56 protein-coding genes and 1 pseudogene (2 of these 57 cut by a window edge) are annotated in these 55,357 nt (G+C 66.2%); 22 read left to right on the forward strand and 35 right to left on the reverse strand.

Annotation, left to right across the window (positions count from 1 at the left end):
• Both NVV95_RS06335 and NVV95_RS06340 read right to left on the reverse strand, forming a co-directional pair.
• On the reverse strand, positions 1–732 hold the 5' portion of the coding sequence (locus NVV95_RS06335) for an MFS transporter (protein WP_259485696.1). Its footprint begins 630 nt before the window's first position; 732 of the gene's 1,362 nt are visible here — the first part of the coding sequence; its start codon is at positions 730–732; its stop codon lies beyond the left edge, outside the window.
• A 79-nt stretch (positions 733–811) separates the two neighbouring features.
• Positions 812–1,663, reverse strand: a complete 852-nt coding sequence (locus tag NVV95_RS06340) for an MBL fold metallo-hydrolase (protein WP_259485697.1) — start codon at positions 1,661–1,663, stop codon at positions 812–814.
• Between the two features lie 81 nt (positions 1,664–1,744).
• Here NVV95_RS06340 and NVV95_RS06345 point away from each other — a divergent pair, with 81 nt between their 5' ends.
• Positions 1,745–2,353 (forward strand): TetR/AcrR family transcriptional regulator, encoded by a 609-nt coding sequence (locus tag NVV95_RS06345; RefSeq protein WP_259485698.1) that lies wholly within the window; start codon positions 1,745–1,747, stop codon positions 2,351–2,353.
• 126 nt (positions 2,354–2,479) lie between these two features.
• Here NVV95_RS06345 and NVV95_RS06350 read toward each other — a convergent pair whose 3' ends face one another.
• The 5 genes from NVV95_RS06350 to NVV95_RS06370 all read right to left on the reverse strand — a co-directional run bounded on the left by NVV95_RS06350 (position 2,480) and on the right by NVV95_RS06370 (position 5,915).
• Positions 2,480–3,184: an SDR family oxidoreductase gene (locus NVV95_RS06350; protein WP_259485699.1), complete on the reverse strand. Its 705-nt coding sequence runs from the start codon at positions 3,182–3,184 to the stop codon at positions 2,480–2,482.
• The gene (locus NVV95_RS06355; RefSeq protein ID WP_259485700.1) at positions 3,181–3,699 is read right to left on the reverse strand and encodes a YbhB/YbcL family Raf kinase inhibitor-like protein; all 519 of its coding nucleotides are present in this window, start codon (positions 3,697–3,699) and stop codon (positions 3,181–3,183) included. Before NVV95_RS06355 ends, NVV95_RS06350 begins: the two co-directional genes overlap by 4 nt.
• An 82-nt stretch (positions 3,700–3,781) precedes the next feature.
• Entirely contained in the window at positions 3,782–4,828 is a 1,047-nt protein-coding gene (locus tag NVV95_RS06360; RefSeq protein ID WP_259485701.1) for a zinc-binding alcohol dehydrogenase family protein, read from the reverse strand.
• A gap of 209 nt (positions 4,829–5,037) precedes the next feature.
• The gene (locus NVV95_RS06365; protein ID WP_259485702.1) at positions 5,038–5,328 is read right to left on the reverse strand and encodes a hypothetical protein; all 291 of its coding nucleotides are present in this window, start codon (positions 5,326–5,328) and stop codon (positions 5,038–5,040) included.
• Positions 5,329–5,351: 23 nt separating this feature from the next.
• Positions 5,352–5,915 carry a TetR/AcrR family transcriptional regulator gene (locus NVV95_RS06370; RefSeq protein ID WP_259485703.1) on the reverse strand — a complete coding sequence of 188 codons (564 nt, stop codon included), beginning with the start codon at positions 5,913–5,915 and terminating at the stop codon, positions 5,352–5,354.
• 118 nt (positions 5,916–6,033) lie between these two features.
• On the opposite strand from NVV95_RS06370, the gene NVV95_RS06375 reads away from it, so the two are divergent.
• Complete coding sequence (locus NVV95_RS06375; protein WP_259485704.1) at positions 6,034–6,903, forward strand: SDR family oxidoreductase; 870 nt, start codon at positions 6,034–6,036, stop codon at positions 6,901–6,903.
• 8 nt (positions 6,904–6,911) lie between these two features.
• Entirely contained in the window at positions 6,912–7,877 is a 966-nt protein-coding gene (locus tag NVV95_RS06380) for an alpha/beta hydrolase (protein ID WP_259485705.1), read from the forward strand.
• Between the two features lie 64 nt (positions 7,878–7,941).
• On the opposite strand, the gene NVV95_RS06385 is transcribed toward NVV95_RS06380, so the two are convergent.
• Positions 7,942–8,301: a winged helix-turn-helix transcriptional regulator gene (locus NVV95_RS06385; protein ID WP_259485706.1), complete on the reverse strand. Its 360-nt coding sequence runs from the start codon at positions 8,299–8,301 to the stop codon at positions 7,942–7,944.
• A 154-nt stretch (positions 8,302–8,455) separates the two neighbouring features.
• Here NVV95_RS06385 and NVV95_RS06390 point away from each other — a divergent pair, with 154 nt between their 5' ends.
• The gene (locus NVV95_RS06390) at positions 8,456–10,771 is read left to right on the forward strand and encodes a helix-turn-helix domain-containing protein (RefSeq protein ID WP_259485707.1); all 2,316 of its coding nucleotides are present in this window, start codon (positions 8,456–8,458) and stop codon (positions 10,769–10,771) included.
• A gap of 7 nt (positions 10,772–10,778) precedes the next feature.
• On the opposite strand, the gene NVV95_RS06395 is transcribed toward NVV95_RS06390, so the two are convergent.
• The 10 genes from NVV95_RS06395 to NVV95_RS06440 form a co-directional block, all read right to left on the reverse strand.
• On the reverse strand, positions 10,779–13,517 hold the full coding sequence (locus NVV95_RS06395) for an ATP-binding protein (RefSeq protein ID WP_259485708.1): 2,739 nt from the start codon (positions 13,515–13,517) through the stop codon (positions 10,779–10,781).
• The gene (locus tag NVV95_RS06400; RefSeq protein WP_259485709.1) at positions 13,514–14,275 is read right to left on the reverse strand and encodes a helix-turn-helix domain-containing protein; all 762 of its coding nucleotides are present in this window, start codon (positions 14,273–14,275) and stop codon (positions 13,514–13,516) included. The genes NVV95_RS06395 and NVV95_RS06400 overlap by 4 nt, the downstream gene beginning before the upstream one ends.
• Positions 14,276–14,301: 26 nt before the next feature.
• A complete protein-coding gene (locus NVV95_RS06405) occupies positions 14,302–14,739 on the reverse strand; it encodes a GlcG/HbpS family heme-binding protein (protein WP_259485710.1) in 438 nt (145 codons plus the stop codon).
• An 83-nt stretch (positions 14,740–14,822) separates the two neighbouring features.
• Positions 14,823–15,323 (reverse strand): MmyB family transcriptional regulator, encoded by a 501-nt coding sequence (locus NVV95_RS06410; protein WP_259485847.1) that lies wholly within the window; start codon positions 15,321–15,323, stop codon positions 14,823–14,825.
• A gap of 25 nt (positions 15,324–15,348) precedes the next feature.
• Positions 15,349–16,377: a helix-turn-helix domain-containing protein gene (locus NVV95_RS06415; RefSeq protein WP_259485711.1), complete on the reverse strand. Its 1,029-nt coding sequence runs from the start codon at positions 16,375–16,377 to the stop codon at positions 15,349–15,351.
• Entirely contained in the window at positions 16,343–17,434 is a 1,092-nt protein-coding gene (locus tag NVV95_RS06420; RefSeq protein ID WP_259485712.1) for an enolase C-terminal domain-like protein, read from the reverse strand. Before NVV95_RS06420 ends, NVV95_RS06415 begins: the two co-directional genes overlap by 35 nt.
• Before the next feature lie 14 nt (positions 17,435–17,448).
• Positions 17,449–19,182 carry a ubiquinone-dependent pyruvate dehydrogenase gene (gene poxB, locus NVV95_RS06425; RefSeq protein ID WP_259485848.1) on the reverse strand — a complete coding sequence of 578 codons (1,734 nt, stop codon included), beginning with the start codon at positions 19,180–19,182 and terminating at the stop codon, positions 17,449–17,451.
• 2 nt (positions 19,183–19,184) lie between these two features.
• Positions 19,185–20,438, reverse strand: a complete 1,254-nt coding sequence (locus NVV95_RS06430; protein WP_259485713.1) for an LVIVD repeat-containing protein — start codon at positions 20,436–20,438, stop codon at positions 19,185–19,187.
• On the reverse strand, positions 20,435–21,565 hold the full coding sequence (locus NVV95_RS06435) for an L-dopachrome tautomerase-related protein (protein ID WP_259485714.1): 1,131 nt from the start codon (positions 21,563–21,565) through the stop codon (positions 20,435–20,437). The genes NVV95_RS06430 and NVV95_RS06435 overlap by 4 nt, the downstream gene beginning before the upstream one ends.
• Positions 21,566–21,639: 74 nt before the next feature.
• A complete protein-coding gene (locus NVV95_RS06440) occupies positions 21,640–22,014 on the reverse strand; it encodes a DUF2255 family protein (RefSeq protein ID WP_259485715.1) in 375 nt (124 codons plus the stop codon).
• 199 nt (positions 22,015–22,213) lie between these two features.
• Here NVV95_RS06440 and NVV95_RS06445 point away from each other — a divergent pair, with 199 nt between their 5' ends.
• Together NVV95_RS06445 and NVV95_RS06450 are read left to right on the forward strand one after the other, a co-directional pair.
• Positions 22,214–23,038, forward strand: a complete 825-nt coding sequence (locus NVV95_RS06445; protein ID WP_259485716.1) for an alpha/beta fold hydrolase — start codon at positions 22,214–22,216, stop codon at positions 23,036–23,038.
• 4 nt (positions 23,039–23,042) lie between these two features.
• Complete coding sequence (locus NVV95_RS06450) at positions 23,043–24,005, forward strand: SLAC1 family transporter (protein ID WP_259485717.1); 963 nt, start codon at positions 23,043–23,045, stop codon at positions 24,003–24,005.
• On the opposite strand, the gene NVV95_RS06455 is transcribed toward NVV95_RS06450, so the two are convergent.
• Positions 23,926–25,275: an FtsX-like permease family protein gene (locus NVV95_RS06455; protein WP_259485718.1), complete on the reverse strand. Its 1,350-nt coding sequence runs from the start codon at positions 25,273–25,275 to the stop codon at positions 23,926–23,928. The two genes, NVV95_RS06450 and NVV95_RS06455, sit on opposite strands and share 80 nt — an antisense overlap.
• Entirely contained in the window at positions 25,272–25,925 is a 654-nt protein-coding gene (locus tag NVV95_RS06460; RefSeq protein WP_259485719.1) for an ABC transporter ATP-binding protein, read from the reverse strand. Before NVV95_RS06460 ends, NVV95_RS06455 begins: the two co-directional genes overlap by 4 nt.
• Before the next feature lie 202 nt (positions 25,926–26,127).
• Between NVV95_RS06460 and NVV95_RS06465 the strand changes: the two genes are divergently transcribed.
• From NVV95_RS06465 to NVV95_RS06480, 4 genes are read left to right on the forward strand one after another with little or no spacing between them, the layout of a single operon-like run.
• Positions 26,128–27,003: an aldo/keto reductase gene (locus NVV95_RS06465; RefSeq protein ID WP_259485720.1), complete on the forward strand. Its 876-nt coding sequence runs from the start codon at positions 26,128–26,130 to the stop codon at positions 27,001–27,003.
• Positions 27,000–28,235 (forward strand): MFS transporter, encoded by a 1,236-nt coding sequence (locus NVV95_RS06470; protein WP_259485721.1) that lies wholly within the window; start codon positions 27,000–27,002, stop codon positions 28,233–28,235. The genes NVV95_RS06465 and NVV95_RS06470 overlap by 4 nt, the downstream gene beginning before the upstream one ends.
• On the forward strand, positions 28,232–29,125 hold the full coding sequence (locus NVV95_RS06475; protein ID WP_259485722.1) for an alpha/beta fold hydrolase: 894 nt from the start codon (positions 28,232–28,234) through the stop codon (positions 29,123–29,125). The genes NVV95_RS06470 and NVV95_RS06475 overlap by 4 nt, the downstream gene beginning before the upstream one ends.
• Positions 29,122–29,841 (forward strand): hypothetical protein, encoded by a 720-nt coding sequence (locus tag NVV95_RS06480; protein WP_259485723.1) that lies wholly within the window; start codon positions 29,122–29,124, stop codon positions 29,839–29,841. Before NVV95_RS06475 ends, NVV95_RS06480 begins: the two co-directional genes overlap by 4 nt.
• Positions 29,842–29,885: 44 nt before the next feature.
• Here NVV95_RS06480 and NVV95_RS06485 read toward each other — a convergent pair whose 3' ends face one another.
• Positions 29,886–30,416: an MmyB family transcriptional regulator gene (locus tag NVV95_RS06485; protein ID WP_259485724.1), complete on the reverse strand. Its 531-nt coding sequence runs from the start codon at positions 30,414–30,416 to the stop codon at positions 29,886–29,888.
• A 139-nt stretch (positions 30,417–30,555) separates the two neighbouring features.
• Between NVV95_RS06485 and NVV95_RS06490 the strand changes: the two genes are divergently transcribed.
• Entirely contained in the window at positions 30,556–32,220 is a 1,665-nt protein-coding gene (locus NVV95_RS06490) for an FAD-dependent oxidoreductase (RefSeq protein WP_259485725.1), read from the forward strand.
• Here NVV95_RS06490 and NVV95_RS06495 read toward each other — a convergent pair.
• Positions 32,191–33,141 (reverse strand): LysR family transcriptional regulator, encoded by a 951-nt coding sequence (locus NVV95_RS06495; RefSeq protein ID WP_259485726.1) that lies wholly within the window; start codon positions 33,139–33,141, stop codon positions 32,191–32,193. The genes NVV95_RS06490 and NVV95_RS06495 overlap by 30 nt on opposite strands.
• 120 nt (positions 33,142–33,261) lie before the next feature.
• Here NVV95_RS06495 and NVV95_RS06500 point away from each other — a divergent pair, with 120 nt between their 5' ends.
• Both NVV95_RS06500 and NVV95_RS06505 read left to right on the forward strand, forming a co-directional pair.
• Entirely contained in the window at positions 33,262–34,053 is a 792-nt protein-coding gene (locus tag NVV95_RS06500) for a maleate cis-trans isomerase family protein (RefSeq protein WP_259485727.1), read from the forward strand.
• 50 nt (positions 34,054–34,103) lie between these two features.
• Positions 34,104–35,357 carry an SLC13 family permease gene (locus NVV95_RS06505; RefSeq protein ID WP_259485728.1) on the forward strand — a complete coding sequence of 418 codons (1,254 nt, stop codon included), beginning with the start codon at positions 34,104–34,106 and terminating at the stop codon, positions 35,355–35,357.
• 20 nt (positions 35,358–35,377) lie between these two features.
• Here the strand turns inward: NVV95_RS06505 and NVV95_RS06510 are convergent, their stop codons facing one another.
• Positions 35,378–36,121, reverse strand: a complete 744-nt coding sequence (locus NVV95_RS06510; protein ID WP_259485729.1) for an SDR family NAD(P)-dependent oxidoreductase — start codon at positions 36,119–36,121, stop codon at positions 35,378–35,380.
• Between the two features lie 26 nt (positions 36,122–36,147).
• Positions 36,148–37,008 (reverse strand): SDR family NAD(P)-dependent oxidoreductase, encoded by an 861-nt coding sequence (locus tag NVV95_RS06515; protein ID WP_259485730.1) that lies wholly within the window; start codon positions 37,006–37,008, stop codon positions 36,148–36,150.
• A gap of 58 nt (positions 37,009–37,066) precedes the next feature.
• Here NVV95_RS06515 and NVV95_RS06520 point away from each other — a divergent pair, with 58 nt between their 5' ends.
• A complete protein-coding gene (locus NVV95_RS06520; protein WP_259485731.1) occupies positions 37,067–37,813 on the forward strand; it encodes a TetR/AcrR family transcriptional regulator in 747 nt (248 codons plus the stop codon).
• Here NVV95_RS06520 and NVV95_RS06525 read toward each other — a convergent pair.
• Both NVV95_RS06525 and NVV95_RS18460 read right to left on the reverse strand, forming a co-directional pair.
• Entirely contained in the window at positions 37,738–38,349 is a 612-nt protein-coding gene (locus NVV95_RS06525; protein WP_259485732.1) for an MmyB family transcriptional regulator, read from the reverse strand. The two genes, NVV95_RS06520 and NVV95_RS06525, sit on opposite strands and share 76 nt — an antisense overlap.
• A gap of 66 nt (positions 38,350–38,415) precedes the next feature.
• Positions 38,416–38,652: pseudogene (locus tag NVV95_RS18460) on the reverse strand (helix-turn-helix domain-containing protein); the annotation flags it as partial.
• A 153-nt stretch (positions 38,653–38,805) separates the two neighbouring features.
• Between NVV95_RS18460 and NVV95_RS06530 the strand changes: the two are divergent.
• From NVV95_RS06530 to NVV95_RS06550, 5 genes are all read left to right on the forward strand, one after another.
• A complete protein-coding gene (locus NVV95_RS06530; RefSeq protein ID WP_259485733.1) occupies positions 38,806–39,645 on the forward strand; it encodes an SDR family oxidoreductase in 840 nt (279 codons plus the stop codon).
• 1 nt (position 39,646) lies between these two features.
• On the forward strand, positions 39,647–40,414 hold the full coding sequence (locus NVV95_RS06535) for an SDR family NAD(P)-dependent oxidoreductase (RefSeq protein ID WP_259485734.1): 768 nt from the start codon (positions 39,647–39,649) through the stop codon (positions 40,412–40,414).
• Positions 40,395–40,700 (forward strand): YciI family protein, encoded by a 306-nt coding sequence (locus NVV95_RS18465; RefSeq protein ID WP_333474049.1) that lies wholly within the window; start codon positions 40,395–40,397, stop codon positions 40,698–40,700. The genes NVV95_RS06535 and NVV95_RS18465 overlap by 20 nt, the downstream gene beginning before the upstream one ends.
• A 1,008-nt stretch (positions 40,701–41,708) precedes the next feature.
• Positions 41,709–42,410, forward strand: coding sequence for a hypothetical protein (locus tag NVV95_RS06545; protein WP_259485736.1), 702 nt, complete (start codon positions 41,709–41,711; stop codon positions 42,408–42,410).
• Between the two features lie 2 nt (positions 42,411–42,412).
• A complete protein-coding gene (locus NVV95_RS06550; RefSeq protein WP_259485849.1) occupies positions 42,413–43,090 on the forward strand; it encodes a PRC-barrel domain-containing protein in 678 nt (225 codons plus the stop codon).
• A gap of 173 nt (positions 43,091–43,263) precedes the next feature.
• On the opposite strand, the gene NVV95_RS06555 is transcribed toward NVV95_RS06550, so the two are convergent.
• Positions 43,264–44,181, reverse strand: coding sequence for a helix-turn-helix transcriptional regulator (locus tag NVV95_RS06555; protein WP_259485737.1), 918 nt, complete (start codon positions 44,179–44,181; stop codon positions 43,264–43,266).
• Between the two features lie 202 nt (positions 44,182–44,383).
• Here NVV95_RS06555 and NVV95_RS06560 point away from each other — a divergent pair, with 202 nt between their 5' ends.
• Positions 44,384–44,830 carry a VOC family protein gene (locus NVV95_RS06560; RefSeq protein WP_259485738.1) on the forward strand — a complete coding sequence of 149 codons (447 nt, stop codon included), beginning with the start codon at positions 44,384–44,386 and terminating at the stop codon, positions 44,828–44,830.
• Between the two features lie 159 nt (positions 44,831–44,989).
• On the opposite strand, the gene NVV95_RS06565 is transcribed toward NVV95_RS06560, so the two are convergent.
• Positions 44,990–45,508, reverse strand: a complete 519-nt coding sequence (locus NVV95_RS06565) for a MarR family winged helix-turn-helix transcriptional regulator (protein ID WP_259485739.1) — start codon at positions 45,506–45,508, stop codon at positions 44,990–44,992.
• A gap of 90 nt (positions 45,509–45,598) precedes the next feature.
• Between NVV95_RS06565 and NVV95_RS06570 the strand changes: the two genes are divergently transcribed.
• On the forward strand, positions 45,599–46,528 hold the full coding sequence (locus tag NVV95_RS06570) for an NADP-dependent oxidoreductase (RefSeq protein ID WP_259485740.1): 930 nt from the start codon (positions 45,599–45,601) through the stop codon (positions 46,526–46,528).
• A 147-nt stretch (positions 46,529–46,675) separates the two neighbouring features.
• Here NVV95_RS06570 and NVV95_RS06575 read toward each other — a convergent pair whose 3' ends face one another.
• The 5 genes from NVV95_RS06575 to NVV95_RS06595 all read right to left on the reverse strand — a co-directional run bounded on the left by NVV95_RS06575 (position 46,676) and on the right by NVV95_RS06595 (position 53,462).
• Positions 46,676–48,529 (reverse strand): glycoside hydrolase family 35 protein, encoded by a 1,854-nt coding sequence (locus tag NVV95_RS06575; protein ID WP_259485741.1) that lies wholly within the window; start codon positions 48,527–48,529, stop codon positions 46,676–46,678.
• Complete coding sequence (gene arfA, locus NVV95_RS06580; RefSeq protein WP_259485742.1) at positions 48,522–50,150, reverse strand: arabinosylfuranosidase ArfA; 1,629 nt, start codon at positions 50,148–50,150, stop codon at positions 48,522–48,524. Before arfA ends, NVV95_RS06575 begins: the two co-directional genes overlap by 8 nt.
• Positions 50,151–50,226: 76 nt before the next feature.
• The gene (locus NVV95_RS06585) at positions 50,227–51,573 is read right to left on the reverse strand and encodes an ABC transporter substrate-binding protein (protein WP_259485743.1); all 1,347 of its coding nucleotides are present in this window, start codon (positions 51,571–51,573) and stop codon (positions 50,227–50,229) included.
• Between the two features lie 61 nt (positions 51,574–51,634).
• Positions 51,635–52,444, reverse strand: coding sequence for a carbohydrate ABC transporter permease (locus NVV95_RS06590; protein WP_259485850.1), 810 nt, complete (start codon positions 52,442–52,444; stop codon positions 51,635–51,637).
• A gap of 112 nt (positions 52,445–52,556) precedes the next feature.
• A complete protein-coding gene (locus NVV95_RS06595) occupies positions 52,557–53,462 on the reverse strand; it encodes a carbohydrate ABC transporter permease (protein ID WP_259485744.1) in 906 nt (301 codons plus the stop codon).
• 196 nt (positions 53,463–53,658) lie between these two features.
• On the opposite strand from NVV95_RS06595, the gene NVV95_RS06600 reads away from it, so the two are divergent.
• Entirely contained in the window at positions 53,659–54,651 is a 993-nt protein-coding gene (locus NVV95_RS06600; RefSeq protein ID WP_375163789.1) for a LacI family DNA-binding transcriptional regulator, read from the forward strand.
• Between the two features lie 18 nt (positions 54,652–54,669).
• Here the strand turns inward: NVV95_RS06600 and NVV95_RS06605 are convergent, their stop codons facing one another.
• Together NVV95_RS06605 and NVV95_RS06610 are read right to left on the reverse strand one after the other, a co-directional pair.
• The gene (locus tag NVV95_RS06605) at positions 54,670–55,320 is read right to left on the reverse strand and encodes a DUF1345 domain-containing protein (RefSeq protein ID WP_259485746.1); all 651 of its coding nucleotides are present in this window, start codon (positions 55,318–55,320) and stop codon (positions 54,670–54,672) included.
• A gap of 17 nt (positions 55,321–55,337) precedes the next feature.
• Positions 55,338–55,357, reverse strand: the end of a protein-coding gene (locus NVV95_RS06610; protein ID WP_259485747.1) for an MOSC domain-containing protein. The gene runs 517 nt beyond the window's last position; 20 of the gene's 537 nt are visible here — the last part of the coding sequence; its start codon lies beyond the right edge, outside the window; it ends in the stop codon at positions 55,338–55,340.

Genomic DNA, 55,357 nt, shown 5'->3' on the forward strand with positions numbered 1-55,357 from the left:
CGCGATGGCAGCTATCGCAGGTAGCCAAATCAAGGCTATGGACGGCCCTTTAATGAAGATCAGCACTGATACAAGCGTTGTCGCGAACAACAGAATGCCTGCCATATCAATGCTGGTCCGTGCGCGTTCGCCTGTTTCCAGGTGACGTATTTTGGGCAGCCACAGCGCTCCTAGAACGAAACTGAGCACGCCGAGTGGCACATTGATTGCCAGTGTCGCCTGCCAGCCGCCAATTTCTATGAGTGCGCCTCCAAGGGTGGGGCCGATGACTGCCACAGTCTGACCGGCGATCGCGAGAAGCGTCAGCACGGAACTCGGCGTGGGTCGACCGCTTCGGCGACTCTCGAGACCGAGTATCGCAATGGAAGCGGGATACGCCGCGCTCGTTCCAAAGCCAAGGATGACGCGCGCTACGACAAGAACCCAGATGTTCGGGGCGACGGCCCCGGCGACACCGGCGACGGTGGTCAGAGCCGCGCCGGCGAGGAACAGATATCGGGGTCCTAGTGAGTCGGCTAGGCGCCCTGTGAGGGGCTGCCCTATGGCTGTGGCGATGAAAAGAGCTGATATCAGCCAGGCGGTTTCATCGGCGGGAGCACCAAACGCGATCCCGATGGGAACCAGTGCAACAGCGATGATCGAGGTGTTGACGGGGTTCAACACAGCCCCGACGATCATCGGGACGACCAGCGATCGCGGGAATCGCGCGCGGGGTGAGTTCTCGTTCGTCATGTGCTCGTTGGGCCTTCGTGAACGGCACAATGCCCCTCCCCCGTGGTCTGGGGCGAGGGGCATCGCTATGGAGGTTGGGTCAACGGGTAATGGCGTCCGCCCAGGTGTCCTCTTCGGTGATCCTGCGGAAGGCAGGGTTCTCCAGATGGGCGGTGGCGATGACGATGCCCTCAGACTTCGCTTGCGCGAAGAGTCGGGCCCGCTCGCTTGCTGCTAGGTCACCGTCCACATCGGTCATGAAGTGGATTCCCTTGTCTGTCAGCTGTCCAGGGTGCTCGATGAGGTCGCCGACAAACCAGAGCTTCTCCCCTTTCGACTCGAGCTGGATCGCCATGTGCCCCGGGGTGTGACCGGGCACATGCATAGCGGTGACGCCGGGAAGAACCTCCACGTCCGTCGGCTCGTATGCGCGTAGGATTCCTGCCCCGTCGGCCTGACGCATGAGGACTCGCGCCGGGTCTTCGTCCGGCACTCCGTCGATCAGGATCGGCCAGTCTTCGGGGCTGAAGTGCGCGGTGGCGTTCGGGAAGAAGGGGGCACCGTCCTTCATCAGCCAGCCGACATGGTCCAGGTGCAGGTGAGTGATGAAGACGTGGTCGATGTCGGCCGGGGTCACACCCGCTTCCGCCAGCGCAGCGGGCAGGTTGCCTGCGGTTGCCATGTGCGTCGGAGGATTCTGCAGGTTATTCGCGGCGCTGAGTTCTGCCGGGAAGGGGAGCTCGAATTCGCCCGCGCCGGCATCGATCAGGAAGGTTCCGGCGGGACCCTGCACGAGGTGCGCGCCGATACGAATCTGCTGGGTGCCAGTCTCATCGAGGAGCTCGGGATACAGCGAGAAGTCTGCTCCCGGGTAAGCGGATGGGGGCAGATGGGATGCGCCGTCGGTGAGGACGATGACAACGAAGTCGCCGATCCGGATTGTGTCGGCCATGGTGTGTCCTATCTCTTGACTGCCAATGTGTCAGTGAATGCCACTTGGGCAGTAACAGACTATGCCATATACGATGAGGATATGGAACCCATCAAGGTGTCCCCCGCAGGGGGAGTCAAAGCGCGGATGCGTGAGGCGATCCGCCAGGAGTTGACTGCAGCCGCTCTGACATCTATACGAGAGGTGGGTTTCTCGAACACCACCGCCCGCGCGATCGCAGAATCGGTGGGCGTGTCAGAGCGCACATTCTTTCGGTATTTCCCGACAAAAGAAGATGCGGTGCTGCAACCGGTTGAGGCGATGGGCAGCGCGATCGCATCCCGTCTGACGGAGCGTCCTGCTGCTGAAACGGAACTTCAGGCACTTCGGAGGGCATTTGACGTGGCCGTGGAGGCGGTGGCTGGTGACCCCCAGACCATGGCGACCATCATGGAGATGAATCGAGCGGAGCCGGCTCTTCGTCGCCGACATCTTCAACAGCAGGACGCTTGGGTGACGGCTCTCCAGGCTGCGTTGGCTGAGCGACGTGGGAGCGAGACGGATCAGGCCGTGACTCGAATGAAATGCGCGGTCATGCTGCTCGCGTGGGAGCGGGCCTTGGTGTCCTGTTTCGACGGCGGCAATTTCACGCAAGTGGGAGCCAACTTGGATTCGGCGTTGGTCGAGCTCCGCGGATTTCTCGCCGTTTAGCGTTCTGCGCGCGGGCTGATTGCTCAAGAGCAGTGTAGGGGGACTGCCGCGGGACTGTTCCCGCGGCAGTCGCCCTCTGAATTACCTGTTCACCGCCCGCGTGGGCGCGGACGCCGACGCGGTCATCTACGCCAGCCGACCCCCGCCATCCACATGGATTGTGGTCCCGGTCAGGAACGGGTTGGTCAGAGCCATCAGCACCACCGCGGCGATGTCCTCTGGTGATCCGACACGCCGTGCCGGATTCGCCGCCGCGGTCGAAGAGAAGAACTCGTTCCGTCGTTCGTCTCCCATCGCATCCCACGCACCGGAATCGATGATGCCTGGCGAGATCGCGACCACCCGGATGGGCGCGAGTTCGACTGCGAGAGCGTCGGCGAGTCCTTCTGCCGCCCGATTCCCCGTGGCCATCACAACCAGGTCGGGGCCGGGGCGACTCGACGCCACACCCGAGAAGAGCACGATCACGCCGTCGTCGGGCATGGACGGCGCGAAGTGCTTCGCCAAAAGGATGGGCCCGACCACCTTCGCGTCCAGCGCGCGTCTGACTCGATTGGCGTCGAGCGACGCGACCGGACCATTGGCGTGATCGGCTGCCAGCGCGATGATCGCATCGACGGGGCCGATGGCTGAGGATGCAGCAGCGATCGAATTTTCGTCGGCGAGGTCGAGCCCAATTGCTCGGGTTCGGGCCGGCAGATCGATCTTCTCTGGGTGGCGACCGGCGATGACGACGTCTGCTCCCTCGGCACCAGCACGGGTGGCGATTTCGCGACCGATTCCGGAGCCGCCTCCGACGATCAGGAGGCGGCGTCCGGCGAGTGAGGTCATCGGCGGCCGATGACGGTGATCACTCCGCGACCGATCACGTGGGAGAGGATGTTGAATGAGACGAACGCGGGCGTCGCTTCCGTATCGAGCCCGAGCTCGGTGATGCTCGCGATGTCGAGAGCCTGCACGGAGATGGCGTAGTGATCGGTCGCGCCGGCGGGCGGGGCCGACCCGATGAACTGCGCGGCACGTGCGTCGTTCTTCACGGTCCACGCGGCACCCGGCAGGTCGGTCACGCCCGAGGCGAGCTCAGTGACATCAGCCGGGATATCGACGACCATCCAGTGCCAGAAGCCGGAGGGAGTCGGGGCTTCGGGGTCGTACACCGATACGACGAAGCTCTTGGTGCCCTCGGGTACGCCGGACCAGCTCAGCTGAGGAGAGCGGTCCTCACCACCGGGCACACCGAACATCGCGGAGTACTGTGCGGTGGCGAACTCGCCTCCGTCTTCCACGTCGGTGCTGGTCAGGTTCAGTGCGGGAACGGCGGGCAGGTGATCGAACGGGGTGGACATGGTCATTCCTTCTTTCGTTACTTCTCGATGGCCGGCCGTCTGCGAAGGCCGGATTCTGTGGTCACGCGGGCGCGACCCGGTCTCACTCGTCGGTGACGACGACCTTGCCGATCGCGCGGCCGGATTCGACGATCCTGTGCGCGGCGATCAGTTGTTCGGGGTTGATCGGAGACAGCTGCGTGGTCGCCGTCGACCGGATTTTGCCCTCGTCGATCAGCTCCGCGACGCGGCTGAGGATTCGGTGCTGCTGGATCATGTCCGTGGTCTGGTGCAGTGACCGAGCGAACATGAACTCCCAGTGCCATGACAGGGCCTTGCCCTTCAGGCTCACGACATCGAGGTTGTGGGGGTCGTCGATGGCGACGATCTGACCGAACGGCTTGGCGATGCGCACGTACGACGCCACGGCGCCGGGTTTGGCGGACGCGGCGGTGAAGATCCAGTCGACTCCGTCGGGCTCTGCGGCGAGCACGTTCGCCGCGAGGTCGCCGGTATGGTCGACGACGGCATCTGCGCCGAGCGAGCGCACCCAGTCCTGCGTCTCGGGTCGTGACGCCGTGCCGACGACGCGAACGCCCGGCGCGAGCACTTTGGCCAGCTGGATCATGATCGACCCCACGCCGCCCGCAGCGCCCACGATGAGCAGGGTCCCAGCACTGGTGGCAGTCAGGTGCAGCTTTTCGAACAGCGCCTCGAATGCGGTGAGGGTGGTCAAGGGCAGGGCTGCCGCTTCTCCCCAGGTGAGCGACGCGGGCTTCCGGCCGACGATGCGCTCGTCGACCGCTTGGAATCGGGCGTTGGATCCTGGCCGGTTGATCGCACCGGCGTAGTAGACGTGGTCTCCCACTTCGAACAGCTTGACGCCGTCGCCGGCCGCCACGACCACTCCAGCTCCGTCGTAACCGAGCACTCGGAAGCCGTCGGCGTGGGCGTGGGCGCGTTGCTTGACGTCGACCGGGTTCACGCTCACCGCTTTCACCTCGACCAGAAGGTCGTGTTCCCCGATCCTCGGGCGCGGGATGCTGCGGGCCACCAGGGAGTCCGGTTCATCGACCGGCTTGTTCGTCGTGTAGCCGATGGCCTCCATCGACGACTCGGATGGGGCTTCGTTGCTGTGTGATTCGGTCATGTACAAAATCCTGCTTCCTGGGTAGTAGTACCCCGCAAGGGCACCAAGTTTCCTCGGGGATACTGACCACGTCCTGGCGCGTCGTGCGTAGCAAACCCGCAGTGGCGGTTTCGGTCGCCGTCCCTCATCGACGCCTTTTCACGTCGTTGATCTGACGATAGGAAACCCGCTTCTAATGAGCGTGGCCCTGGCGCGGATAGGGACTCGGGCTACTGAGGGGATCCGTCGAGCAGCCACCTGGTGATACGGACGCGCATGAGCACAAGTGGCCCAGCGACAGACACGTCGGCAATGTCGAACCCGTCGTACTTGCGCGCGAAGGCGGCCGCAACGGACGAATGACCGTTGACGTCGTCGAACACCTCGACGACAGCCAGTGCGACCAACGACTCCGGTGCCGATCCGTCGATCGCGATGGACACGCGATTGTCAGGCCTGACGGATGAGAACCAGGCGACCCGCGTATCCGAAAGACGACGACTGGTCTTCTCGACGTCCATTTCAGCAGCTCACGTCTCTCACGTCAGTCGGCGGACGGCTCGACCAGGGTTCGGACGGCGGCCTGCGCGGCATCACGGGAGGTTTCGAACACACGCGGAGCCGTGGAGAGGATCGGCGTCACTCCGGTGCTGGCGATGCTGACGTGCAGAACGAGGTTGAGGATGTCCTCTGCGGAGAACTCCTTCGAGATCGCACCCCGTTCTTGCGCGTCCCGGATGGCGTCCAGCTTCGCCTTCTCCGATTCGACGACTCGACGTGGCATCTCATCAGCCGAGCGTTCGAGTTGGTACCAGGCCGAAAGTCGGACGATGTCGGGGTACCTGCGGTAGTGGTCCATCAGGCGTCCCGCGTAGCCGGCGAGATCGTCGGCGTCGAAGGGGACGACATCGATCGATCGCACCGCCAGCTCTTCGAAGGCGGCATCGAAGAGTTGCGCCTTGTTGCCGAAGTAGCGAAATAGCAGCGAGATGTTCACACCGGCTGTCTTGGCGATGCGATCCACTCGTGCGCCGGATATGCCGCGCCCCGAGAACTCGTCGATGGCCGCGGTCAGAATCTGCTGCCGTGTGTCGTCACTTTTTGCCACCAGAGTACGTTATCAGAGAAAGTAAGTGATTGCTTGCATCTGGACTGCGTGCGGCGTATGGTCGTTCCGAAAGTAAGCAACTACTTGCTTTTTATTTCGATCAACAGTGGAGATCACAATGAACAAGACAGTCGTCATCACCGGCACATCCTCCGGCCTGGGCAAGGCCACCGTGGAGCGCTTCAGTTCCGAAGGATGGAACGTTGTCGCCACGGTCCGCAAAAAAGAGCAGCTCGGAGTCCATGCGGAGCTGCCGCAGGTCAAGACCCTCCTACTCGACGTGGACGACGAGACGGCCGCGACCCAGTTCGCGGTCGATGCTGTTGCAGCGTTCGGACAGGTCGATGTGCTGGTGAACAACGCCGGCTACTTCCAGATGGGCCCGCTTGAATCGTCGAGCATGGAACAGATCCACCGGCAGTTCCAGACGAACGTCTTCGGGCTTCTGGCGCTGACGCAGGCGTTCCTGCCGATCTTCCGCGAGCAGCGATCCGGAGTCGTGGTGAACATCGCCTCCATCGGCGCTGAGGGCGGGTACCCCTTCACCTCCGTGTACTCGTCCTCCAAATCCGCCGTGCTCACCATCAGCGAGGCGCTCAACATCGAGATGCTTCCGTTCAACGTGCAGGTCAAAGCCGTCATGCCCGGCCAGCACGCGACCCGGATCTTCAGCAAGATCGACGGCCCGGAGATCGATGTCGAGGCTTATCGCAACCAGATCACCGCCTTCTTCGACCACATCCCCGAGTCGGGCTCCGACTCTTCGGTGGTCGGTGACGTCGTGTACGCCGCCGCGACCGACGGACGGAACAACAAAGTGCACTACTACGCCGGCCCCGACGCCCTCGCCATTCCGCGCATGAAGCGGATCCTTGGCATCGAGAACTATTGGGAGGAGTTCCAGCAGTTCGCACTCGGTCAGCCCAGCCCGCTCTGGCAGGTCCTCAACGTACCCGCCGGCGACTCACCGCTCGAACGCATCCTCTAGGAACCGCCATGACAACGCATCCAAGACCACCCTTCGATCCAGAACTCGCCGCAGTCCTGCCTCTCATCGACGCGTTCGTGCCGAAGAGCATCACCCTCGATGACGTCGAACACCTCCGAACCCTCACTACCTCACCCCCCATCGAGACAACTCTCGAAGGCCGCCCAATCGTCCACGTCGAGCGCACCATCCCCGGCCCCACGGGTTCCCCCGACCTGACCGTCTCAGTGTTCTACCGTGAGGACCACACCGCACCCGGCCCCGGCATTTACCACACTCACGGGGGCGGGATGATGGGCGGGGACCGCTTCGTCGGTGCCGGGGTCTACCTCGACTGGGTGGAGCGGTTCGACGCGGTCGTCATCTCGATCGAATACCGGCGACCGCCGGAGCATCCCGACCCGTCACCGCTAGAAGATGTGTATGCAGGCCTGGTCTGGAGCGCCGATCATGCTGCCGAACTCGGCTTCGACCCCCGTCGGCTCGTGATCGCGGGAGAGAGCGCCGGCGCAGGCCTGACGGCCGGGCTCGCACTCCTCGCCCGAGATCGCCGAGGCCCGGCGATCATCGGACAGCTCCTCATGTACCCGCTGCTCGACGAACGGAACGACTCGGTTTCTAGTCGCCAGGACGACAGAGCCGGCACCTGGGACCGAGTGAGTACGGAGACCGCATGGAACGCGTACCTCGGAGATCGTCGCCATACCGACGCCGTCTCGATCTACGCATCCCCTTCACTCGCGACCGACCTGTCCGGGTTGCCGCCGGCGTTCATCGACGCCGGGTCGTCGGAACTCCTTCGGGACGAGGACGTCGCCTACGCGTCCGCGATCTGGGAGGCCGGCGGCCAGGCCGAGCTGCACATCTGGCCCGGAGGCTTCCACGGGTTCGACCAGATCGCTCCGACCGCACGGGTGTCGCAGGCGGCGATCGCCGCGCGCACCGCCTGGCTCGAGCGAACGCTGACGCCCTAGCTCTCGCCCGGTGAATCCTCGACGGTGGGCCCTTCATCCGCACGGATGGAGGGCCCACCGACGGTCAGTGACGGGTGACGTTCTCGTTCACCCAGTTCCGCAGGTGGGCCAGGGGCTCGCCGGCGCTCACGCCCAGAGGCGTCAGTTCGTACTCGACCCGCAGCGGGACCTCCGGATACACGGTGCGGGTGACGAGATCGGCGTCTTCCAGACGCTTGAGCGTCGCCGAGAGCACCTTGGGCGTGACGCCCTGGAGCTCGCGCTTGATCTCCCCGAATCGCCGAGGGCCCTCGGTCATAGACCCGATGGCCAGGGCCGACCACTTGTTCGCGAGCAGATCGAGCATCTCCCGGCACGGGCAGGCCGCGGCGTAGACGTCGTTTCGGTCGCATGCGTCGACAGCGAGTTGCTTCTCCAGCGCCATCCCTCCACGATACGTGGCGGATCAGATATCGCCAAGGAGCCAAGTATCTGATCGATATCGGCTACGCCGGGTAGCGCGGTGGGTGTCGGTCATCGGTATCCTGGCCCTACACTCTGCGGAAGACCCGATACAGGTGCACGCTCCTGGAGGAGAGATGAGTCAGGACACGATCTCCGGCCTGTTGCGCAACCTGCGACAAAGCGCGTCCCTCACGCTCGAGGAACTGTCGGAACGATCCGGTGTCAGCGTCAGAGGCATCAGCGACATCGAGCGCGGCGTGTCCGCTGCTCCGCGCAGAAGCACACTGGCAGCCTTGGCCGCCGGGCTCGACCTCGACGGCGACGATTCCGAGTCGTTGTTGGTGGCTGCTCGCCGAGCGAGGACCGTCGACTCCGATCTCCCCTCCGCTCTGCGGCCGTCGCGATTGAATGACTTCACAGGGCGCGAGCGAGAACTGACCGAACTCGACGCGATGTTGGCGGTCGCCTCTCCCGTCGTGGTGATAACCGGGCCAGGCGGCTTCGGAAAGACGACTCTCGCCATCGAGTGCACTTCGCACCACGCGCCGGCGGAGGGATTGGTCTTCGTCGACCTCGCGGGCCAGGGCCGGCCGCCGCTGTCGCCGCTGGAAGTGGTGCAGTCGGTGCTTCGGCAGACCGACGAAGATCTGGCCGACCCCCCTACCTCCCTTACTGAAGCGGTGGCGCGATGGGAGGTGGTCGCACGGCTCCGCCAGCCGACGGTTCTGCTCGACAACGTCGCGAGCGAAGACCAGGTTCGCCCGATCCTTTCGGCGCTCGTGCGGGGTCCGATCATCCTGACCTCGCGGAGAACTGTCGCGGGGATCACCGCCACCGGACGCCTGACCCTCGATTCTCTCGAGCCGCCGATGAGCGTCAAACTCCTGGGCCGCATCATCCCGGAATCGCAGCGTGGACCGACTGACCTGCAGGAACTCGCAGCGTTGTGTAACGGAGTGCCTCTCGCCCTCCGGATCGCGGGAAACCGCGTGGCGAGCCGGCCCGCCACATCTGTCCGGGACTACGTGGACCGCATGCAGTCGGAGGAGCGAAGGCTCGGCCTCCTCGTCGCAGGCGATCTGTCGGTCGAGACAGTCCTCGCGGTGTCCTACGACGAGTTGGATGCGGGCACTGCGGCACTGTTCCGGGCATCGTCGATCATCGACGGTCTCACCTTCGACAGCAGGATCGCCGCCGCCGCGTCGGGGCAATCGCATTCCGACGCCGAGATGCGACTGGAGAGTCTGGTCGACCTCGGAATCATCGAGTCGCGCGGTGACAACCGCTACCGCATGCACGATCTGCTGCGGGTCTTCGCCGCCTCTCGGCTCCGGTTGGAGAGTTCGGCCGATGAGGTGGCCTCCGCTCAGGACCGGTTGATGTACTGGCTGCTCCGCACGCTGCTCGTCGTCGTCGGGGACAAGTCGGTGGAGGTGCCCATTCCCGAGGAATGGGAAATCTTCCGTCTTGACGACGATCCCGAGGGAGCGGATGAGCGGACGGCGCGCGCCTGGGTTCTGGCGGAGGCGGACCACTGGTGGCCGGCCGTCCGCCGCGCCGCTTCCGTCGGCGACCACGACGCCGTGCTCCGGGTGGCCGCCTCGCTCCAGTGGAGGTCGGCGAAGTGGCACGAGTGGGGCCGGTGGCACGAGCTGAACGAACTCGCGCTGCGTTCGGCCACGGCTTTGGGTGACAAGCGCCTGCAATCCCTGCGATCGAGCCTCTTGGCGTGGACGGCGATGACCGAACTCGGCAATCCGATCCTCGCTCAGCAGTCGGCTCTCACCGCGCTCGAGATCGCCGAATCGATCGACGATGCTTACGCGTCATCGCGGGCACGCTACTTCTATGCCTGGGCCAGCCTCTACGCGGGTCAGACCGAGGGACTGGAAGAGCATCTGACCCTGGCGATCGACGGCTACGAAGAGACCGGGGCCTTCTCCGAGGCGCGGCAGGCTCGCACGATACGAGGGGTGCTTTATCGCCGACTGGGCCAGCACGAGCGAGCGGTCTCCGAACTCACCGCCGTCTTGAACGAGCTGCCGGCAGCGTTCACAGAGGACGGCGAAGACTTCGCGACGTCCTTCTCCCGCAACGTCGTGCTCGAAGAGCTGGCGAACAGTTACGTCGAGGTCGGCGATCCGGAGTCAGCACTCCGGATGGCGGATGCCCTGGTGAGCATGATCAGCACCCTCGACATGGACGTCTTCACCGCGCGTTCGCGGATCATCCGCGCCCGCGCTCTCCTGGCCGGCTCGCGGACGGACGAGAGCCTCGACGAACTCGAGAAGGTCGGCCGGGTGCTCGCCGAGTACCCACCCAACGGGCACGTGGCGATGATGCTGGTCGAAGCGGAGGCGCTGCATTCAGCGGCAACGGGGGGAGGCGCGGTGCCAGGAGCCATCGCCGATCTCAGGGCGGAAAACCGCACGGATGATGCGAGCGGCTGAAGGGGTCTCAGCCGCTCTCGCTCGTCTCGCGAAGCAGTCCAGAAAGTTGTGAACGCCGGCTGATCCCCAGCTTGCCGAATGCCCGGTGGAGGTGGGCGCCGACCGTTCGGTGTGACAGGTAGATCTGATCGGCGATCTCCTTGTTCGTGAGGCCATCGGCCGCCAGGCGCACCACCTGGATCTCCTGCCCCGTCAGCAGGCGATCGATGTCAGCGGAGACCGGGTTGGACCGAGCGGAATCCACCCCTCCAGCTGCGCGGAGCTCTGCGGCGGCTCGCTCCGCGAGAGGACGGATGGACTCCGCTTCGAAGAGCCGCACGGCTTCCCAGAGCTGCGATCTGGCCTCGACGATCCGGCGTTCACGGCGAAGCCATTCGCCGAAGAAGAGCCGCGCCTTCGCGAGGTCGACCGAAGCTTTCGCATTCTCCCCCGCCTCGATCGCCGCTTCGAAGTGAGACCGTGCCTCAGGGCCATCGGAGAGCAGTCCACGCGATCGTTCCACGATCACTCGGAGATGACTGGAACGGGTCTCCTCGGCGATACGCGTCGCGCGGGCCAGCCAGGCTTCCGCCTCACGACGTTCACCCGATCGTGCCGCTGCCTCGGCATAGTCACCGCCTGCCCACAGGGCGACCGGCGCGTTCACGGCCGTCCGGTCGAGGTGGCTGATCGTCTCCCCGTACTGTCCCTCGTTGAGGGCGAGTTGCGCTGCCGCCCACTCCGCCGTGGCCGCGATACGGGCGAACGGTTGAGGACCTGACAGATCCGTCACCACTTTCAGCGCGTCGAGAGCGAGTCCCCGCTCACCTCGGAGGGCTCTGGCGTGCGCGATCTGTGCCGCAGCCATGCCTCCCACCACGCCGAGGTCCAGATCGCGGCTGAGATGCAAGGCCTGCTCGACGTCAGCGAGACCATCGGTGATGTGTCCAGCCGTGATGCGGAGCCCCCCACGACCGCAGAGGCCCGTAGCCTCGTCGCTCGTCCGGGAGGCGGAATGGAACGCACGCGTCGCCGCATCCCACACCGTCTCGGCGGCATCCAGGTCGTTGATCTCCTCGGCGCTGAAGGCGAGACAGTTGAGGAGGACGGCGTCGGTGGGGCGGAGCCGTCTGTCGAACGCCCTGAGCGACGCTTCGACGTCGTTCGCACCGGTACCGGGTTCCATCAGGGTCAACCCGATGCCTTGGAAGACGTCGTCCCCTCCGGTCGGGACAGCCCGGAGTCCGTCGGCGATGAACGTCTTGACATCGCTCGGCTCGCCCAGGATGTACGCACGGACGGCCGCGAAGACGAGAACCTCGATCTTGTCGTCGTCGTGGGTGAACCCGGTTGCCAGTTCGGCGAGGTCGCGAGCGCTTCTGCCCTGGAATCCCGTGGTCTGGCTGAGCATCCATTCGGTCCGGGCCAGCTGCAGCACGTCGGCCTCCGACGCGACCACGGGCCCTGCCTGGTCGACGAGCTCGGCCGCGAGCGCGGGTCTTCCGGCTTGACGCGCGGCCTCGGCGGCGGCGACCAGCCTCCGCGCCCTGTCGCTGAACCCGGGGGTCAGATCGGCAGCTCTGCGCCAGGCTGCCGAGGCCTCCGTCCGTGCTCCACGGCCCTCGGCCACCCGCGCCGCCTTCTCGAGTTCGGCGGCGATGGCCTCATCCCAGCCTGACGTGGCCGCCGCACGGTGCCAGGCGGAGCGACCTGGGTCGGAGATGACGTCTGCGAGCGCTCGATGGGTATCGGCACGGATTCCCGAGTCGGCGGCGTCGTAGAGCGCGGAGCTCACCAGCGGATGCTTGAACTCGTACGTACCACCGCGCAGCCTCAAGAAGTCCAGCCGCTCCGCCGGTATGAAGTCACGCTCGGACAGGCCGAGGTCGCCGAGCGCGGCGACGACCTCCTCGAGATCCGCGCCCTGACCGGCGGCAGCCACGAGCATGGCTCGCCGTGCCGAGTCCGGAAGCCGATCCATCTCGGACAGGAAGGTACGCTCGAGCCGGTCTGTGATGGGCAGACGATCGTCGCGGCCTCGGCGCACGTTCCCCTCTGATCGCGCTGTCGATGCGAACTCGGTCAGCGCCAAGGGGTTTCCGAGCGAACTGTCGAGTACGAGCTCCAGCGCGCGGTCGGGCAGGGCCGGAGCCCGCCGGAGAATCAGCTCGGCCGCGCCTGCACGATCGAGGGACTCCAGGTGCACGTGGTCGGGGAACTGGCTCGCCAACTCATCGAGGTTGCGCACAGATCGCGTCGTCGCGAGGAGGAAAGCCCGGGTTCCGCGCAGTCGCTTCGCCAGGAACGCGATGACCTCGTGGGTCGAGGCGTCGACCCAGTGGAGATCCTCGGCGATCATCAGTATCGGGGATGCCTCGGCAGCCTCCTCGACGAGGCCCAACGCCGCCAGCCCCAGCAGGAGACGGTCTGCCTCGCCCTCGTCGGACATTCCGAAGGCCACCTTGAGCGCCGACGCCTGACGGAGCGGGAGAGCGTCGAGCCCTGTGAGAAGCGGCTGGAGGAGCTGGTGCAACCCCGCGAAACCGGCCGCCTCCGCGTTTCGCACCCCGGCGCACTCCAAGACTCGGAAGCCGCGTCGCTCCGCGACGAGTTGAACTGCCCACGCGAACGCCGTCTTGCCGATACCGGGTTCGCCGTCGATGAGGAGAGCTCCACCCTCACCGGCACCGGCACGCCGCAGGGCTTCGGTAGCCAAGTCGAGCTCAGCAGCACGACCCACCAGGCTGCCGTCGGCAGATGACTTCACATCACGAGATTATCCTCCTGCAGCACCGTCACGATAAGACCTGCCGTGCCGGGAATCTCGAAGCTGTGGAACGATGCATGACCGACGGGGGCACCGGCACGATCCACTCGGACCCTGCCCGCTGGATTCGGTCGGGCGTCGTGCCGCGCCCAAAGAGCCCGGAAGTCCTGATCCCGCACCGCGAGGCGCCCGACCACCTGCTGGAATCGGAGGTCATAGGGGTCGCCGTGGTAGCGCAGTTCGGCAGCGCTAGCGGCCGCCCGGGTCTCCCAGTCGGCCTCGTTCCGACTGTCCTGGGAGAAGGTCCACTCCACGAGGTTGAGACCGTGCTCGATCCGGTGATTCCTCAGCTGGCGTGCACGATCGTTCACGAGAAGCACGTCCAGATTGCTGGAGGCGACGTACGCCGGGGTCTCAAGCCAACCGTTCAGCAGTTCTCTGACGGTCTCCGGAATCACACCGTCGTGGCTGGGACCCGAATTCGCGACGGGGTGCAGGCTTCGCAGCCGAAGGAGGTACTGCTCCGCGTTCCGGTCGAGCCTGAGTGCGCGGGCGAGTCCGTGCAGCACCTGGTCAGACGGCTCTTTGTCGTGGCCCTGCTCCAGCCGGAGGTAGTACTCCGGGCTGATGGACGCCAACATCGCGACCTCTTCCCGCCGCAACCCGGGTACGCGTCTGTTCGACTCCCTCTGCAGCCCGACGCATTCGGGCTGCAGCAACGCCCGGCGCGCCCACAGGTATTCGCCGAGGACTGTCACCGAGCGGGTCCTCCGTCTCGTGGCCGTCACCGCACACCGCCGGCCATACGTGCAGCGGCCGACACCGCTGCGTGGTCTTGCCCCGGCGAGCCGCCGCCGGCGCCGATGCCTCCGATCACCACTCCCTCTGGGTCGAGGATCGGAACACCACCGGCGACGAAGGCCAGCTTCGTCGAGGACGCCGTCTCGATGGTGGCCATCGGCCCGCCCGGCGAAACCCCACCGCTCAAGTCGGACGTCGACGCCCCGAAGTAGACAGCCGTCCGCGCCTTGGCGATCGAGCTGTCGATGGCACCGACGACCGCGCCATCCATCCTGGTGACCAGAACCAGATGCCCCCCGCCATCGACCACGGCGATGCACGCAGGAATGCCGCTCTCCCGAACCGTCTTCATCGCCTCGTCCGTCAGTAGTCGCGCGAGCTTCAACGGGAGAATGATCGGTGAGATCACTGCCATGTCCATAGTCAAAGGATGTCGGTCGGCGCTGGGTGCACGCATCGGTCAAATGACCACATCGCACCCGCCCCGTCCTGTCCGCGGTGTTCCTAGGCCAGTGAGGCGAGCTTGGCCGCGGAATCGCGATCCGCTCCGGCCCAGGCGACCAGGGTGTCTTCGGAATCCGATCCCAGAGGCATCCGAAACTGGTCGAGTCGCATGATCCCGACTCCCGGGTGTCGGATCAGGACGGTCAACTCATCGGGGACGTCGCTGTTCCGCGCCCAGGACTCGGCGAACAGCGTGCTGTTCGCCGAGAGATCGCCGATCAGACCCAGGAACCTCGCGTCTTCGGGATGGCGCGCCAACGACGACCTCAATGCGGATGCGATCACGTCGGATTTCCGGGTCCAGTCCGGGAGATCGCGATTCGTCCGATCACTCAGATACATGTACCGCGCGATGTTCGTCCCCGGGGCGTACACGGGATGGAGCGTCTTCGCTGCCACCGTCGCACCGACCACGTCCAGGTACCGGTCGTAAGCGATCATGGCCACCGCAGGCTGTGATTCGAGCATCCGGATCACCGTGTCGCGAAGCGGCTCGCTCATCGGCGACACGCCGACACCGAAGGCATCAGGCCGGCTCTCGGAGTCGTGAATCAGCCGAACCGGATGCCTGCGCGATTCGAAGCGCGGTGATCGCATCGGCGGCACCGGATCCGGACTCCGGCAGGAGGACGGTGAGCACGTGGTCTTCGTCTCCGGTCATCGTCAGGCACTGCACCGCGAACTCCACATGACCGAAGCCGGCGATATCCAAGCGGAGCTCGCTGCGGTCCAGCGGGGCCGCCTCGTGCGCCGCCCAGAGACGCTGGAAGTCGCCGTCTCGCATGGACAGCAGCCCCACGATGTCCTGGAAGCCGGTCGAGTGCGGGTCGCCGTAGAAGCGAAGGGCCGAGACGAACCGCCTCGCGCTTGCCTCCCAGCCGAGGTCGGCAGCTCTCCAATCCCCACCGAACACGTTCAGCACCAGATTCGACCCGGGGCGCATGGTACCCGGCACTATCGCATCGGCGAGACCGTTGGCCATGACGACGGTCTGGTTGCGGTCGGTGAGGAAGGCCGGTGTCGTCGACCAGTTCGCAAGCAGTCTCGCCAGACTCGTCTCTACGGCCCCCAGCAGTCGGGAGTGCTCCACCGGGCGGAATGTACCGGACTGGATCCGAACGAGACGGACCATGTAGCTGAGGGCGCCCTCGTTCAGATGAAGTGCGCGCGCCAGCGACTGGAGAACCTGTTCCGACGGTTGATGGCCTCTGCCCTGCTCCAGGCGAAGGTAGTACTCGGGACTGATTCCAGCGAGCTGCGCCACCTCATCCCGCCTCAACCCCTGCACCCTTCGACCGGGCATCGTGCGCATACCGACGTCTTCGGGGCGAAGCTCAGCCCGACGGGCCCTGAGGTAGTCCCCAAGCGGTGAGTCCACTGCGCGACCCCATTCTCTGCACCGGTCGGGCCCGCTGCCCGTCACCTTGAACGTGTCAAGCCAACCAGCGGGCCGCGCTGGACTCCATGCAGAAGACAGGCAGTATCGACGCGTCCAGGCAGTTATCGAGCTGACTTTTTCGTCAGGACACCCGGTAGCGGGCGATCGCTTTCTCATCCCAGGAGATTCCGGTTCCCGGCCGGTCGGGCACAGTGAGCACACCGTCGTGGGGCCGAAGCGGATCCTCGAGCACAGGATCGGCCCAGTCGACCCATTCGAGCCAGTGCGCTGTAGGCGTCACGCGCAGGAGGTGAGCCGAGACCTCGGGGTAGAGATGGTTGGAGAGTTGGATTCCGGCTCCGTCGCTCAGGCCGGCCGCCCTCAGCCATCCGGTCACTCCACCGATTCTCATGAGATCGGCCATCGCGTAGTGAGTGGCGCCGGACTGGAGGAATGTATAGAAGTCTCTGACCCCGTAGTAGTTCTCTCCCATCTGGATGGGAGTCCGGATCTTGTGGGCGAGCTCACGATAGGCGGCGACGTTGCTGTAGTCGATGGGTTCTTCAAGCCAGTAGAGCCCTTGATCGTCGAGCTCGTGGCACCGCCTGATCGCATCTCCCGTGCCCAACGCCTGGTTGAAATCCACCATGAGGTTGACCCCGTCGCCGACGCCGTCCCGAACGGCAGCGATCGCTTCGAGGTCATCGCGCACGTCAACGTTCCCGAGACGGAGCTTCAGTGTGTCGAAGCCGCCTTCGGAGAGGAGGTCGGCTGCCTCCTGGGCGAGGGTATCCGGAGAATGTCGCCACAGCCCGTTGCTGTTGTACGCGCGCACGTCGCCCGCGGTGCCACCGAGCAGTTCAGCGAGCGGCAGGCGTGCCGATTTGGCCGAGGCGTCCCAGAACGCCATGTCTAGCGCCGAGATGGCTATCTGCGAGATGCCGGTCTCGCCGACGACGTTCAGTGCCTGCCTGGCTCGAGCGTAAGCGTCCAGGGGCGCCACGTCGGATCCCGTCAGCGCCTCTGCGAGATCGCGGATTTCGGCCGCGATGGCGGGCATCGCGCCGGCACGGTACGGGGTGACGTAACTCGAGCCCGTGACACCGTTGGCCAGGTGGGCGTCGATGAGCACGAGGGGCCAGGAGTCGAACCGGCCGATGGCGGCGATCACGGGCCGTCTGAGCGGTACGACGACCGTGCGGACCTTCACACTCTGCAATTTCATCCGTGTCATGCCGAGGCTTCCTATCACGCGAAGATGCGACGCAAAGCGTTCGTGGTCGTGAGATCCAGCAGCTCTTCGCCCCGGCCCGACAGAATCGTGCGGATCGCGTAGAGGGCGAAGCCCTTGGCCTGCTGCGCCGTGATCGCCGGTGGGATCGACAGTTCCTGACGTGCTGTCATCACTTCGACGAGTGCCGGGCCGTCGTGCTCGAGCGCTTCGCGGATCGCTTCATCGAGGTCGCGCGGATCGACCACGCGGCGTCCGAACAACCCGATCGATCGGGCGACCGCCGAGAAGTCGGGGTTCACGAGCTCCGTCCCGTAGTTCACGATCCCTGCCGCCTTCATCTCGAGTTCGACGAAGTTGAGGGAGGAATTGTTGATGACGATCACCTTCACGGGCAGCCTCAGCTGGACCAGGGTGAGGAGCTCGCCGAACAGCATCGCCAGCCCGCCGTCGCCGGCGATCGCGACGACCTGCCGCCCGGGGTGCGACACCTGAGCGCCGATCGCGTGGGGAAGCGCGTTGGCCATCGTCCCGTGATTGAACGACCCGAAAAGGCGTCTCTGGCCGTTCATCGTCAGGTAGCGGCTGGCCCAGACCACGGGAGACCCGACGTCCATCGTGAAGATCGCGTCGTCTGCCGCCGCTTCATCCAGGATCTTCGTCATGTACTGCGGGTGGATCGGGGTGCGGTCTCGGTCGTTCACGGCCAGCGCGTCCAGCGATGCCCGGGTTTTCGTGTAGTGCTTCTTTGCGCGCTCCAGGTGGCTCGAATCCGTCTTCGTCTCGAGATGCGGAATGAGCGCCTCAACCGTCTCCTTCACGGTTCCCACGAGCCCGACGGCGATGGGCGCGCGTCGCCCGAGGTGTTCCCCGCGCACGTCGACCTGCACATAGGTCTTGTCCGTGGGCAGGAATTGGCGGTAGGGGAAATCGGTGCCGAGGAGGAGCACCGCGTCTGCCTCTTCGATCGCCTTGACCCCTGAGGCGAAGCCCAGGAGCCCCGTCATGCCGACGTCGAACGGGTTGTCGTACTCCAGCAGTTCCTTGCCGCGGAACGTGTGGACGATCGGTGCCTTGAGGATATCTGCCACGCGCATCACCTGTTCGTGTGCACCGGCGGTTCCCGCTCCGCCGAGGATGGTGATCTTCTCCGCGCCGTTCAGCGCTGCAGCGGCATCCTTCAGCTGGACGGTGTCGGGGATCACCGCCGACTTCGTCGGAACGATGCTGCGGGGCTCGTCCAACGGCTCAGTGAGGGCGAGGAAGACCTCGCCCGGCACGACGACCACTGCCACTCCTCGTCGCTCGATGGCCGTCCTGATCGCGATCTCGAAGATCCGAGGTGCCATCTCCGGAGTGCTGATCAGCTCCGTGTAGACGGAGCACTCTGCGAAGAGGGTCTGCGGGTGGGTCTCCTGGAAGTATTCGGAACCGACCTCGTTCAGCGGGATCTGCGCGGCGATCGCCAGCACCGGGACCCGGGTGCGCTGCGCGTCGAAGAGACCGTTGACCAGATGCGTGTTGCCCGGTCCGCAACTGCCCACGCAGACGGCCAATTCGCCCGTGAGTCCTGCCTCGGCTGCTGCGGCGAAGGCACCCGCCTCCTCGTGCCTGACATGTTCCCAGGAGATGCTTCCGTCGCGACGGATGGCGTCGACGAACCCGTTGAGGCTGTCACCGGGAAGTCCGTACACGTGGTCGATCCCGCTCGCGCGAAGCACGGCGATCATATTGTCTGCAACGGTGGTCATGGTCATTTCTCCCTGCTCATGCCGGTGAACTCGACGATGTCGAGGCCGGCGTTGTAATCGGTGGTGAAGGCGAGCCCGTCCTCGCGGACGTAGACGTCGGCCGTCTGGATCACGGCCCGCCCGCCCGGTCGAGGGTCGACGACGGTCTCGGGGGCGGCGGGCACGAAGGCTCCGATCTGCTCCGGCCGGAACGGGTCGGAGATGTCGAAGGCGCGGAGTCCGGCGTTCTGGTAGGTGGCGAACACGATCTCGTCGGAGATGAAGCTTCCCGGTCGGTTCTCATGGAGGTTGTGCGGACCGAAATGCCGGCCCTTCCGCGCGTAGTCGTCCTCCGCCGGAGTCGGCAGCGTCGAAATGCTGACCGGGTTGGCCGGAACGCGGATGTCGAAGATCCACACGTGCTTGAGACCGTCGCCGAGCTCGTCGGAGGTGGCTTCGTCCGCCACGACGACGAGTCCGCGGTCGGGCAGAGGAAGGGCGGTGTGCGTTCCTCCCCCGAACGGTGGTGACCAGTTGCGGTGGCTGATCCGTGTCGGATCGGAACGATCCGTGATGTCCAGCAGGGTCAGCCCCCCGTCACGCCAGGACGCGTAGGCGGTGTCGCCGGAGACGATGGCGTGGTGCAGCGCGTAGCGCCACATGCTCTCGTCCCAATCTGGTATCTCACCGGCACCGGAGTTCATTCCCGGTAGCCAGTACCGCCCCGAGAACACCGGTCGTGCCGGGTCTGCGAGATCGATGACGGCGAAGATGTAGTCGGTGAAGCCCTGCGGGAGAACGGATGCGTACGCGTAACGCCCTCCGACGTACCAGAGCCGGTGCACCCCGACTCCATCCACGGGCAGGAACGATATCTGCCGAGGGTTCCCCGGGTCACTGATGTCGTAGATGGCGACCCCGGCGCTCCAGTCCTGGGGTTCTCCCTTAACCCGGCTTCCCACCGATCCGCCGTAATAATCCGCTTCGACGTCGAATTTCTTCCAGAGGTCTTTCGCGTGGATCACCAACAGCAGATCATCGGCCGCCTGCAGGTGGATGTTCCAGGTGTTCCGCGGTGCAGGATGGAAGCCCGCCGGCCGGGGGTTCTTGGGGTCACGGACATCGATGACGCTGAAGCCACTGTTGAAGAGGTGGCCGACGTAGACGTGGTCACGGTAGTACTGCAGCTGCATCGCATCCGGTCGCCCTCCCTGATCCGAGTGGGCGACGTGCGTGAAGCCGATCTCGAGGTCGGCCGGCCGGGGGTCCATGGTCATCGCAGCCGCACGGGAGCCGCGTCGATCCGGGTGCGGACGATGAGGTACGGCGGCACTCGGTCCTCCGTCCCGTTGAACAAGGGCGACCGGGGCAGCTGGTTGGCGCTGAGGTAGAGGTATCCGTCGGCTGCGATCGCGAGCGTGTCCGGCCAGAGGAGAGCGGGGCCGTGGAACACCGTGGACCAACTCCCGTCGCGGCTTCGTTTGACGACCGCGGAGTGCTCGTACGCCGTGGCGTAGACGGCACCGTCGGTATCTGATTCCAGGCCGTCCGAGGCGCCTTTGTCCCCGAGGTCGCGGATCGTCGACGCCACCTCCAGGTCGGGGAGGTCTCGGTCTCTGAGCGCCTCGGTGCTCACGCTGTACAGACGCCGGCTGGACAGCGGGCAGTAGTACAACGTCGAGCCGTCAGGGCTGATGGCGATTCCGTCAGCCCCGACCTGGTAACCGTCGCGCACAATTCCCTGGACAATCGCACGGAACTGGTCGCTGGCCTGGGTGCTCGCGTGGCCTCGAAGTCGTGACCACCATTCCCCCGTTGCGAGGTCGATCACGATGAGTGCACCGGTCGGCTGAGAGTCGGTGACGTAGGCGTAACCCGCCTCTCCCTGGCTGAGGTCGAATCGCACGTCGTTCAGGTAGCTCGTCGCGGTCAGTGCCCCTTCGGTCGGGTGGAGCACACGGATCACCTCACCCGAGGTGAGATCGACCTGGACGAGCTTGGGACCCCCGTCGACCCACGGCTCGAACGACGGCGCTCCCGTGTCGAGCAGCCAAAGTGTGCCGTCGGGCGCCACCACGACGCTCTGCACGGAGACCAGGTTGTCCGAGCTGGTTCCGGGGGCCCAGGCGTTCACCTGCGCGTCGGGGTAGGCCACCGCCTTGCCATCGACGATCTCCGCAACGGTGAAAGGCACGTCGTCTCCCCATCGGGGGAAGGAGACGAACACCCGCCCGTCATCCGAGACGGTCAGACCCGTCGGCATGTTGTCCTCGAGGGCCGCGACGACCTCGTAGCCGTCGGCGACCCAGGCGCCCAACGGAAGGCTTGTCTCGTGGGACAGCAGTTCTGCACCGGTGGATGTGATCTCTGTCATGACTTTCTCCTTTTCATGAGTTGCTGACAAGGGGAAAGCTAGGAGCGTTCGAGCGGGTTGTGATGGCCTCCGGGGGGACAGCTTCGCGGATGATCCTCCGGGGGTCAGGCTGTCGGCACGATCTCCCGGGTCGTCGATGATGCCAGCGGTGAGAGGAGATCGCCGATCCAGGCGGCTCCGATCACCGCGTATTTGTCCCTGTAGGCCCGATCGATGTCGGTGGCGCTCGGAGCGGCCACTCTCAGCACGACTTCGCGCTGCACACCGCCGGCTCTCACGATGACGTGGGGCGCTGAGGCGGCCCGCCTGAACCAACCCGATTCGGGTCCGTGGGACGACCGGATGTACAGCGCACCGTCCAACCCGACCACCCAGATCGGCACGAACCGGTGGGCGGTGCCGTCGGCTCGAAGGGTCGAGATCTCGAGTTCCTCCGATGCGCCGATGGCGTCGAGCTCGTCTGCGGTCCAGCCATTCATGGTCTCTCCTTCTTCGGTTGTGGATGCGCCCGAAGCTACGACCTCTCGCCCACCTCGTCGTGGCCCTGGCCGGGACGGTCATGCCCTGCCTGGCTGTCCCCGTGAGGGCCATGTGCTGGGCGGCGCCCGCTCCCTAACGTTGCGGTCGTCACGTCACGTCACGTCGTTGGCGGACCCCATTCTCACGAAGGAGAAAATCGTGCCGTACTTCACCACTTCCGAGGGCATCGAGCTCTACTACACCGACAACGGGGCCGGCCAGCCCATCGTGTTCAGCCACGGCTGGCCCCTCTCCAGCGACGCGTGGCAGGTCGAGCTGAAGGTGTTCGCCGACGCCGGCTACCGCACCATCGCCCACGATCGACGTGGGCACGGCCGGTCGGCGAAGACCTCCACCGGCAACGACATCGACACGTACGCCCGGGACCTCGCCGAGCTGATCGAGCACCTCGACCTCCACGACCTCGTCATCTGGGGCCACTCGACCGGTGGCGGCGAGGCGGTCCGCTACGCCGCGCAGTACGCGAACGGCCGTGTCGCGAAGGTCGTGACCGCCGGGGCCATCCCTCCGGTGATGCTCAAGTCGGAGAAGAACCCGGAAGGGTCTCCGATCGAGGTGTTCGACGACATCCGCGCGGGAGTGCTGAAAGACGCGTCGCAGTTCTGGATCGACCTCGCCGAGGGCCCGTTCTACGGCGCCAACCGCCCGGGCAGTTCCGTCTCGGAGGGCGCGAAGCGCGACTTCTGGCGCCAGGGCGCGCTGGTGAACCTCGCCTCGGCCTACGACTGCGTGAAGGCGTTCTCGGAGACCGAGCAGTTCGACGACTTGAAGGCGCTCGACGTCCCGATCTACATTGCGCACGGCTCCGACGACCAGATCGTCCCCATCGCCGGAGCCGCCGAGCAGAGCATCAAACTCGTCAAGCACGGCACGCTCAAGGTGTACGAGGGTGCGCCGCACGGCATCTACGGCGACTACCAGGACGAGCTGATCAAGGACGTGCTCGCCTTCATCAAGGCGTGACGGCATGAGAACCCTCCGCCCCCGACCGCCGTTGAACACCTTCGGTATTGCTTTCGGGCTGACCGGGCTGGCCGGAGCGTGGACCGAGGCGGCGCGATCACTCGCGTCGCCTCCGGCCATCGGCGAAGCCCTCTGGGTTCTCGCGCTCCTCGTCTGGCTCGTCACGGCCGCCCTCTTCATCAGCCGGCTGCACGGATGGAAGGATCTGACCGGGGACCTGAAGAACCCGGTGCTCGCTCCTTTCGCGGCCCTCATCCCGATTCCGCCGATGCTTCTGGGCGCCCATCTCCAGCCGACTCTGCCTGCCGTTGGCGTGCCGCTCGTCTGGGTCTGCGTCGTCGTGTCAGCGGTGTTCGGATCGTGGTTCATCTCGCAGCTCCTGACCGTCTCGCGAGGGTTCGGCCCCGTGCACAGCGGGTACTTCCTGCCGACGGTCGCGGCAGGTCTGCTGACCGCCCAATCGCTGGCGGTGATCGGGCAACCGAAGCTCGCCGTCGGCGCTCTCGGCATCGGGATGCTCTTCTGGCTGCTGATCGGCGGTGCCGTGATCGCCCGGCTGATCGCCGGTCCCGACTCCCTGGCGGCACTGATGCCTACCCTCGGCATCTTCTCGGCCCCACCCGCGGTAGCGGGCAACGCCTGGTGGATCATCAGCGGCGGCCAGGGCGGCATGATCATCGATCTGCTGGCCGGAGCGATGGCGGCGGTCATCGCTCCCCACCTGTTCCTGATCGGACGGTACGCGAAGCTGCCTTTCGCCCTCGGTTTCTGGGCGCTCACCTTCACGGCCGCCGCCAGCGCCACCTTCACGCTTCGGCTGCTGTCGCTCGAGAGCGGTACCTGGGCCACGGTGGCCGCGTGGTTCGTGCTCGTCGCTGCCACGGTGTTCATCGGTGCGATCGGCGTCCGTTCCGTGCCACTGCTGGCGCCGAGAAGAGGGCCGCGACTAGTGAGCACAGCCCCGTGACCGTTAGCAGTGGGCGCGCATCCAGGTAGACGACCGTGAGCGGGTGCGACGGCGTCAGGACGGCGAACTCGGACATCACCGTGAGTATGGTGACCGCGGCAGCTACCAGCGCCGCGGTCACGACCACGATCACGACTTCCCATGCGACCTGGAGGATCGTCGTCGCGCGCGGCGCACCGATCCCGTGCAGAACCGAGGATTCGTACCGCCGCCTGAACGACCGAAGCAGGAGGGCGGCGCCACCTCCCGCCGCGCCGAGCAGCACCGGGCCCCCGAGGATGAGCGCGATGCCGCCGAGGGGAGCGGTGGCCGGATCGCCCGTGGCGCTCGACGCCACCGCGTTGCCGGCGAGGAGGGTGCTGGGGAGCCCGATGGCGACGAAGAACGGGGTGATCGCGGCCGCGCCTTGAGGCGTTCGCGCGACGGCTGCGCGGGCGACGTAGAACGACGGTGACCATCGATATATGACGACACCGCTCCAGGCCCCTGACACCCACCCCAGAGCGCGCCAGCCCAGAAGCGTGGTGATCGTCACCAGCACCGGTCCGATCAGCAGGGCCCCCGAACCGCCGGTGTCGACGGATCGTGGGAGCCCTCCGAGCAGCTGGAACGCGAGCAACGCCAAGGCCACGGTGAGAACGACCCTTGCCCAGGGGATCCGCTTCTCGTTTCCGGTTACGCCTCGCGTGTTCACGGTACGGAGCACCGACTCCTGACCCGACAACTGCTGTAGTGGCGGGACGCGGGAGGCGCTCAGAGCGGCGGGGATGCCCGAGAGCCCGACCAGGGCGATGACGCCCACCACAGCGATCGACGATCCGACCAACCCGAGGTGCGCCGCCGGAGAACCGAGGTCCGGCAACGACCCGAGAGCCAGGTCGACGAGCAACGGGGAGAATGCCGCCCCCACCGACCCGCCCAGCACGCCACCGACCATCCCGACGACCAGGATCTCCACGATGTTGATCTCCGCGACCTGCCGTGGCAGTACACCGGCGATCTGCCACAAGGCGAAGGAGTCCGATCGAGCACGAACGATCGCACGCGTTGTCGACGTCATCACGATGACGACCGATGTGACGGTGAACGCGATGACGGTTCCGGCGATCGCGAGGAGCGCCAGGGATCGGACCCCGGTGACGGGAATCGCCGTGTCGATGAGTGTCGCCGGGATCGTCAGCGCGAAGGCGGCGACCACCGCCACCAGCACCCCACCGACCCACCAGCCCAGAGACCTTCGAAGGTCGCCAAGGACGAGTCGACCGATCATGCCGCGCGCTCCACTGCTTCGAACACCTGCCGTGCGGATGGACGGATCAGCTCGCGGTGCAACTGCCCACCCCGGAGCACGAGCACACGATCCGTGCGCGCCGCGGCTTCGGGGTCGTGTGTCACCACCACGACAGACCGTCGCCCGTCTGCGACTCGGCGAAGCAGCCCCATCACGCCGGCCCCGGCGACGGCGTCCAGAGCACCCGTCGGTTCGTCGGCGAACAGGATGCGCGGGCGGGAGAGCAAAGCTCGAGCAACCGCGACCCGCTGCTGCTGCCCTCCCGAGAGCCTCTCCGGTCGAGCTTCGTGGAGGCCCTCGAGCCCCACGTCGAGCAGAACGGCGTCGATCTCGCGTTTCGACACTTCTCGTCCCGCCAGTCGCGCCTGCAGCTCGACGTTCTCCCTGACGTCGAGCGCCGGGATCAGATTGCACGACTGGAAGATGAAACCGACCTGATCACGTCGCAGCTTCGCGATCGCGGCTGCTCTCAGCTGCGTGAGATCGATACCGGTCAACGAGACCGTTCCGGCGGAGACCCGCTCGAGGCCACCCAGGCAATACAGAAGGGTGGACTTTCCCGAGCCGCTGGGCCCGACGATGGAGACGAACTCACCTTCACCCACCTGCAGGGTGATGTCGTTCAGCACCGTGATGACCTCGCGACCCCGACCCGCGGGATAGTCCTTGCTTATGCTGTCGGCCTGTACGAGCATTGCGGCCCCCCTTCCCGGTCATCGTAGGGACGCCACTGATGACGCAGGGTGACCCGTCCGGGAACAGTTCCGCGCCCTGCCTGTCCGCGCGAGGGCCATGACCGGCCGAGCGGCTTTCCCTAGCGTCGAACACATCATGACGACGACCGACTCACACCCGACAGCTTCCGATGCCGGCACATTCGCCATAGGCGGTGAACTCACGGTGAATCGCCTCGGCTTCGGGTCGATGCAACTCACCGGCCGCAATGCTTTCGGTCCTTCGCCCGATGTCGAGCGAGCACACCGCGTCTTGCGACGAGCGGTCGAGCTCGGCGTTACCTTCATCGACACAGCGGATGCCTATGGCCCCGGCGTCGCCGAATCGTTGATCGCCAGCGCGCTCACCCCCTACGCCCCCGACCTGGTGATCGGCACGAAGGGCGGATTCGTCCGCGGGCGCCGAGGAGAGTGGATCGTCAATGGCAATCCGACCCACCTCCGCGAAGCACTCGAAGGCAGCCTCAAACGACTCGGTCGGGATGTCATCGACCTGTACCAGCTCCATCGGGTCGACCACGCAGTCCCACTGGCCGATCAGATCGGAGCACTCGAAGACCTTCGACGGGAAGGAAAGATCCGACACATCGGGTTGAGCGAGGTGACGGTGGAACAGATTCAAGCCGCACGCGAGATAGCGCCCATCGCAACCGTGCAGAACCTCTACAACCTCGTCGACCGAGACGCCGAGGAGGTCGTCGAATTCTGTACCGCGAACGACATCGGATTCATCCCCTGGTTTCCGCTCGCCACCGGCGCGCTCACTCGACCGTCCGGGCCGTTGGGTGACATCGCGAAACGCACAGGGGCATCCCCTTCCCAGATCGCGCTCGCCTGGCTCCTGCGTCGTTCGCCCGTGATGATACCGATTCCAGGGACGAGCAATCCCTCGCACGTCGACGACAACGTCGCCGCCGGATCACTTCAGTTGCGGGAGGATGAGGTCGCCCTCCTGAGCAGGATCCGCCGATGACGTCGACGGATGACCGGCGGCCACGGTCGCAGACTCTCGCGCTGGCTGGAACCGTTTTTGCCTCTGTCGTGGTGGCAGCAGCAGCGGGCGCAGGCACGCCATTGCTTTCGCTGTATCAGCGCACCTGGGGCTTTCCTCTTTGGCAGCTCACATTGGCGTTCGCGATCTACGCGGTGGCACTCCTCACGACTCTCCTCATTGCAGGGTCGCTCTCCGATCACCTCGGCAGGCGGCCGATCCTCATCGGCGCGTTGATTCTGATGGTGCTCGCAAGCACGCTCTTTCTGATCGATGACCAAATCGGGTGGGTCATTGCAGCACGGGCCATCCAGGGGATGGCTACCGGAGCTGCCACGAGCACCTTCACTGCGGCGATCATCGAGCTGGCGTCGGCACGTCACAAACCAGTGATGACCGTGGTGACCAGCGCGGCACCGGTCGGAGGGTTAGCCCTTGGCGCCCTGTCCACCGGTGCAGCGAGCGACCTGCTTACCGACCCCACCCGAGTGGTGTTCGGCATGTTGATCGTGTTCTTCCTTATCGGGATCATTGCTGTCTCCGTCGCTCGAGAGACCCGGGCACCGCTGGCGGGGGCGATCCGTTCTCTCCGCCCTCGTCTGGTGGCGCCGGCCGCGGCGCGCAGCTGGTTCATCTCCGTCGCGCCACTGGTCGCATCTGGCTGGATGTTCTCAGGACTCTTCCTGGGATTGGCTCCGACGTTCGACCGGTCTGAGTTCGCGATCGAGAGCGGCACTCTGAACGGGCTCATCGTTGCGCTGCAGCCAGCGTCTGCAGCGCTGGTCGGACTCGTGTTCTCCAGGGTTCGGCCCCGCCTCGCGGCCATGACTGGATCGGTTCTCATGCTCGCCGGGGCAGCGGTGACTCTCGCCGGCCTGGCTAGTGGCTCCCTGGTAGCGACAGCGGTGGGAGCGGTCGTGGGTGGTGCCGGGCAGGGGGCCGGATTCGGCTCCTCCCTCAGGATTCTGGCCCCGCTGTCGAACGGCACCGATCGAGCCGGGATGTTCTCCGCCGTGTACCTGATCGCCTACGCGAGTTACGGCATACCGGTGCTCGCGGCGGGTGCGCTCTCCGGACTTTCGGACCTGTCGACAGTCGTGGTGATCTACTGCGCCGTGGTCGCCGTTCTCGCCGCCTGGGCATTGATCTCGATCTATCGGATTGACCGCCGCGGCAATCAATCTACGACCCGAAGTAAAGGAATCTCTTCATGACCATCACCTCAGAGACAGAGCCGGTGACATCGCACAGCGCACCGAATCTGGTGATTCGAGCAGCAAACGGAGAGGAGTATGCCTACCGGCGGTTCGGAACCGTCTCCGATGGAGTGCCTACTGTCTTCCTCCAGCATTTCCGCGGCAACCTCGACAACTGGGACCCGGTGCTGGTGGATGCCATCGCCGAGAGGCGCGAAGTCATCCTGGTCGACAATGTCGGCGTCGGCGGATCCTCCGGCGCGGTACCGACGACTGTGGCGCAGATGGCTCGTGACATCACAGCGTTCTTGGACGCACTCGAAGTGACGCGTTACGATCTGTTCGGATTCTCGCTGGGTGGCTTCGTCGCACAGGAGCTCGCCCTTCTTCGGCCGACCGCAGTTCGCACCGTGACACTGGCCGGCACCGGCCCCATGGGGGCTCCGCGTATGCACGGTTGGCGAGAAGACATTCGGCGCGAGTCACACCACGACCAGAGCACAGCAGAGAGCCTGCTCTACATCTTCTTCGCCCACACCGACTCCAGTAGGGCGCTCGGCGCGCAGTTCCTGACCCGCATCTTCGAGCGGCAGGAGGATCGCGATGCCCCAACCACGACGGCCGCGCGGGACGCCCAGTATGACGCCGTTCTCGACTGGGGCATCCCCGACCTCGGCAAGCTCGAACGACTTCGTGGCATCACGCAGCCCACACTGATCCTCCAGGGCGACAACGACCTCATGATCCCCACGCCAGGCAGCCATATCCTGGCCGGGCTCATCCCCGATGCACGGCTGCATGTCTTCCCGGACGCCGCACATGCATCGATCTTCCAGTACCCCGAGCAGGCGGCTGCGCTTGTGAACGCCTTCCTCGATTCAACCACTAACCGAAAGGAAGACTCATGAGCACTCTGCTCGCGAAGATCATCGACGTGCACGGTGGCACTGGCTGGAGCCAGGCTGAGCGGATCACAGCGACACGCCACTTCGGGGGCGCTTTCTGGGCGTTGAAGGGCGTCCCCGGGATCGCAGACGAAGGACAGTTCACGGTGGATCTGAACCGAGAGCACACCCAACTTCACAATTTTGGCGGCGAAGGCCTGCACACCGACTTCACGCCGACTCGAGTCGCGATCGTCCGCGCGGACGGATCGATCGTCGAGGAGCTGACTGATCCGCGCGCCTCGTTCGAAGGTCACGTGCTGACCACCCCATGGACCCCGCTGCAGCTGGCGTACTTCACCGGCTACGCGATGTGGACGTACAACACGGAGCCGCACTCCTTCACCCTTCCGGGCGTGGTCACGGAGGAGCTCGGACCCTGGACGGAGGAGGACGGCCAGGTGTGGGACCGATTGCAGGTCACCTACCCGGGCACCATTGCAACGCACACACCAATTCAGGTCCTCTACGCGGACCGCGACGGCGTGCTTCACCGGCGCGACTACTCCGTGGACGTCGCGGGCGGCTCACCGAGCGTGGAATACATGACGGAGCAGACCGTGTTCGACGGACTCTTGCTGCCCAAGCACAGGGAAATCTACGTCCGCGACGAAAACGGCCATGCTCAGCGTGAGCCGCTGATCGTCTCCATCGACATCGACGACGTGTCCGTCGGTTGATGGGTGTTGGCATTCATCGACCCACCGTTCACCGTCCGCAATGACTAGTCGACGAGCGACTGAGCCAACGCCGCCAGTCGCTTGGCCGAGTGGTCATCAGCGGGTCGCCACACGACAAGCACGTCCCCTCGATCACCGGGAATCAGAAGCTGCTGGTAGGTGAGAGTCATGACGCCGAACCGGTCCACCCGAAAGGGGAACGTTCCCCTGGTCGGAGCCGGCACGGATCGTGCCCACACGGTAGCAAAATCGGGGCTGAGCGCTGCGAGCTCACCGACGACCTCGACGTACTCCTCGTCCTCGCCGTAGCTGGCAAGAGTCGCCCGCAGGCTGGACGCCACCTGCTCGCTCGCGTCGTCCCAGTCGATACCAGTACGTTCCAATGTCCTGTCGAGAAACGCGGCGCGCGCCAAGTTCACCTCGACGGCGAAGATCGGCAGGAGCGCCGTCGCGAGACCGTTAGCCGCAAAGACCGAGAGGTGCTTGTCGTGCGCGAACGCCGGCACCCCTGCCCACGAGTCGATCAGGGCGACGGCACCGGCGCGATCGGGGACATCCTGATGTTCGCGGAGCATGACCCCAACGCTAACGTGCCGCCGACAGACTGAAGGTGTTCCTCGGAGGGCCACGATGATCGGGTGGTGAAACGGTCCTTCGAAGGGCCACCACCGGCTGGCCGCCCACCGGTAGTTTCGAGCCGACGAAAGGGCAGCCATGTCGGAATTCCTGAGACCCGAGGGCACCGCCCCGACGGACGTTGCGGATGCGTTCAGCCACCTGGAACCGGCATTGATCGAGCGACTCGAGAGATACGGAGAGGTGCTCGAGATGCAACCTGGCACAGTCCTCTATCTGGCGGGCCGAGATGAGCAAGAGCTGTTCTTCGTACTCCGCGGAGCGGTCGAGATTCTGGGATACGCCCCGGTATCAGCAGAGTCGGACGTCCTGGTGCGCTACGCGCCGGGTGAAGTGGGAGGCGAGTTGGCTCTGCTGACGGGCCAGAAGTCCTTCGTTACTGCGCAGGTGACTGTGCCGTCGACAATCCGTCGGTTCAGTTCAGCGGAGCTTCGACGGATCATGGACGACGAGACCGAACTGTCAGACGCCCTCCTACGGATGTTCGTCGCCCGCCGGGAGTTGCTTCGCTCCGGCGTCGTCGCCAATTCGATCGAGATCATCGGCGATTCCCACTCGAGCGCATCCTTGGAACTTCGAAGCTATGCCGCCCGCCAGGGTGTGCCTCACCTCTGGTTCGACGCCGAGTCGGAGACCGGCCGACGCCGAATGGTCGAGACCGGACTCACATCGACGGACCTGCCGATGGTGTACAGCGCGAAAGGTGTGTTCCCGAGCACGACTCCGGGCGAGCTGGCCGAGGTCTTGGGGTTGACCTTCCCGGCCGCCGGAAGGGATGTGGAGTTGCTCGTCATCGGCGCTGGGCCCGCCGGCATGGCGGCGGCTGTCTACGGCGCTTCAGAGGGACTGCAGACAGTGGTTCTGGACGCCGTCAGCATCGGCGGACAGGCCGCAGCAAGCGCCAGGATAGAGAACTATCTGGGCTTTCCATCAGGCATCAGCGGCGCTGAGCTGCTGAAGCAGTCGACGTTCCAAGCGGAGAAGTTCGGCGCCCAGATCTACACTCCCTGCAGAGTCGAACGCCTCGACTCCTCGTCAGGCGTTCTCCGGATCGAGCTTTCCGATGGCGCGGTGCTCGCACCGCGCGCGGTGATCATCGCGTCAGGGGCGAAGTACCGAGCTCTTCCCCTGAATCGCTGGGACGAGTTCGAGATGACGAGCATCTATTACGCCGCGACCGACATCGAGGTCCGAGAGTGTGCCGGGCACCCGGTCGTCGTGGTGGGGGGTGCGAATTCAGCCGGTCAGGCCGCACTTTATCTGGCGACCGCGGGAAGTGACGTCACGATCGTCGTCCGTGGTGACATCCGCGCGAAGATGTCGAGCTACCTGGTCGATCGTGTTACTGCGACGCCGCAGATCCACGTGCTCGACCGCTCGGAGATCACCACGCTGCACGGGAGCCGGCTGTTGGAGGCCGTGACCGTCGGGGGATCGGATGGAGAACAGCTGATCGACTGCACGGCGCTGTTCTGCTTCGCCGGCGCCACACCTCAGACCGAATGGCTTTCGGACATCGGCACGGACGCGGAGGGCTTCATCCTGACCGACACCGATGTCACAACGGAGGAGGGCGACGTGTGGGCGAATCTCGGGAGGAATCCGCTGCCATTCGAGACCACGATCCCGATGGTCTTCGCCGTCGGCGATGTCCGGCATGGTTCGATGAAGCGTGTCGCAGCCGCCGTCGGTGAAGGGGCAAGTGCAGTGCACTCAGTTCACCGTGGCATCGGTTGGACCTGACGTGATGAGTGGCAGCTTGTAGTCGCGATAGTCGGTTTCCGAAATGAATTGCTCGAGTTCCAGTACCGCTGCCGACGGTTTCAGGTTGCGGAGACGAGCGACCACAACACGTCTCTTCGCATGTTCGTCCAGGACGGGCAGAGCGACAAGACCATCCTGGCCGACGAGCGCGACACCCAGCGCACCCATGACACCGACCCCGAGATTCGCGCGGACCATCGCGGCGAGCGTGCTGGGCGATGCAACCAGTCTGCTGGAGGACGGCCGCACCCGGGCCGCCTGCAGGAGATGCTCGACATCGGGGGAGATTCCTCCTGCTCCACTCCCGTCTCCAGGGGTGATGATCTCCTCGCCGTCGAGTTCCGCGATCGCGACATGTCCGCGGGCTGCTAGCCGATGATCAGGGTGCACCAGGACGATCAGCGACTCGCGCCACAACTCCGTCCACATAAGTTCCGGGTGCCTCTCGATATGAGCCAAGGAGATCAGCGCAAGATCGGCGGAGCGAGTGAACAACTGGTCCGCAAGGCTCGCCGTCGGAACTTCGACGACTTCGACTGCCACCGCTCGATGCACTCGACCGAATCGGTCCAGCAGTCGTGGCAGGACCAGGCTCGCGACACTCGACATGCTTCCCAGTCTCACGACCCCGTACGCTGCGCCATTCAGAGCGGCCACTTCGGTCCGGGCGACGTCGAGGCTTGCGAGAATGTCTCGCGCATGCCCCAAGAACGCCTCTCCGGCGGCCGTGAGCGCGACAGGGCGGGTCTGACGGTTCAGCAGGTCGGCTCCGAGCTCGCGCTCCAAGCTCGCTACGTCGGCGCTCACGCGGGACTGAGCTCGATGAAGAATCAGGCCGGCCTTCACGAACCCCCCGCGGTCGACAACGGTAACGAAGGATTTGAGCCAGACGAGTTGCATATCTCTCACTATACATCCGCTTTTCGGATGCTCACTAGCAGGAACGCATAGGGTGGGGTCGGCCTTCTCGGCACTAGCGTCGTGTCTCACACCGCCACTCTCAACGATGAGGAGAACATCATGACCGATACCGCACTGCTGGCCGGCACCACGCACGATCGCACCCGCTACGTCAATGCGATGGGCCCTCGTGGGGTCATCGGGATCATGACCCCGGGGCCGAACGTGGTGGTCGAGAACGAGATGATGGATATGAGGCCAGCCGGGGTGATCAATGCAGTGGACCGGTATTACGTCCCGAACCAGTCGATCGCAGAGGACGAGGACTGGGCCATCATCATGAGGCACGTCGCCGCGAACCTCGATGACTCGGTGCATCGCCTGAACGAAGCCCTGATCGATCATCTGATCCTCGGGATGTCTTCGCAGAGCTTCATGGGTGGGGTCAAGGGGAGCTTCGCCCTGCAGGAACACCTCGAGAACGAGTCAGGCGTTCCCGTAACGATGGGCGCGCAGGCCGCCGAGGCGGCCTTCGATGCGGTCGGTGCTCGGAAGATCGCTCTTGTCACCCCGTATTACCCGATCATCGAGAAGCACGCCGCTTCCTACTTCAACGACCGAGGCTACGACGTGGTCCACGTCGAGGGTCTGAAATGCAAGAGCATCATCGAGGTGGCATCGCAGTCGGCGGAACGACTCTCCGATGCCGTTCTGGTCGCCGACTCGTACAAGCCTGACGCCATCATCCAGCTGGGAACGAACCTCCACTTCGCTCAGGTGGCCCAGGACATGGAGAAGAAGCTCCATAAGCCCGTGTTCGCGGTGGGAACCGCGATCTACTGGAGCGCCCTGCGCAAAATGGGCATCAACGACCAGTACACCGGGTTTGGCAGCTTGCTCGAATCACACTGACGCCAGCCCACTCCTTCCGAGCACTTCCTTCTTCTCTTTCGGAGCCGACGATGCCTCTCGAACTCATCACCATACTCATCCTCGTTCTGGTCTTCGTCGCCTCTGCGCTTCTCAAGATCAACATGGGGGCTATCGCCCTCGTCGCCGCGTTCCTCGTCGGAACAATCCTCCTCGGCGAAGGCGTCGATGACGTCCTCTCGGGATTCCCGACTGACCTCTTCATCATTCTGGTCGGGGTGACTTTCCTCTTCGCCATCGCACAGAACAACGGGACCATCGACTGGGTGGTGGAGCGGGCCGTCCACCTCACCGGCGGTCGCACATGGGCCCTGCCGTGGGTGATGTTCGCCATCGCGGCCGCGCTAGGCGCGGCCGGCGCGGTCCCCCCGGCCGCGGTGGCGATCATCGCACCCACGGCACTCAGCCTCGCGCGACGGAACGGGATCTCTCCTTTGTTCATGGGGCTCATGATCGCGAACGGCGTGAGCGCCGGCGAATTCTCCCCCATCGGAGTCTTCGGCATCATCGTCAACGGACTCGCCGATCAGGCTGGACTGGCCTACTCCCCCGGGCTCCTCTTCGTCAGCACCTTCGCTTTCAACTTCGTGCTGTGCCTCGTTCTCCATTTCTGGTTCACCCGGCGGAACGCCCCTCGCATCGAACCGATCGAGACGACAAGCGTCGCACTCACCTCGGCCACCCTGCCTCGCACCACCACTCCTGTCGTGCTCACCCTCGTGGCCATTCTCGGGATGGTGGCCTCGGTGCTCTTCTTCTCCGTGAACATCGGGTTCGCTGCACTGACGGCGGCTGTCGTGGTTTCGGTGGTATCTCCCGCCGCAGGGAAGGCCGCAGTCCCGATGATCGCCTGGCCGACAGTCTTTCTCATTACGGGCATCGTCACCTATGTGGCCCTGCTGCAGCGGGCCGGCGCGATCGAGTATCTCGGCGAGGCCGTCGGCTCCGTCGGTATGCCGCTGCTCGCCGCCTTCTTGATCTGTCTGCTCGGCGGAGTGGTGTCCGCATTCGCGTCGACGACCGGCATCCTCGGCGCCCTGGTTCCGCTGGCGGTCCCGTTCATGCTGGCCGGTGAGGTGAACAGCGTGACGATGCTGATCGCCCTGGCGATCGCCTCGTCAGTCGTTGACGCATCTCCGTTCTCGACCACCGGAGCGTTGATCATCGCGAACGTGCCCGCCGCCCAGCGGGATAAGTTGTTCGGTCAGCTGCTTCGCTGGGGGCTTTCGATGATCGTCGTCGCTCCTTTGCTGGCCTGGGCCATATTCGTACTGCCTGGTTGGTGACGGTCGTCTCGGCGGGTGCCCTAGGCGAGGAAGCCGCCGTCGACCGCGAGATTGGCGCCGGTTATGTAGGAAGCCTCATCCGAGAGCAGAAACGCAACGGCCGTGGCCACCTCGTCTGCCCGGCCGACGCGGGCCAGGGGAATCCCGGTGTCTGCCACCTTTTGTGCTCCCTCCGGGTTGGCCTGCGTCATCTCCGTGTCGATCACCCCCGGCTGCAGCTCGTTCACCCGGATCCCCTGCCTACCGAACTGGATAGCAGCCGTTCGAGTGAGCCCTCGGATACCGTGCTTCGCACTCGAGTAGTCGGCAGTCGGTCCTCCTCTGTCCGCGAATACGCTCGACACGTTCACAATCGACCCGCCCCCGGTGGAGAGCATCGCCGGCACCTCGTACTTGATGCCGTAGAAGAGGCTGTTGAGATCGATCTCTATCGTGCGCCGCCACTGCTCGGGGGTCATCTCCACCAGCGGAGTGAAGTCGCCCGATATCCCTGCGTTGTTGACGGCGAGATGCAGCGCTCCGAACTTCGCAACCGTAGCAGCCACGGCACGCTCGACATCCTGTGGTTTGCTGACATCGCCCTGGACGGCGAGGGCTCGACCTCCTGCCGCCTGGATCTCCTCAACCACGTCGATGAGCTTCGCCTCACGGCGTCCGACCACCGTGACGGCCGCCCCTCGCTGCGCAAGGAGCACTGCCGTCGAGCGCCCCATTCCTGATCCGGCGCCTGTGACGAGCGCGACCCTGTCTTCGAACTGTTTCATAATCTCTGTCCTTTCCTGGCGAATGATCAGACGTCGTCGGGGAGGTCGACCCGGTCGTGGCCGAAGTCCGCCGACGCGGAGACAGCGGCCCACTTGGTTGCTTCCTCGATCTGACCGGTCGAGTAGTCGATGGCCATCTGGGCGGCGCCGGCGCCGATCACGAGGTGGGACGGGAGATCGTTCCGCTTTGCGACGCGCACCAGGATGTCGGCCGCCCGCTCGGGATCGCCGGCCTGGCTCGTGCCCCGGAGCCGGTCGGCGAAGGCGCCGACTGTGCCCTGGTATTCCTCGGGGATTCCGTGGACGTCCATGGACGCACCGGCCCAGTCGGTGGCGAACCCGCCAGGTTCGACCACTACGTACCGGATACCGAAGGGACCGGTTTCGGTGGCCAGCACACGGGTCAGGCCGTCGATACCGAACTTGGCAGCCTGGTAGGAACCGAGACCTGGCGTGCCGCCGACGCGGCCGCCCACCGAGGAGAACTGGATGACGATTCCCCCGCCCTGTTTCCGCAGGAACGGAAGCGCTGCTTTCGAGATGTTGTAGACGCCCCAGAAGTTGGTCTCGAACTGGCGGCGAAAGTCCTCTTCGGAAGCGACCTCGACAGGAGCGATATTGGCGTAGCCCGCATTGTTGACAACAACATCGACTCGGCCGAATGTGTCCTCGGTCTGTTGAAGCGCCCTGAGGGCCGCCGCAGGGTCCGTGACATCCAGGGCCAGGGAAAGCACCCGTTCTCCGAACCGGTCGGTCAGATCCGACAGCTGCTCGGGTGTGCGTGCGGTCGCCGCCACGCTATCTCCTGCCTGGAGCGCGGCAAGGGCCAGGGATCGGCCGAAGCCTCGCGAGGAACCTGTGATGAACCATGTCTGTGGGGTAGTCATGCCGGTAGTAAAACATTGTTGCGTTCGCAGTGCAACGCTGTTGCGCTAAGATAGCCCTGTGAGGGACAGGAACGATTACGAACGCGCCCGGACTCCCGAGGCGAAGCAGGAACGTGTCGCCAGTATCTTGCTGGCGGCGAGGACCCTGGCTCTGTCGCGAGGGATTCGTGCGGTGACGTTGACCGACATTGCCGCGGAAGTCGGGATGCACAAGTCCACGATGTTGCGCTACTTCGAAACCCGGGAGGAGATCTTCCTCCGTCTTGCCGCGTCGGAGTGGGAAGAGTGGGCGGCCGAGATGGTCCAAAAGTTTTCTGCGCTGCACGTCCCATCCACAACAAACCCGGAAGATCTGCCCGGACGAGCGAGCGCCGCTGCGCACGTGCTCGCGTCCTCGCTGGTAGCACGGCCGCTATTCTGCGATCTCCTTGCGCAAACGCCCTTGAATCTCGAGCGAGGCGTTTCCTTCGAGACCGTGCGGGTATTCAAGCTCGTCGCGATTGCTTCTTCCGGAACTGTGAAGACCGCACTCGAGGAGTGGTTCCCCCTGAAGTGGTCCGATGCCTCAAACGTCGTTGGAACGGCCGCCGGCCTAGCTGGAGCGTTTTGGCAAATGGCTGCGCCTGGAACGCAACTTCACGAGTTCTACCTGTCCGACGCGCTCTTGTTTCATGTCGCGTTCGACGTTGAGTCTCGGCTACACGATGTGCTCACGGCACTGATAGTGGGTTATGCCTCAGGCTCGACCTCGACGCTTGAGGGGCTGGAGCAGCCACCACAATCCGGAAGTTGGGCGACAGGGTGAAGTTCCGCGCCTAAAGCCTTCGTTTCCATCTCGCCCAAGCTTCGAAGTTTGGCTAATTTCTGCTCTGAGTCGCTCCCGCGTACGGCGTGGTAGATGACGAGAATGAGGTCATTGGGCTCCGCCACGAGTTTTTCCCGCAACAACTCGACATCGCCGACGGCAGGGTTGCGAATGATGCTCGCAGCTGACCCTCCCAATTGCACGTCAAACCGCGCCCAGAGCTCCCGAAATCGGTCGCTGTCAGCGGCGAGCTCCCGGACGAGGTGCTGATAGTCCGGATCGCACTCGTCAGCGCCGATATCAATGCGTAGTTGTGCCACGACGCTGGCGGTATTGGCCTCCCAGTCCGGATGGTATTCGCGGGCGATGGGATCGGTGAAGAGAGATACGAGACGGTTGGCTCCTACCTTCAGCGCGGGTTCCAGCAGAGACGCTAGCGGGCTCACGGCAAGGATGTCTCGATACTTATTCATGACGAACGCTGGGCTGTTGATGGTGGAAAGCAACGCAAGGAGTCCTTTCGGAACCTTCTCCACCCTCCGATGAGCCCCCTGGCGAGGCCGTGGCACAGCTAAATCAAATATGAAGCGGCGGCCGTCTTGATCGAGGCGCAGAGCACTGGCAAGAGCGTCCAGCACCTGCGCTGACGGATTCCGGTCCCGTCCTTGCTCGAGGCGGAGATAGTACTCAGAACTGATTCCAGCGATGAGAGCGACCTCTTCTCGCCGCAACCCAGGTACCCGTCTTCGGGTCCCAGACGCAAGACCCACCTGCTCGGGCTTGAGAAGCTCACGACGGGCACGAAGGTAGTCTCCCAGCCGATTCGGTTCCTCTATCACCAGTCAAACATAGGCCGAGAGTAACCGCCTGTCCGGTTATCCTGCCCCTCGCGATACCAGTATGTCCGCGGACTGGTTGGCGCCCAGCAAGTGTCGAATCATGGATTTGTGGCGCCAAACCGGCGCCTATGGCTTTCTTAGGAGTAGGCACAAATGGTTCAGCGAACATGGTTTATCACCGGAGCGACGCGTGGCTTCGGGCGCCTCATGACAGAGCAGCTTCTTTCGAAAGGCGAGCGAGTCGCCGCCACCGGGCGAGACACCGCAGCCCTCAACGATCTGAAGGAGACCTACGGCGACCAGCTGTGGACCGCAACCCTCGACGTCACGGACACCGCGCAGATTCGGTCGGTTGTCGAGAAGGCCTTCAAAGATCTCGGTCAAATCGACGTGATCGTCAATAACGCCGGCTACGGACTCTTCGGCGCCGCGGAAGAGCTGACCGACGAGCAGATCGAGCACCAGCTCGGCACCAACCTCATCGGCCCCATCCAGATTCTGCGCGCGGCGGTTCCTCACCTGAGAGAGCAGGGCAACGGCCGCATCATCCAGATCTCCACCTATGGTGGCCAAGCCACGAACCCGGGAGCCTCGCTGTACCACGCGAGCAAGTGGGGCGTCGAAGGTTTCATGGAGGGCAACGCACGCGATCTCGCCCCTTTCGGCATCGGTGTGACCATCGTCGAACCCGGAAGCGCCGCAACCGGTTTCCGGGTGGGCGGCTCGCGACTCCCCGAGCCCATCGCCGCGTACGACGGCACGCCCGCCGCCATGACCCGAGGCATCCAGAACCCGGCGCTGCCCTCGGTCAGCGACCCTGAAAAGGTGGCGGCAAAGATCATCGCCTCGGTCGACATCGAGCCGGCCCCACTGCGCCTGGTCACCGGCAGCGACTCGCAGCGGTACGTCCGAGACGCACTCCGCGAGCGCCTGGCGGACATCGAGTCACAGGAAGCCTCGGCTGCCGAGACCGACATCGAGCACAGCGCCTGACATGACCGAAACAGCGGAAAAGGGTGCCGCCGTCGTGACCGGCGGCACCCAGGGAATCGGCCTTGCAATCGCTCAGCGGCTCATTTCCGACGGCTACCAGGTCGCTGTACTCGGCCGGAACACCACAACTGGTGAAGCCGCCGTCGAGCAGCTGGGCAATGCCAGCACCTTCATCGCCTGCGACGTATCTGACGAGGTTCGAATCCCGACGGCTTTCGCGGAAGTCGAGAACACATGTGGTCCAATCGAGATTCTTGTGAACAATGCCGGGGTTGGGCACCCCGCAACCGTCGACACGCTGACCAGCGCTGATTGGGACGCTCTCATGGCTGTGGATTTGAAAGCGGGGTGGCTCTGCGCGCGAGAAGCTGCACGCAGCATGCGCCGTCGCGACGGCGGCTCCATCGTCAACATTGCCTCGATCCATGCTCATCTCACGAGGAGAGGGCTGTTTCCCTACGCTGCCGCCAAAGCAGGCATGTTGGGACTCACGCGATCCATGGCATTGGAACTCGCCCCCGATGGCATCCGCGTCAACGCCGTATGCCCCGGCTACGTGCGCACTCCTCCGATGCTCGCGCAGTATGAAGCAATGCCAAATCCTGGAGCGGCGTGGGAGCACTTGCAGGGGATCCATCCTCTCGGTCGAATCGGGGAGCCCCACGAGATTGCAGCCGTGGTCGCCTTTCTCGCTTCACCAGAAGCAGGCTTCGTCACGGGCGCGAGCTGGGACGTTGACGGTGGTCTTGGTGCCCGGTTCGCATCCTGACTCTCGGCCGACGTTCTACCTCCTCGAGTACTCCTGGCGGACTGAGGACGAGCTCAGGGTCCAGAACGCCTATGCCGCTCACCGTTCTCATTTGGATGCCCTGGGTACCGGCGGCGGGCTTTGGCTCATCGGGACACTTGAGGCGTCCGACGGGACGGACGTGGTGGCGATTTTCCGCGACCGAACCGCCGCCGAAGAGTTCGTGGCGACTGATCCGCTTTTCACCAACGAGCTAGCCACCTCCAGACCGATCAGGGAGTGGCAACCCCTTCAGTACGACGCTTGATCTCGGCGGAGATGCTCGCCCGGGTCGAGCTTGGTGCCGCATTGTTCGTGAGCGAGCTCGCGGGCCGAACCAGGCATGCCCCTCTACGCCACTCGATCAATTTGCCCGCTGGGGCCCCTATTGTGGAGCTGCCTTTCTCGGGTCGCCTTCTCCGGCTTGTGAGACTCGATCGCGAAGTGAGGCGTTGATCGTGATATCAACGCCTCCGCAGTAGGGGGGTCGCAATGGGCTCGTCAACCGCCGCAGACGACCGCCGATGCTGGTCCCCGCCACCAATCGCATCGCGAACAGGAATTGCGGGATTGAGTTCAGGAACGAGCCTGCTCAATCACCGGCAAGATGAACAATGGCAAAACCCCGGCCGTGTGATCGGCCCTCCGAGGAGGACCGTCGTCCGGATAACCGATTCGGTCCGGCCACGAACACCGAGCCATCCGCGATGCAGGTGGGGTGGGATCAGGTCCGCAGCCCGGCGACCGAGACCAGCACGCCAACGACGCGAGCACCACTATGCAACGGCACGGCTCTTGTCAGCGCCACCAAGGCGACCTTCTCACCTGCCGCTACGTAGCTCGGTGAAGGTGACCGGCACGCTCGCGGGATACACGAGCCGGGTCACGACGTCGGCCTCGGCCGCTGCGGTGGCCAAGGGCACGCTGGTCGCGGCGACTCCCACCGTGAGCGGTACCCCCGAAGGTCGGCGTCGTGCTGTCGGCGAAGAGCGGCACGTGGACTGCTGGCGCCACGCTGACCTACCAGTGGTTCACCGGAGGCGTGGCCCGTCGAAGGGGCGACGAAGTCGACGTTCACACCGACGGCGACCCAGGTCGGGCAGAAGACGAGCGTGCAGGTGACAGGGAAGCAGCCGCGCGGTTATAGCGCGGCGCGCGATCGGTGTCCAGGGCGGGCGGAAAACGGTCAACGGGGGCTGACTGGAATCGGGAGCACTGCAGCGTGCGACCGCGGATCGCGTGGGTGCGCATCCGCAGCCCGACGGAAGGACACCCCATGACCACGTCAGATCCCGACCGGAGGGCCGGTTCCGTGCCGGCCGACTCGTCGCCCGCCGCGAGCAGCCCCGTCGCCCCCGGCACGTCCGGCACGTCCGGCACCGCGGCCGGCGGATCGGTGCCGCTCGAGGAGCGGAACACGCTTCGGCAGGAGGTCGTGGAGCGCGAGCGCCGCGAGTTCGGCGGCTTCAAGTTCGGCTCGGCGTTCTTCGGCTGGCTGACCGCCACGGGCCTCGCCGTCATCCTGACCGCGCTGGTCGCCGCGACCGGGGCCGCGATCGGGCTCGGCATCCGCGACGACGGCAGCGTGCAGGTCACCGACGAGCAGGCCACCACGGTGGGCATCGTGGGCGCGATCGCGCTGGTCGTGATCATCCTCGTCGCGTACTTCTGCGGCGGCTACGTCGCCGGGCGGATGGCCCGCTTCGACGGCCTCAAGCAGGGGCTCGCCGTGTGGATCTGGGCCATCGTCATCGCGGTCGTCGCGGCGATCGTGGCGGCGATCGGCGGCAGCCAGGCCGACGTGCTGGGCAACCTGAACAGCTTCCCGCGCATCCCGATCAATGAAGGCGCGCTCACCACGACCGGCATCATCACCGCGGTCGTCGTGGTCGTCGCGAGCCTGGCGGGCGCGCTGCTCGGCGGCGTCGCCGGCATGCGCTTCCACCGTAAGGTCGACCGCGCCGGACTGGGGCGGTGACGATGCTGCCCTCCACGAACATCCAGAGCATCATCGGCGCCACGCTGTTCGGGGCCGACGACACCAAGCTCGGACGCATCACGACGGTTCTCGTCGACGCCGCCGACGGGCATCCGACCTTCGCCGAGGTGCACACCGGCTTCCTCGGTCACGCGACGCGGCTCGTGCCGCTCGACGACGCCCGCTGGGAGCGCGACGACGTCTACGTCTCGTACACCTCGGCCCTCGTGAAGGACGCGCCGCGCTACGAGGCGGCCGACGGGGTCAGCCCCGAGCAAGAAGACGAGCTGCGGCGGCACTACGCCGGTGCGGCTCAGGATGCGCGTGCCGACGCGGAGCCGACGACCGCCGCCGAACCGACCGCCCGCGAGGCGACCGACCACGATGGCGACGGCGACCCCGACCATGCTGGTCATCTCGACCACGATCACGACGGCGACCACGCTGGTCACCTCGTCGACGCGGGCGACCGCGACCGCGACTCGACCTCGGACCGCGGCGGCGACGGCGAGCGCGATCGCGCACCCGAGCACGCGGCCGACGTGCCACCCGTGCCCAAGATCGAGGACGGGCAGGTTCTGCGAGAGGAGCGTCTGGTCGTGCGCCGCGAAGAGGTGACCGTCGATGACGAAACCTCCGCGCGTCACGCCGCACCTCCCGCCGACACGCCGCGCATCTGAGGCGAGCTTCGAACACCGGTTGTTCACAGGGTGTGGATGAATCTGTGGAGAACGCGTGCACAAGACGGGGACAACTCGACTGTGCCCCGTCTTTCCGCGGATGTGGGGTGTGGAAACCTCTTCACCACAGCCTGTGAACACCGCCCGGCGTCGTCGAAGCACTTACACCGCTGTCATTTCGAACGCGGGTTCGATGCTGCAGCGGTCGCCCGCTCGGCCAGCTGCCGGAACGCCTCCCGGAGCTCGGCCGGCTCGGCCTCGGAGATGGGGGCGTCGAAGCGGGCGAACGAGGCGGCCAGCGCCGGCCACGACCACGAGCCGTCCTCGACGCGCACCCGCCCGTCACCCGCAGCCGTGACCGCCCCGGCCCGGGCGAACGGCCGGACCCTCTCGAGCTCGGCCTCCAGCACGACGGAACCGCGGCACGGCCACTCGTCCCGCACTGCGGAGCCCTTGAACCGCGCCGCGACGAAAGCGCGCACGTCATCGCCCGGCACCCCGCGCGGAGCGAAACGCGCACCGGCCGGCGTGCGCGGCACGAGTCGATCGGCGCGGAAGATGCGCCAGTCGCCGCGATCGAGATCCCAGGCGACGAGGTACCAGCGCCCGGCGGACGCGACGAGGTGGTGGGGCTCGACGCGGCGGGGCGGCAGCGGATCCTGCTCGGGGTCGGCACCCGGCTTCGCGTAGTCGACGCGCAGCACCTGGCGGGCGCGGACGGCCGTGGAGAGAGTGATCAGCAGCTCGGGATCGGTTCGCGGAGCATCCGGAACCCGCTGCTCGAGCGTGGTGAAGCGGAGTGCGTCGAGGCGGTGGCGCAGGCGCGCGGGGAGCACCTGGCGCACGGTGGTGAGCGCGCGCACCGCCGCCTCTTCGACCCCGCCGCCGGCGGTCGTGGCGTGCTGCAGGGCGACGGCGAGCGCGATGGCCTGGTCGTCGTCGAAGAGCAGGGGCGGCAGCTCGGATCCGGCGTCGAGCCGGTAGCCGCCGTCGGGGCCCTTGACGGCGGCGATGCGGTAGCCGAGCTCGCGCAGGTGGTCGATGTCGCGGCGGACGGTGCGGGGGCTGACCTCGAGGCGGTCGGCGAGCACGCCGCCCGGCTAGTCGCGGCGGGTCTGCAGCAGGGAGAGGAGCGTCAGCATCCGCGAGGTCGAGCTCATGGGTCGAGTGTATTTCCAGTAGCGGACGGGAACTGACCGCTACTGACGAGAGAGTGGAGTCGTTGCGGCAGGGAGCCGCAGCGAAGCCCGGCGGCATCGGCCGGTCGGGCATCCGCTCATCGAAGGAGACACCATGGCCATCGCCACCACCCCCCACCTGAACTTCCGCGGCGACGCCCGGGCTGCGCTGGAGTTCTACCACTCGGTGTTCGGCGGGCAGCTCGTCGCCGTCAGCTACGCCGACGCGAACGCCGTGACCGACCCGGCGGAGGCCTCGCAGATCATGTGGGGGCAGGTCGCGTCGGACGAGGGGTTCCGGGTGATGGCGTACGACGTGCCGTCGCACACGGAGTACGCGCCGGGCGTGATCCCGCTGTTCGTGTCGGTGCGGAGCACGGACGCCGACGAGATCGAGCGGTACTGGGGCGCGTTCACCGCGGGCGCGGGTGCGGGCTCGGGTTCGACCTCGACCGTCGTCGTGCCGCTCGCGCCGGCAGCTTGGGCGCCGCTCTACGGCATGGCGACCGACCCCTTCGGCGTCACGTGGATCTTCGACGTCGAGGTGCCCTGGGCGGGCTGACCCGCGCGCCCGCGCGGCGACGCATGTACCCTCAGCGCCACCGGTCGCGCACAAGCACCGCCCTCGCCCGTCCGGGTCGCGCAAAAGCACCTCCCTGGACGCGTGCGGGTGCTTTTGCGCGACCCCGATTCAGGCGCGGGGCGTGATGGGGCGCTCGGGTCAGGCGCGGGGGGCGCGGCGGCGGGGGGCCGCGGAGCGGGGCGGGTTCGCGCGGAGGTGGGACGCGGCCCCGCCCAGGATGCGGGCCAGGTCGTCGACGTCGTCGCTCGAGAGCGTCGAGAACAGCAGCCGGCGCAGGGCGTCGATGTGGCCCGGGAACACCGTCGCGAGCACGGCGCGGCCCTCGTCGGTGAGGGCGACGACGGTGCTGCGCTCATCGTCGGGAGAGGGCGAGCGGGTCACGAGGCCTCGCTGCTCGAGCAACTGGGCCTGGTAGGTGAGGCCGCTGCGGCTGTAGACGACGCCGTCGGCGAGATCGGTCATCCGTCGCCAGCCACCGGGAGCGTCACCGAGGCGCGCGAGCAGCTGGAACTGCACGTAGCTCAGGTCACCCGCGTCGCGCAGCTGCTTCTCGACCGCGTGCCGCAGGAGGCTGCTCACCTCGGTGAAGGCGAAGTAGGCCTCGAGCTGGGCGGGAGTCAGCTCGGTCGGCGGCTGGTCGGTCGGCGTTTGAGGCATGTTTCCATTCTATGTTGCTTCGACTTTGAAGCAGTGCTACCGTGCTGGTTATTGCTTCGAGTTCGAAGCACTCAAGAGAGGATGGAAATGATGAAGGCTGTGCGATTCCACGAGGTGGGCGGACCCGAGGTTCTGCGCTACGAGGAGATGCCCGCGCCGACGCCTGCGGCGGGTGAGGTGCGACTGCGGGTGGCTGCGTCCGCGTTCAATGCGGCCGACAACGGGATGCGCGGCGGCTTCCTGCCGATCCCGGTGGTGCTGCCGCACGTGCCGGGCTACGACGTGTCGGGCACCGTCGACGCGATCGGTGAGGGGGTGGACGGGCTCGCGGTCGGCGACCCGGTGATCGCGTTCCTGCCGATGGAGCGCGACGGAGGCGCGGCCGAGTACGTCCTAGCCCCGGCGGAGGCCGTGACGGCCGCCCCCACGAGCATCCCGCTCGCCGACGCCGCGGCCCTGCCCTCGGTGGCGCTCACCGCGTGGCAGGCGCTCTTCGACGAGGGCCGGCTCGAGGCGGGCCAGCGGCTGCTCATCGTGGGCGCCGGCGGAGTCGTCGGCAAGTACGCCATCCGGCTGGCGAAGCGCGCGGGGGTGCACGTCATCGCGACGGCGAGCCCCCGCAGCATCGGCGCGGTGCGCGCGGCCGGAGCCGACGAGATCGTCGACCACACCCAGGCCGAGCTGCTCGACGCGGTCGGCGGGAAGGTGGACGTGCTGCTCAACCTGGCGCCAATCACGCCCGATCAGTTCGCCGCGCTGGTCGCACTCGTGCGCGACGGGGGCGCCGTGGTGAGCACCACGGCGTTCATGGCCACGCCGGATGACGCCGACCGCGGGGTGCGCGCGGCCACCGTGTTCGTGCTGCCGAACCGCGAGCGGCTCGCGGCATTGGTGTCCCTCGTCGACGGTGGCGAGCTTGAGGTCGAGGTAACCCGGCGCATCCCGCTCACCGAGCTCCACGCGCTGCACGCGGAGGCGGCCGAGGGCCGCCTCGCGGGCAAGGTGATCGTGCTGCCGTAGCAGTGCGGCCCACTGATAACCCGCACAGGGCACCCCTCCCGAGAACGGGGTCGCGCAAAAGCACGTTCGCGAGTCCACGAGGACGCTTTTGCGCGACCCGGATGCGGACGAGGGCGCTTTTGCGCGACCCGGAGGGGCGCGGACGGGTCAGAAGTCGGTGTGGCCCAGGTCGGGGGATGCGACGAAGGTCGCCACGGGGGACGCCGCGTGCAGCTCGAGCACCACGAGGGTGTTGCCGGTGGCGCGCAGGACGGGGGCCGGCACGATGAGGGTGTGCTGCGGGCCCCGCGACCAGAAGCGGCCGAGGTTGAAGCCGTTCACCCAGACCGCGCCCTTGCCCCAGTCGCGGGTGTCGAGGTAGAGGTCGGCGCCGGGGTCGACGTCGAACGTCGCGTAACCGAAGGCGGGGCCGGCGAGCGAGCCGAGGCCAGCCGCCGATGCGACACCTGGAGCACCGGCACCCGAGCCGGCACCGGATGCTCCGGCCGCCGCGAGTGCGTCCGTCAGCGCCGCGAGGTTGTCGAGCGGGAGGGGCAGCACCGTCCAGCGGCTGAGCTCCTCGCCGTTCAGGCAGGCCGGGCCGATCAGGCCCTTGGACTCGCCGATGCGGGGGCCGTAGTCGACGCGGCCCTGGTCCTCCACGAGGATGTCGAGGGTTCCGCGGGCGCCGGCCGGCAGCGCGATCCGTCGGTCGTGGTGGTCACGGGCGAGCACACCCAGGGTGACGCCGTTCAGGCGCACGATGGCGCGGTCCCGCACCTCGCCGAGCTCGAGCACAGGTGCGAGCACGGGAGCGGACACGGGGAGGGAGGACGAAGAGGACGAGGAGGTCGTGTCGATCTCCGTCCGGTACAGCGCGAAGCCGCGGAACAGCCCGAGTGCGTCCATGGTCGGCAGCGCATCCGTCGCCACCCACTCGCCCAGCAGATTGGTCACCGAGTCGAGAGGCAGCGACGCGGTGAGCGGCACCCGGAAAGCGGGGGCCGGCGGCGCGTCGGCGGGCTGAGCATCCGGAACCGCCGCGTTGTACTTCGCCAGCACCTCCCGGAACGCCCAGTACTTCGACGTCGGGAACCCCGCCTCGTCGAGCGGTGCGTCGTAGTCGTAGCTCGTCACGATCGGCTGGTACACGCCCTTGTCGTTCGCCCCGTTGGTGAACCCGAAGTTCGTGCCCCCGTGGAACATGTAGATGTTCACCGAGGCACCGAGCGCGAGCAGCTCGTCCAGGTCGGCCGCCGACTGCGACGTCGAGGTCGTGTGGTGGTGGGCGCCCCAGAAGTCGAACCAGCCGTCCCAGAACTCCGAGCACATCAGCGGCCCGGTGGGCTGGTGCTCGCGCAGGGTCGCCAGGCGCTCGGCCGAGCGGGAGCCGAACGAGCCGGTCTTGTGCAGGCTCGGCAGGCTCCCGTTGGCGAGCATCTCGTCGGTGGGCTGGTCGACCGTGGTGAACGGCACGGTCAGGCCGATGCCGCGGTTCATCGCGACGAGCTTCTCGAGGTACACCGGGTCGGAACCGTAGGCGCCGTACTCGTTCTCGATCTGCACCAGGATGATCGGCCCGCCGTTGTCGACCTGCCGGGGCACGAGCACCGGCGCGAGCTGCTCGAGGTAACGCTGAACGGCGGCGAGGTACTGCGGCTCGTCGCGGCGCACGCCCACGGTGCCGCTCGTGAACAGCCACGAGGGCAGCCCGCCGTTGTCCCACTCGGCGCAGATGTAGGGCCCGGGGCGCACGATGGCGTGCATCCCCTCGGCCGCGACGTCGTCGAGGAAGCGCCCGAGGTCGAGTCCGCCGCTCAGGTCGAACACGTCCTCCTGCGGCGCGTGCGCGTTCCAGGCGACATAGGTCTCGATCGTGTTCAGCCCCATCTCCCGCGCCTTGCGGATGCGGTCACGCCACAGATCGGGGTGCACCCGGAAGTAGTGCAGCGCTCCCGAGAGGATGCGGAACGGCCGGCCGTCGAGCTCGAACTGCTCGGATCCGATGGCGAACTCAGACATGCGTGTCTTCCTTGGGCTGGGGCGAGAGGGTCTGGGGCGGGCGGGCCTGGGGTGAGCGGGTCTGGGGGGCTATCACCACGACCGACCACGACAGGGCCGGCAGGGTGGCGGTGAGCAGGGCGCCGTCGAGCCTCACCCCGTCGAGTCGGGTCAGCGCGACGGGCTGGGCGTCGGCGTCGTTGATCGTGTGCCGGTCGCCACCCGGCGGGGTGCGCAGGGTCTCGGCGCTCACCAGGCGAAACAGCTGCAGAGCGGATGCTCCGCCCGCCCCCACCGGCGAATCGGCGACCCCGCGCAGGGCCACCTCGAGCGCGACGTCCTCCTCGAGCGAACGGTTCGTCACGAACAGCACGATCCCGCCGTCGTCCGCCACGGTCGCGACCGCGTCGACGAGCGGCGCCTCCCCGTGAGCAGCGGTGCGGATGCTCGGCACCTCGATCACGGGCGCGACGACCCGTCCGTGCGCGAGCGCCGCGGTGCGCTGGAACGGGAAGAAGGTGCTCTGGCGCCAGGCCGGCCCGCCCGGCTCCGAGCGGACGGGGGCGATCACGTTCACCAGCTGCGCCAGGTTCGCCATGGTCACGCGGTCGCTGTGCCGCAGCAGCGACACGAGCAACGAGCCGACGACGACCGCGTCGGTCACCGAGTAGGCGTCCTCGATCAGGCGTGGGCGCTCGGGCCAGTCGCCGTTCATCACGACCGGCTTGTCGATCTCGTTCCAGCGCCGCTGGTACCAGACGTTCCACTCGTCGACACTGATGCCCACCGGATGCTCGGACCCGGGGCCCGCACCCGCCTCGTCGATGATCGCGGCGACCTGCTCGATGTAGCGGTCGAGCGCGGTGCCCGAGGCGAGGAAGCTCGCGGCGTCGCCGTCGGACTCCTCGTAGTAGGCATGCAGCGAGATGTGGTCGACGAGGCCGACGGTGTGCCGCAGCACGGTGCGCTCCCACTCGCCGAAGGTGGGCATCTCGGCGTTGGAGGAGCCGGCGGCGACGAGCTCCACCGCGGGGTCGATGAACTTCATCAGGCGGGCGGTCTCGGCGGCGAGCCGGCCGTACTCGTCGGCAGTCTTGTGGCCGATCTGCCAGGGGCCGTCGACCTCGTTGCCGAGGCACCAGAGCCGGATGCCGAAGGGCTCCTCGGCTCCGTTCGCGCGCCGGCGCTCGGCGAGCGCGGTGCCGGCGGGGTGGTTGGCGTACTCGAGCACGTCGGCCGCATCCGCGATGCCGCGGGTGCCGAGGTTCACGGCGTACATCAGCTCGAGCCGGGCCTCGCGTGCCCAGTCGGCGAACTCGTGCAGGCCGATCTGGTTGGTCTCGACGCTGTGCCAGGCGGCGTCGAGCCGCACGGGGCGCTCGGAGCGCGGGCCGACGCCGTCCTCCCAGCGATAGCCCGAGACGAAGTTGCCGCCGGGGTAGCGCACGGTGGTGGCGCCGAGCTCCTGCACGAGGGCGAGCACGTCGGCGCGGAAGCCGTCCGGCCGGGCCGAGGGGTGGGCCGGCTCGTAGATGCCCTCGTAGACGCTGCGGCCCATGTGCTCGACGAAGGTGCCGAAGAGCCGCCGGGGGACGGCGCCGATCGACGTCGCCGGGTCGATCGAGAGTCGGGCGGAGAGCATCCGGAGCCTTTCGTGAGCAGGGGGTGAACAGGACGAGCGCGGCGGCCGGGGTCGCCGACCGCCGCGCTCGTGGGTGCTACTTGACGGTGAAGCCCTGCTGGTTGCCGTAGTCGACCAGCTGGTCCTGCCAGGTCGACAGGCCCTCGTTCAGGTCGCCCTTGTTCTCGTAGGCCTGGCCGACGGTGTCACCGAAGATGCTGTTGGCGTACACCTGGTAAGGCAGGTAGTGCCAGCCGGTGGGCACGTTCTTCGACGCGTCGACGAGCACCTCGTTGATCTTCTGGCCGCCGAAGTACTCGGGGGCCTCGGCGAGGAACTCGGGCGACTCGAGGTCGGCCGTGGTGGCGGGGAAGCCGCCCGACTCGAGGAAGACCTTGATCGACTCGGGGTCGGAGTTCAGCCACTTCAGGAAGCCGGCCGCCAGGGCCTGGTTCTTCGACTGCTTCAGCACGACCTGGCCGCCGCCGCCGTTCTCGGCGGTCACCGGGGTGCCGTCGTAGGTGGGCATGGGGGCCACGCGCCAGTCACCCGAGGCGTCGGCCACCGAGGACTCGAGCACGCCGGGCATCCACGCGCCGGTCAGGAGCGTCGCGATGCTGCCGTCGCCGAGACCCTTGTACCACTCGTCGCCCCAGCTCGGGGTGCTGGAGAGCAGGCCGCCCTCGTTGAGCTTGTTCCAGGTGTCGGCCCACTTCTTGGAGCCGTCATCCTGCAGGTCGATCGAGACGTCGGTGCCCTCGGCGGTGAACGGCTTGCCGCCGGCCTGCCAGATCATGCTGGTGGCGAAGCCGGGGTCGCCCGTGTCGGAGGTGATGTACTTCGACGGGTCGGCCGTGTGCAGCTTCTCGGCCGCGGCGACGTACTCGTCGTAGGTGGTGGGCACGGCGATTCCGTACTGGTCGAACACCGTCTTGTTGTAGAACATGGCCATGGGGCCCGAGTCCTGGGGCAGGCCGTAGATCTTGCCTTCGAAGGAGACCGAGCTCCACGGGCCGCCGCTGTACTGGCTCTCGAGGTCGCCGAAGCCGTAGGAGCTCAGGTCGACGAGGGAGTCGGAGAGCGCGAACTGCGGGATGGCGTAGTACTCGACCTGGGCCACGTCGGGGGCGCCCGAGCCCGCGGTGATCGCGTTCTGCAGCTTGGTGTACTCGTCGGTGTTGGTGCCGGCGTTGACGAGCTTGACGTCGACGTTCGGGTAGGCCTTCTCGAAGGCGGCGACCTGGGCCTCGCCGGACGGGGTCCAGCTCCAGTAGGTCAGGGTGCCGCCCTTCTCGAGCGCGGCCTCGATGTCGTCGGACGAGCCGCCGCCGCTCGACGAGCTGCTGCCGGAGGCGCAGGCCGCGAGCGAGAGCCCGAGGGCGAGGGTGGTTGCTGTGGCGAGGGCGACACGGCGCAGTGTCGACCTCCGGGACGTGATCTTCATCGGGGGTTCCTTTCGAACTTCTTCGTTGTGGAGGGGGTGCTCGGGATGGTGCGGGGGTGCGTCACTGCTTGACGCTTCCGGCGCTCAGGCCCGACTGCCAGAAGCGCTGGAGGAACAGGAAGGCGACCACGATCGGCACGATGGTGAGGAGAGCACCGGTGATCACCAGGTTGTAGATGGGCTGGGCCGCGACGCCGCTCGCCTGCGCGCTCCACTGGCTGAGCCCCACGGTGAGGGGGTACCAGGTGGGCTCGGAGAGCATGATCAGCGGCAGGAAGTAGTTGTTCCAGGTGGCCACGATGGCGAACAGCAGCACCGTGACGATGCCGGGCGAGAGCAGTCGCAGCGAGATCGTGAAGAAGGTGCGGATCTCGCTCGCCCCGTCCATCCGGGCCGCCTCGAGGATCTCGGTGGGCACCGCGTCGACCGCGAAGTTCCAGATCAGGTAGAGGCCGAACGGGCTGATCAGCGAGGGCAGGATGACCGCCCACGGCGTGTTGGTGAGGCCGAGCTGGCTGAACATCAGGAACGTCGGCACCGCCAGGGCCGTGCCCGGGATGGCGACGGCACCTAGCACGACGGCGAACACCGCACGCCGACCCGGGAAGTTGTACTTCGCCAGCCCGTAGCCGGCCACCGTCGCGAGGAAGGTCGCCCCGCCCGCTCCGACCACCACGTAGAGCAGGGTGTTGCCGAACCACTGCAGGAAGATGCCGTCGCGGTAGGTGACGGTGTCGACGATGTTCTGCCAGAGGTTGAAGTCGCCGCCGAACCAGAGGCCGAAGCTCGAGAACAGATCGGCCTGGCTCTTGGTGGCGTTCAGCACGAGCCAGAGCAGCGGGACGACGGAGTAGATGACCACGATCGCCATGACGATCGTGAGCACGATCGACTTGCGCTGGCGCGGGGCCTTGCTCGGGCGCACGTAGTTCGGGCGGCGGGTCTTCTTCGCCGCGGGCAGGGTTTCGGTGACGGCGCTCAACTCAGCGCACCTCCTGACGGGAACCGCGCAGCTGCACGATGTAGGCGATGACCGCGGTGATGATGCCCATCACGATCGCGACGGTGGCGGAGTAGTTGAACTGCTGGCCGGCGAACGAGAGGTTGTAGGCGTACATGTTCGGCGTGAAGTAGCTCGAGATGACGTTCGGTGCGAGGTTCTTCAGCAGGTTCGGCTCGTTGAAGAGCTGGAAGCTGCCGATGATAGAGAAGACCGTCGCGATGACGATCGAGCCGCGCAGCGCCGGCAGCTTGATGCCCGAGATGATGCGGAACTGGCCGGCACCGTCGAGCTCGGCCGCCTCGTACAGCTCGCCGGGGATGACCTTCAGCGCCGCATAGAAGATGAGCATGTTGTAGCCCATGAACTCCCAGGTGACGATGTTGCCGATCGAGGCCAGCACCCACTGCGAGCTGAACGGCTGCAGCAGCTCGAAGCCCACGAGGTCGTTGATCGAGCCCGAGAGGCCGAACTGGTTGCCGTACATGAAGCCCCAGATCAGGGCCGCGACGACACCGGGCACGGCGTAGGGCAGGAAGATCGCGATGCGGAAGAAGCTCGAGCCGTGCAGGCGGGCGCTGTCGACGGCGAGCGCCACGAACAGCGACAGGGCGAGCATGATCGGCACCTGCACCACGAGGAAGAGGGTGACGCGGAACAGCGACTCCCAGAACTTCGCGTCCTGGAACAGCTGCACGTAGTTGCCGAGGCCCACGAAGCCCGAGCCGCCGACGAGCTGCTGGCGGAACAGCGAGAGCACGATCGCGTAGACCACGGGAGCGACCAGCACCGCGAGGAACACGATCATGAACGGGGCGACGAAGCCCCAGCCCCGCCAATCGCGTCGGGCCCGCCGCATGGGGCGGGGTGTGACTGCTGCCGACGTCATCGTCCACTTCCTTCGCTGGAGGGTTTCTGCTCGTTCTGCTCGTATCACCGCGATGTTTGCGTCAACATGAGCCGCGACGAGCATAACATGTTGACGTAACCATGCAAGCGCTGACGGGGATCGGTGCCACGCTTGATCGCAACGAGGGGATACCGTGACCGACACGCTAAAGTCCGGCCGACGCCGGCCGCCGTCGATGGCCGACGTCGCCCAGCACGCGGGCGTCTCGTCGCAGACGGTGTCACGGGTCTCCAACGGCCTCACCAACGTCGACGAGTCGACCCGCGACCGGGTGCTCGCCTCGATGCAGGCGCTCGGCTATCGCCCGAACGGCGCCGCGCGCGCCCTGAAGAGCGGCCGCTTCAACAGCATCGGCGTGATCATGTTCACGCTCGGCACCTTCGGCAACATGCGCACGCTCGACGCGATCGCCACCGAGGCGGCCAAGGCGGACTACTCGGTCACGCTCATCCCGCTCGTCGACCAGACGCAGGGCGCGGTCACCGGCGCCTACCGCCGGCTCAACGACCAGGCCGTCGACGGTGTGGTGATCGTCTTCGAGGCGCACCTGATCGACCGGGGCGAGATCACGCTGCCGCCCGGCCTGCCGGTGGTCGTCATCGACTCCAACGCGGGCTCCGGATACGCGGTGGTCGACAACGACCAGATGGAGGGCGCGCGGCTCGCGACCCAGCATCTGCTCGACCTCGGCCACCGTCAGGTGCACCACATCGCCGGGCCGACCACCTCGTTCTCGGCGATGCACCGGGTGGACTCGTGGCGCGCGACGCTGCGTGCATCCGGAATCACGCCGCCGTCGGTGCACCACGGCGACTGGTCGACCGAGTCGGGGTACCAGATCACGCTCGGCCTGGCCGCCGACCCCACGGTGACCGCGATCTTCGCCGCGAACGACCAGATGGCGCTCGGCGCGATGCGGGCGCTGCACCAGCTGGGGCGGGACATCCCGGGTGACGTGAGCGTCGTGGGGTACGACGACATGGAGGAGGCCCACTCGTTCTGGCCGCCGCTGACGACGGTGCGGCAGGACTTCCACTCGGTGGGGCGGCTGGCGATGTCGCGGTTGTTCGAGCAGATCGCGGCGGGCGGGCACTCGTCGTCGGGCGGGGTGACGACGGTGCCGACGGAGCTCGTGGTGCGGGAGTCGACGGGGGTGGCGCGGGCGTAGGGGGGCCTCGCCGTCGTCCTAGAAGCCCGACACGAGGTTCACCAGCGTCGCCAGGATGACCGCTCCGAACAGGTACGACAGCAGAGAGTGGCGAAGAACCGTGCCCCTGATGGCGGACGACGAGATGTTCGTGTCGGAGACCTGGAACGTCATTCCGAGCGTGAACGCCAGGTAGGCGAAGTCGGCGAACCGCGGTGGTTCGTCCTGGTTGAAGCTCACGCCGCCCGGCGTGCCCGAGTAGTAGAGCACCGCGTAGCGCAGCGTGTACAGGGTGTGGATCAGGAACCACGACAGCACCACGCTGAGGATCGCCGTTCCGCTCAGCACGTCCCGTTCGACGCCCGGCGACGCGGTCGAGAGCACCAGCACGAGCACCACGACCACGAGGCTCGCGACGCTGGCGAGCAGCAGCAGCACGTCGCTCGTGGTGCGGGTCGGGTTCTCCCGGCTGGCGTGGGTCTGCGTCTGGTGCGCATCCAGGTGACCGATGTTCACCCAGACCCACGTCAGGTACACGATGCACGCCGCGGCCCAGCCGGCGACGACACAGATCTCGACGAAACCCGCGGCGGCCACCGCTGCGGCGACGACCACCCCGGTGATCGCCATCATGATGAAGCGGATGCGCGCCCGGCGGACCCGCGCTTCCTCGATCCCCGCCTGTCCCATCCCTGAGGGTCGCACGGTCAGACCGGTTGCAGCGACT

This window comes from Herbiconiux gentiana, from assembly GCF_024978135.1.
GTDB lineage: Bacteria > Actinomycetota > Actinomycetes > Actinomycetales > Microbacteriaceae > Herbiconiux > Herbiconiux gentiana.

Excerpts from the sequence above, each read along its gene's own strand:
- NVV95_RS06340 (WP_259485697.1), bottom strand. The coding sequence starts at position 1,663 with ATGGCCGACACAATCCGGATCGGCGACTTCGTTGTCATCGTCCTCACC.
- NVV95_RS06345 (WP_259485698.1), top strand. The coding sequence starts at position 1,745 with ATGGAACCCATCAAGGTGTCCCCCGCAGGGGGAGTCAAAGCGCGGATG.
- NVV95_RS06350 (WP_259485699.1), bottom strand. The coding sequence starts at position 3,184 with ATGACCTCACTCGCCGGACGCCGCCTCCTGATCGTCGGAGGCGGCTCC.
- NVV95_RS06355 (WP_259485700.1), bottom strand. The coding sequence starts at position 3,699 with ATGTCCACCCCGTTCGATCACCTGCCCGCCGTTCCCGCACTGAACCTG.
- NVV95_RS06360 (WP_259485701.1), bottom strand. The coding sequence starts at position 4,828 with ATGACCGAATCACACAGCAACGAAGCCCCATCCGAGTCGTCGATGGAG.
- NVV95_RS06365 (WP_259485702.1), bottom strand. The coding sequence starts at position 5,328 with ATGGACGTCGAGAAGACCAGTCGTCGTCTTTCGGATACGCGGGTCGCC.
- NVV95_RS06375 (WP_259485704.1), top strand. The coding sequence starts at position 6,034 with ATGAACAAGACAGTCGTCATCACCGGCACATCCTCCGGCCTGGGCAAG.
- NVV95_RS06380 (WP_259485705.1), top strand. The coding sequence starts at position 6,912 with ATGACAACGCATCCAAGACCACCCTTCGATCCAGAACTCGCCGCAGTC.
- NVV95_RS06385 (WP_259485706.1), bottom strand. The coding sequence starts at position 8,301 with ATGGCGCTGGAGAAGCAACTCGCTGTCGACGCATGCGACCGAAACGAC.
- NVV95_RS06390 (WP_259485707.1), top strand. The coding sequence starts at position 8,456 with ATGAGTCAGGACACGATCTCCGGCCTGTTGCGCAACCTGCGACAAAGC.
- NVV95_RS06405 (WP_259485710.1), bottom strand. The coding sequence starts at position 14,739 with ATGGACATGGCAGTGATCTCACCGATCATTCTCCCGTTGAAGCTCGCG.
- NVV95_RS06410 (WP_259485847.1), bottom strand. The coding sequence starts at position 15,323 with ATGAGCGAGCCGCTTCGCGACACGGTGATCCGGATGCTCGAATCACAG.
- NVV95_RS06415 (WP_259485711.1), bottom strand. The coding sequence starts at position 16,377 with ATGAGAAAGCGATCGCCCGCTACCGGGTGTCCTGACGAAAAAGTCAGC.
- NVV95_RS06420 (WP_259485712.1), bottom strand. The coding sequence starts at position 17,434 with ATGACACGGATGAAATTGCAGAGTGTGAAGGTCCGCACGGTCGTCGTA.
- poxB (WP_259485848.1), bottom strand. The coding sequence starts at position 19,182 with ATGACCACCGTTGCAGACAATATGATCGCCGTGCTTCGCGCGAGCGGG.
- NVV95_RS06430 (WP_259485713.1), bottom strand. The coding sequence starts at position 20,438 with ATGACCATGGACCCCCGGCCGGCCGACCTCGAGATCGGCTTCACGCAC.
- NVV95_RS06440 (WP_259485715.1), bottom strand. The coding sequence starts at position 22,014 with ATGAATGGCTGGACCGCAGACGAGCTCGACGCCATCGGCGCATCGGAG.
- NVV95_RS06450 (WP_259485717.1), top strand. The coding sequence starts at position 23,043 with ATGAGAACCCTCCGCCCCCGACCGCCGTTGAACACCTTCGGTATTGCT.
- NVV95_RS06455 (WP_259485718.1), bottom strand. The coding sequence starts at position 25,275 with ATGATCGGTCGACTCGTCCTTGGCGACCTTCGAAGGTCTCTGGGCTGG.
- NVV95_RS06465 (WP_259485720.1), top strand. The coding sequence starts at position 26,128 with ATGACGACGACCGACTCACACCCGACAGCTTCCGATGCCGGCACATTC.
- NVV95_RS06470 (WP_259485721.1), top strand. The coding sequence starts at position 27,000 with ATGACGTCGACGGATGACCGGCGGCCACGGTCGCAGACTCTCGCGCTG.
- NVV95_RS06475 (WP_259485722.1), top strand. The coding sequence starts at position 28,232 with ATGACCATCACCTCAGAGACAGAGCCGGTGACATCGCACAGCGCACCG.
- NVV95_RS06480 (WP_259485723.1), top strand. The coding sequence starts at position 29,122 with ATGAGCACTCTGCTCGCGAAGATCATCGACGTGCACGGTGGCACTGGC.
- NVV95_RS06485 (WP_259485724.1), bottom strand. The coding sequence starts at position 30,416 with ATGCTCCGCGAACATCAGGATGTCCCCGATCGCGCCGGTGCCGTCGCC.
- NVV95_RS06490 (WP_259485725.1), top strand. The coding sequence starts at position 30,556 with ATGTCGGAATTCCTGAGACCCGAGGGCACCGCCCCGACGGACGTTGCG.
- NVV95_RS06495 (WP_259485726.1), bottom strand. The coding sequence starts at position 33,141 with ATGCAACTCGTCTGGCTCAAATCCTTCGTTACCGTTGTCGACCGCGGG.
- NVV95_RS06500 (WP_259485727.1), top strand. The coding sequence starts at position 33,262 with ATGACCGATACCGCACTGCTGGCCGGCACCACGCACGATCGCACCCGC.
- NVV95_RS06505 (WP_259485728.1), top strand. The coding sequence starts at position 34,104 with ATGCCTCTCGAACTCATCACCATACTCATCCTCGTTCTGGTCTTCGTC.
- NVV95_RS06510 (WP_259485729.1), bottom strand. The coding sequence starts at position 36,121 with ATGAAACAGTTCGAAGACAGGGTCGCGCTCGTCACAGGCGCCGGATCA.
- NVV95_RS06515 (WP_259485730.1), bottom strand. The coding sequence starts at position 37,008 with ATGACTACCCCACAGACATGGTTCATCACAGGTTCCTCGCGAGGCTTC.
- NVV95_RS06530 (WP_259485733.1), top strand. The coding sequence starts at position 38,806 with ATGGTTCAGCGAACATGGTTTATCACCGGAGCGACGCGTGGCTTCGGG.
- NVV95_RS06535 (WP_259485734.1), top strand. The coding sequence starts at position 39,647 with ATGACCGAAACAGCGGAAAAGGGTGCCGCCGTCGTGACCGGCGGCACC.
- NVV95_RS06545 (WP_259485736.1), top strand. The coding sequence starts at position 41,709 with ATGACCACGTCAGATCCCGACCGGAGGGCCGGTTCCGTGCCGGCCGAC.
- NVV95_RS06550 (WP_259485849.1), top strand. The coding sequence starts at position 42,413 with ATGCTGCCCTCCACGAACATCCAGAGCATCATCGGCGCCACGCTGTTC.
- NVV95_RS06560 (WP_259485738.1), top strand. The coding sequence starts at position 44,384 with ATGGCCATCGCCACCACCCCCCACCTGAACTTCCGCGGCGACGCCCGG.
- NVV95_RS06565 (WP_259485739.1), bottom strand. The coding sequence starts at position 45,508 with ATGCCTCAAACGCCGACCGACCAGCCGCCGACCGAGCTGACTCCCGCC.
- NVV95_RS06570 (WP_259485740.1), top strand. The coding sequence starts at position 45,599 with ATGAAGGCTGTGCGATTCCACGAGGTGGGCGGACCCGAGGTTCTGCGC.
- NVV95_RS06575 (WP_259485741.1), bottom strand. The coding sequence starts at position 48,529 with ATGTCTGAGTTCGCCATCGGATCCGAGCAGTTCGAGCTCGACGGCCGG.
- arfA (WP_259485742.1), bottom strand. The coding sequence starts at position 50,150 with ATGCTCTCCGCCCGACTCTCGATCGACCCGGCGACGTCGATCGGCGCC.
- NVV95_RS06585 (WP_259485743.1), bottom strand. The coding sequence starts at position 51,573 with ATGAAGATCACGTCCCGGAGGTCGACACTGCGCCGTGTCGCCCTCGCC.
- NVV95_RS06590 (WP_259485850.1), bottom strand. The coding sequence starts at position 52,444 with ATGGCGATCGTGGTCATCTACTCCGTCGTCCCGCTGCTCTGGCTCGTG.
- NVV95_RS06595 (WP_259485744.1), bottom strand. The coding sequence starts at position 53,462 with ATGACGTCGGCAGCAGTCACACCCCGCCCCATGCGGCGGGCCCGACGC.
- NVV95_RS06600 (WP_375163789.1), top strand. The coding sequence starts at position 53,659 with ATGGCCGACGTCGCCCAGCACGCGGGCGTCTCGTCGCAGACGGTGTCA.
- NVV95_RS06605 (WP_259485746.1), bottom strand. The coding sequence starts at position 55,320 with ATGGGACAGGCGGGGATCGAGGAAGCGCGGGTCCGCCGGGCGCGCATC.